The organism is Microbacterium sp. MYb66 (genome assembly GCF_002979435.1).
Taxonomy (GTDB): Bacteria; Actinomycetota; Actinomycetes; order Actinomycetales; family Microbacteriaceae; genus Microbacterium.
On sequence record NZ_PCOV01000002.1, the window covers coordinates 170,232 to 226,346 of the forward strand.

57 protein-coding genes and 3 tRNA genes (2 of these 60 running past the window's edge) are annotated in these 56,115 nt (G+C 68.3%); 13 read left to right on the forward strand and 47 right to left on the reverse strand.

Annotated elements, in window-relative coordinates; translation table 11 throughout:
- A protein-coding gene (locus CQ045_RS04605) for a hypothetical protein (RefSeq protein ID WP_105721519.1) crosses the window boundary here: on the reverse strand, positions 1-221 show its start. It extends 892 nt beyond the left edge of the window; the window shows 221 of its 1,113 coding nt (coding positions 1-221); the start codon lies at positions 219-221; its stop codon lies beyond the left edge, outside the window.
- A 94-nt stretch (positions 222-315) separates the two neighbouring features.
- On the opposite strand from CQ045_RS04605, the gene CQ045_RS04610 reads away from it, so the two are divergent.
- Together CQ045_RS04610 and CQ045_RS04615 are read left to right on the forward strand one after the other, a co-directional pair.
- Positions 316-1,695 (forward strand): polysaccharide biosynthesis tyrosine autokinase, encoded by a 1,380-nt coding sequence (locus tag CQ045_RS04610; RefSeq protein ID WP_105721520.1) that lies wholly within the window; start codon positions 316-318, stop codon positions 1,693-1,695.
- Between the two features lie 76 nt (positions 1,696-1,771).
- The gene (locus tag CQ045_RS04615) at positions 1,772-3,220 is read left to right on the forward strand and encodes a polysaccharide biosynthesis tyrosine autokinase (RefSeq protein ID WP_105721521.1); all 1,449 of its coding nucleotides are present in this window, start codon (positions 1,772-1,774) and stop codon (positions 3,218-3,220) included.
- Positions 3,221-3,231: 11 nt separating this feature from the next.
- Here CQ045_RS04615 and CQ045_RS04620 read toward each other — a convergent pair whose 3' ends face one another.
- Positions 3,232-3,717, reverse strand: a complete 486-nt coding sequence (locus CQ045_RS04620) for a GtrA family protein (RefSeq protein WP_105721522.1) — start codon at positions 3,715-3,717, stop codon at positions 3,232-3,234.
- A 63-nt stretch (positions 3,718-3,780) separates the two neighbouring features.
- Between CQ045_RS04620 and CQ045_RS04625 the strand changes: the two genes are divergently transcribed.
- On the forward strand, positions 3,781-4,566 hold the full coding sequence (locus CQ045_RS04625; RefSeq protein ID WP_105721523.1) for a glycosyltransferase family 2 protein: 786 nt from the start codon (positions 3,781-3,783) through the stop codon (positions 4,564-4,566).
- Positions 4,563-6,011, forward strand: a complete 1,449-nt coding sequence (locus CQ045_RS04630) for a hypothetical protein (RefSeq protein WP_105721524.1) — start codon at positions 4,563-4,565, stop codon at positions 6,009-6,011. Before CQ045_RS04625 ends, CQ045_RS04630 begins: the two co-directional genes overlap by 4 nt.
- 72 nt (positions 6,012-6,083) lie before the next feature.
- On the opposite strand, the gene glmM is transcribed toward CQ045_RS04630, so the two are convergent.
- The 8 genes from glmM to CQ045_RS04670 form a co-directional block, all read right to left on the reverse strand.
- Positions 6,084-7,442, reverse strand: a complete 1,359-nt coding sequence (gene glmM, locus CQ045_RS04635) for a phosphoglucosamine mutase (protein ID WP_105721525.1) — start codon at positions 7,440-7,442, stop codon at positions 6,084-6,086.
- Positions 7,443-7,456: 14 nt separating this feature from the next.
- Positions 7,457-7,942 carry a 30S ribosomal protein S9 gene (rpsI, locus tag CQ045_RS04640; protein WP_017828210.1) on the reverse strand — a complete coding sequence of 162 codons (486 nt, stop codon included), beginning with the start codon at positions 7,940-7,942 and terminating at the stop codon, positions 7,457-7,459.
- A gap of 27 nt (positions 7,943-7,969) precedes the next feature.
- Entirely contained in the window at positions 7,970-8,416 is a 447-nt protein-coding gene (rplM, locus tag CQ045_RS04645; RefSeq protein WP_028502254.1) for a 50S ribosomal protein L13, read from the reverse strand.
- Between the two features lie 185 nt (positions 8,417-8,601).
- Positions 8,602-9,270, reverse strand: coding sequence for an endonuclease/exonuclease/phosphatase family protein (locus CQ045_RS04650; RefSeq protein WP_105722136.1), 669 nt, complete (start codon positions 9,268-9,270; stop codon positions 8,602-8,604).
- A gap of 55 nt (positions 9,271-9,325) precedes the next feature.
- Entirely contained in the window at positions 9,326-10,174 is an 849-nt protein-coding gene (truA, locus tag CQ045_RS04655; RefSeq protein WP_105721526.1) for a tRNA pseudouridine(38-40) synthase TruA, read from the reverse strand.
- Between the two features lie 43 nt (positions 10,175-10,217).
- Positions 10,218-10,685, reverse strand: a complete 468-nt coding sequence (rraA, locus tag CQ045_RS04660) for a ribonuclease E activity regulator RraA (protein WP_105721527.1) — start codon at positions 10,683-10,685, stop codon at positions 10,218-10,220.
- 2 nt (positions 10,686-10,687) lie between these two features.
- Positions 10,688-12,229: an APC family permease gene (locus CQ045_RS04665; protein ID WP_105721528.1), complete on the reverse strand. Its 1,542-nt coding sequence runs from the start codon at positions 12,227-12,229 to the stop codon at positions 10,688-10,690.
- A 100-nt stretch (positions 12,230-12,329) separates the two neighbouring features.
- Complete coding sequence (locus tag CQ045_RS04670; RefSeq protein WP_105721529.1) at positions 12,330-12,695, reverse strand: helix-turn-helix domain-containing protein; 366 nt, start codon at positions 12,693-12,695, stop codon at positions 12,330-12,332.
- Positions 12,696-12,788: 93 nt separating this feature from the next.
- Between CQ045_RS04670 and CQ045_RS04675 the strand changes: the two genes are divergently transcribed.
- Entirely contained in the window at positions 12,789-13,634 is an 846-nt protein-coding gene (locus tag CQ045_RS04675; RefSeq protein WP_105721530.1) for an SDR family oxidoreductase, read from the forward strand.
- 63 nt (positions 13,635-13,697) lie between these two features.
- On the opposite strand, the gene CQ045_RS04680 is transcribed toward CQ045_RS04675, so the two are convergent.
- From CQ045_RS04680 to CQ045_RS04720, 9 genes are all read right to left on the reverse strand, one after another.
- Positions 13,698-14,045, reverse strand: a complete 348-nt coding sequence (locus CQ045_RS04680) for a hypothetical protein (RefSeq protein WP_105721531.1) — start codon at positions 14,043-14,045, stop codon at positions 13,698-13,700.
- Positions 14,045-14,665, reverse strand: coding sequence for a hypothetical protein (locus CQ045_RS04685; protein WP_105722138.1), 621 nt, complete (start codon positions 14,663-14,665; stop codon positions 14,045-14,047). Before CQ045_RS04685 ends, CQ045_RS04680 begins: the two co-directional genes overlap by 1 nt.
- Complete coding sequence (locus CQ045_RS04690; RefSeq protein WP_105721532.1) at positions 14,662-15,228, reverse strand: RNA polymerase sigma factor; 567 nt, start codon at positions 15,226-15,228, stop codon at positions 14,662-14,664. The genes CQ045_RS04685 and CQ045_RS04690 overlap by 4 nt, the downstream gene beginning before the upstream one ends.
- Before the next feature lie 122 nt (positions 15,229-15,350).
- Complete coding sequence (locus CQ045_RS04695; protein ID WP_105721533.1) at positions 15,351-15,524, reverse strand: CsbD family protein; 174 nt, start codon at positions 15,522-15,524, stop codon at positions 15,351-15,353.
- Positions 15,525-15,618: 94 nt separating this feature from the next.
- The gene (locus CQ045_RS04700; protein WP_105721534.1) at positions 15,619-16,242 is read right to left on the reverse strand and encodes a hypothetical protein; all 624 of its coding nucleotides are present in this window, start codon (positions 16,240-16,242) and stop codon (positions 15,619-15,621) included.
- On the reverse strand, positions 16,239-16,805 hold the full coding sequence (locus CQ045_RS04705) for a hypothetical protein (RefSeq protein ID WP_105721535.1): 567 nt from the start codon (positions 16,803-16,805) through the stop codon (positions 16,239-16,241). The genes CQ045_RS04700 and CQ045_RS04705 overlap by 4 nt, the downstream gene beginning before the upstream one ends.
- On the reverse strand, positions 16,802-17,149 hold the full coding sequence (locus tag CQ045_RS04710; RefSeq protein ID WP_105721536.1) for a hypothetical protein: 348 nt from the start codon (positions 17,147-17,149) through the stop codon (positions 16,802-16,804). Before CQ045_RS04710 ends, CQ045_RS04705 begins: the two co-directional genes overlap by 4 nt.
- Complete coding sequence (locus tag CQ045_RS04715; protein WP_105721537.1) at positions 17,146-17,337, reverse strand: DUF2273 domain-containing protein; 192 nt, start codon at positions 17,335-17,337, stop codon at positions 17,146-17,148. The genes CQ045_RS04710 and CQ045_RS04715 overlap by 4 nt, the downstream gene beginning before the upstream one ends.
- Entirely contained in the window at positions 17,334-17,777 is a 444-nt protein-coding gene (locus tag CQ045_RS04720) for an Asp23/Gls24 family envelope stress response protein (RefSeq protein ID WP_258130952.1), read from the reverse strand. The genes CQ045_RS04715 and CQ045_RS04720 overlap by 4 nt, the downstream gene beginning before the upstream one ends.
- Positions 17,778-17,941: 164 nt before the next feature.
- Here CQ045_RS04720 and CQ045_RS04725 point away from each other — a divergent pair, with 164 nt between their 5' ends.
- The 4 genes from CQ045_RS04725 (at position 17,942) to CQ045_RS04740 (ending at position 21,565) form a co-directional block, all read left to right on the forward strand.
- The gene (locus CQ045_RS04725) at positions 17,942-18,553 is read left to right on the forward strand and encodes a TetR/AcrR family transcriptional regulator (RefSeq protein ID WP_105721538.1); all 612 of its coding nucleotides are present in this window, start codon (positions 17,942-17,944) and stop codon (positions 18,551-18,553) included.
- Entirely contained in the window at positions 18,554-20,224 is a 1,671-nt protein-coding gene (locus CQ045_RS04730) for an MDR family MFS transporter (RefSeq protein ID WP_105721539.1), read from the forward strand. It abuts the gene before it with no gap.
- Between the two features lie 109 nt (positions 20,225-20,333).
- Complete coding sequence (locus CQ045_RS04735) at positions 20,334-20,633, forward strand: hypothetical protein (RefSeq protein WP_105721540.1); 300 nt, start codon at positions 20,334-20,336, stop codon at positions 20,631-20,633.
- Between the two features lie 101 nt (positions 20,634-20,734).
- Entirely contained in the window at positions 20,735-21,565 is an 831-nt protein-coding gene (locus CQ045_RS04740) for a CPBP family intramembrane glutamic endopeptidase (RefSeq protein ID WP_105721541.1), read from the forward strand.
- A 48-nt stretch (positions 21,566-21,613) separates the two neighbouring features.
- Here CQ045_RS04740 and CQ045_RS04745 read toward each other — a convergent pair whose 3' ends face one another.
- From CQ045_RS04745 to CQ045_RS04795, 11 genes are all read right to left on the reverse strand, one after another.
- On the reverse strand, positions 21,614-22,621 hold the full coding sequence (locus tag CQ045_RS04745; RefSeq protein WP_258130953.1) for a hydroxyacid dehydrogenase: 1,008 nt from the start codon (positions 22,619-22,621) through the stop codon (positions 21,614-21,616).
- Between the two features lie 162 nt (positions 22,622-22,783).
- The gene (locus CQ045_RS04750) at positions 22,784-23,878 is read right to left on the reverse strand and encodes a substrate-binding domain-containing protein (RefSeq protein ID WP_105721542.1); all 1,095 of its coding nucleotides are present in this window, start codon (positions 23,876-23,878) and stop codon (positions 22,784-22,786) included.
- Positions 23,879-23,932: 54 nt separating this feature from the next.
- The gene (locus tag CQ045_RS04755; protein ID WP_105721543.1) at positions 23,933-24,268 is read right to left on the reverse strand and encodes an L-rhamnose mutarotase; all 336 of its coding nucleotides are present in this window, start codon (positions 24,266-24,268) and stop codon (positions 23,933-23,935) included.
- Positions 24,269-24,586: 318 nt separating this feature from the next.
- Positions 24,587-24,660: transfer RNA gene (locus CQ045_RS04760), tRNA-Met, on the reverse strand.
- Positions 24,661-24,695: 35 nt separating this feature from the next.
- Positions 24,696-24,767: transfer RNA gene (locus tag CQ045_RS04765), tRNA-Thr, on the reverse strand.
- A 69-nt stretch (positions 24,768-24,836) separates the two neighbouring features.
- The gene (locus CQ045_RS04770) at positions 24,837-26,030 is read right to left on the reverse strand and encodes a M23 family metallopeptidase (protein ID WP_258130954.1); all 1,194 of its coding nucleotides are present in this window, start codon (positions 26,028-26,030) and stop codon (positions 24,837-24,839) included.
- A gap of 255 nt (positions 26,031-26,285) precedes the next feature.
- Positions 26,286-27,086, reverse strand: coding sequence for an inositol monophosphatase family protein (locus tag CQ045_RS04775; protein ID WP_181156445.1), 801 nt, complete (start codon positions 27,084-27,086; stop codon positions 26,286-26,288).
- Entirely contained in the window at positions 27,083-28,069 is a 987-nt protein-coding gene (locus CQ045_RS04780) for a hypothetical protein (protein ID WP_146115183.1), read from the reverse strand. The genes CQ045_RS04775 and CQ045_RS04780 overlap by 4 nt, the downstream gene beginning before the upstream one ends.
- Before the next feature lie 117 nt (positions 28,070-28,186).
- Positions 28,187-28,987 carry an enoyl-CoA hydratase/isomerase family protein gene (locus CQ045_RS04785; protein ID WP_105721546.1) on the reverse strand — a complete coding sequence of 267 codons (801 nt, stop codon included), beginning with the start codon at positions 28,985-28,987 and terminating at the stop codon, positions 28,187-28,189.
- 45 nt (positions 28,988-29,032) lie between these two features.
- Positions 29,033-29,524, reverse strand: coding sequence for an FBP domain-containing protein (locus tag CQ045_RS04790; RefSeq protein ID WP_105721547.1), 492 nt, complete (start codon positions 29,522-29,524; stop codon positions 29,033-29,035).
- A gap of 9 nt (positions 29,525-29,533) precedes the next feature.
- Entirely contained in the window at positions 29,534-30,433 is a 900-nt protein-coding gene (locus CQ045_RS04795; RefSeq protein WP_105721548.1) for a bile acid:sodium symporter family protein, read from the reverse strand.
- 150 nt (positions 30,434-30,583) lie between these two features.
- On the opposite strand from CQ045_RS04795, the gene CQ045_RS04800 reads away from it, so the two are divergent.
- The gene (locus CQ045_RS04800) at positions 30,584-31,201 is read left to right on the forward strand and encodes a phosphatase PAP2 family protein (protein WP_146115184.1); all 618 of its coding nucleotides are present in this window, start codon (positions 30,584-30,586) and stop codon (positions 31,199-31,201) included.
- A gap of 28 nt (positions 31,202-31,229) precedes the next feature.
- Here the strand turns inward: CQ045_RS04800 and CQ045_RS04805 are convergent, their stop codons facing one another.
- From CQ045_RS04805 to CQ045_RS04825, 5 genes are read right to left on the reverse strand one after another with little or no spacing between them, the layout of a single operon-like run.
- Positions 31,230-32,465, reverse strand: a complete 1,236-nt coding sequence (locus CQ045_RS04805; protein ID WP_105721550.1) for a M28 family peptidase — start codon at positions 32,463-32,465, stop codon at positions 31,230-31,232.
- A 13-nt stretch (positions 32,466-32,478) separates the two neighbouring features.
- Positions 32,479-33,237, reverse strand: a complete 759-nt coding sequence (locus tag CQ045_RS04810; protein ID WP_105721551.1) for an amino acid ABC transporter ATP-binding protein — start codon at positions 33,235-33,237, stop codon at positions 32,479-32,481.
- A complete protein-coding gene (locus CQ045_RS04815) occupies positions 33,234-34,190 on the reverse strand; it encodes an amino acid ABC transporter permease (protein WP_219844394.1) in 957 nt (318 codons plus the stop codon). The genes CQ045_RS04810 and CQ045_RS04815 overlap by 4 nt, the downstream gene beginning before the upstream one ends.
- Positions 34,187-35,122 (reverse strand): transporter substrate-binding domain-containing protein, encoded by a 936-nt coding sequence (locus CQ045_RS04820; RefSeq protein ID WP_105721552.1) that lies wholly within the window; start codon positions 35,120-35,122, stop codon positions 34,187-34,189. The genes CQ045_RS04815 and CQ045_RS04820 overlap by 4 nt, the downstream gene beginning before the upstream one ends.
- A gap of 45 nt (positions 35,123-35,167) precedes the next feature.
- Positions 35,168-35,854: a FadR/GntR family transcriptional regulator gene (locus CQ045_RS04825; protein ID WP_105721553.1), complete on the reverse strand. Its 687-nt coding sequence runs from the start codon at positions 35,852-35,854 to the stop codon at positions 35,168-35,170.
- Positions 35,855-35,932: 78 nt separating this feature from the next.
- Between CQ045_RS04825 and CQ045_RS04830 the strand changes: the two genes are divergently transcribed.
- On the forward strand, positions 35,933-36,688 hold the full coding sequence (locus CQ045_RS04830) for a sulfite exporter TauE/SafE family protein (RefSeq protein ID WP_105721554.1): 756 nt from the start codon (positions 35,933-35,935) through the stop codon (positions 36,686-36,688).
- Positions 36,689-36,828: 140 nt separating this feature from the next.
- Here the strand turns inward: CQ045_RS04830 and CQ045_RS04835 are convergent.
- Both CQ045_RS04835 and CQ045_RS04840 read right to left on the reverse strand, forming a co-directional pair.
- A tRNA-Tyr gene (locus CQ045_RS04835) sits at positions 36,829-36,913 on the reverse strand.
- Positions 36,914-36,999: 86 nt separating this feature from the next.
- A complete protein-coding gene (locus CQ045_RS04840; protein ID WP_105721555.1) occupies positions 37,000-37,929 on the reverse strand; it encodes a PfkB family carbohydrate kinase in 930 nt (309 codons plus the stop codon).
- Between the two features lie 75 nt (positions 37,930-38,004).
- On the opposite strand from CQ045_RS04840, the gene CQ045_RS04845 reads away from it, so the two are divergent.
- Positions 38,005-38,595: a hypothetical protein gene (locus CQ045_RS04845; RefSeq protein ID WP_105721556.1), complete on the forward strand. Its 591-nt coding sequence runs from the start codon at positions 38,005-38,007 to the stop codon at positions 38,593-38,595.
- A gap of 157 nt (positions 38,596-38,752) precedes the next feature.
- On the opposite strand, the gene rpoC is transcribed toward CQ045_RS04845, so the two are convergent.
- The 7 genes from rpoC to CQ045_RS04880 form a co-directional block, all read right to left on the reverse strand.
- Entirely contained in the window at positions 38,753-42,628 is a 3,876-nt protein-coding gene (gene rpoC / locus CQ045_RS04850) for a DNA-directed RNA polymerase subunit beta' (protein WP_105721557.1), read from the reverse strand.
- 80 nt (positions 42,629-42,708) lie between these two features.
- A complete protein-coding gene (locus CQ045_RS04855; protein ID WP_105721558.1) occupies positions 42,709-46,212 on the reverse strand; it encodes a DNA-directed RNA polymerase subunit beta in 3,504 nt (1,167 codons plus the stop codon).
- A 219-nt stretch (positions 46,213-46,431) separates the two neighbouring features.
- Positions 46,432-47,025: a hypothetical protein gene (locus tag CQ045_RS04860; RefSeq protein ID WP_105721559.1), complete on the reverse strand. Its 594-nt coding sequence runs from the start codon at positions 47,023-47,025 to the stop codon at positions 46,432-46,434.
- 76 nt (positions 47,026-47,101) lie between these two features.
- Positions 47,102-48,808: an ABC transporter ATP-binding protein gene (locus CQ045_RS04865; RefSeq protein ID WP_105721560.1), complete on the reverse strand. Its 1,707-nt coding sequence runs from the start codon at positions 48,806-48,808 to the stop codon at positions 47,102-47,104.
- On the reverse strand, positions 48,805-49,770 hold the full coding sequence (locus tag CQ045_RS04870) for an ABC transporter permease (RefSeq protein ID WP_105721561.1): 966 nt from the start codon (positions 49,768-49,770) through the stop codon (positions 48,805-48,807). Before CQ045_RS04870 ends, CQ045_RS04865 begins: the two co-directional genes overlap by 4 nt.
- 34 nt (positions 49,771-49,804) lie before the next feature.
- Positions 49,805-50,809, reverse strand: coding sequence for an ABC transporter permease (locus tag CQ045_RS04875; protein ID WP_105721562.1), 1,005 nt, complete (start codon positions 50,807-50,809; stop codon positions 49,805-49,807).
- 84 nt (positions 50,810-50,893) lie between these two features.
- Positions 50,894-52,567 (reverse strand): ABC transporter substrate-binding protein, encoded by a 1,674-nt coding sequence (locus CQ045_RS04880; RefSeq protein WP_105721563.1) that lies wholly within the window; start codon positions 52,565-52,567, stop codon positions 50,894-50,896.
- Between the two features lie 164 nt (positions 52,568-52,731).
- On the opposite strand from CQ045_RS04880, the gene CQ045_RS04885 reads away from it, so the two are divergent.
- Positions 52,732-53,652, forward strand: coding sequence for a sugar kinase (locus tag CQ045_RS04885; RefSeq protein ID WP_105721564.1), 921 nt, complete (start codon positions 52,732-52,734; stop codon positions 53,650-53,652).
- 31 nt (positions 53,653-53,683) lie between these two features.
- On the opposite strand, the gene CQ045_RS04890 is transcribed toward CQ045_RS04885, so the two are convergent.
- The 3 genes in view from CQ045_RS04890 to CQ045_RS04900 are tightly spaced (at most 14 nt apart) and all read right to left on the reverse strand, a layout consistent with a single transcriptional unit that may run on beyond the window.
- Positions 53,684-54,550, reverse strand: coding sequence for a MurR/RpiR family transcriptional regulator (locus CQ045_RS04890; RefSeq protein ID WP_105721565.1), 867 nt, complete (start codon positions 54,548-54,550; stop codon positions 53,684-53,686).
- A gap of 14 nt (positions 54,551-54,564) precedes the next feature.
- The gene (locus CQ045_RS04895) at positions 54,565-56,076 is read right to left on the reverse strand and encodes a glycoside hydrolase family 3 N-terminal domain-containing protein (RefSeq protein WP_105721566.1); all 1,512 of its coding nucleotides are present in this window, start codon (positions 56,074-56,076) and stop codon (positions 54,565-54,567) included.
- Positions 56,073-56,115: the 3' portion of a carbohydrate ABC transporter permease gene (locus CQ045_RS04900; protein WP_105721567.1), read on the reverse strand. Its footprint extends 791 nt past the window's final position; only the last 43 of its 834 coding nucleotides appear in the window; the start codon falls outside the window, past its right edge; it ends in the stop codon at positions 56,073-56,075. Before CQ045_RS04900 ends, CQ045_RS04895 begins: the two co-directional genes overlap by 4 nt.

The window sequence follows — 56,115 nt, forward strand, 5'->3', positions numbered from 1 at the left end:
GCTTCGCCCGCTGCGAGCGGAGCAGGGCCAGGGGCCTTCTCCGCTGCGTCCACGAGTGCGAGAAGACGTGCGGTGTCTGCGTGCACGCGCGTCGACGGCGCCGCCGACCGGCGCGCCCCGACCACCTGCTCCAGGTCATGCTCTTCGCGGCCCTGCGCCTCCTCGGGGCCGGGACGCGACGAGCGTGCGTCGTTCGTGAAGAGTCCTTCGAGGGTGCTCATGAGGGTGCTTCCGGATGATGATGGGGCGGAATATCGGTAGTCTCGACACAGACTACCGGCGCCTCTTCCGCGCGCACTCGCCCCCGAGGAGCCCATGGACATCCACGACTATCTGCGCGTCTTCCGCCGCAACGTCGTCCTGATCATCTCGGCGACGCTGATCGGGGTCTCCGTCGGCGCGCTCGTCGCTCTGAACACCGCCCCGCGCTACGAGGCGTCCACGGAGCTCCTCGTCGCCGCGCAATCCCCATCGGGCAGCTCGGTGGAGCTGAACCTCGGCCGAACGTACGCTCAGCAGGCGATCACCAGCTACGTCGCGCTCGTCTCCAGCTCGCTCGTGCTCCAGCCGGTCATCGACGACCTCGGCCTCGATGTCGAGCCGTCCGCGCTCGCCGGCAAGGTGCGCGCCAGCGCCGCGATCAACAGTCTGGCCATCACCGTGACCGTCTCGGATCGCAACCCGAGTCAGGCCGCTCGCCTCGCCAATGCGATCGGAGACAGCTTCGCCACGGTCGTCGTCGAGCAGCTCGAGAAGCGTCCGGATGACGCCTCGAGCCTCATCCGCATCGATACGCTGCAGGCTGCGCAGGTGCCGGTGACCCCCGTCGCGCCGAACATGGTCCTGTCGATCCTCATCGGCGGTCTCATCGGTCTCGCCGCAGGTATCGGCGGCTCCGCCCTTCGGACGATCCTGGACACCCGGATCCGTTCCACGAAGGATGTCGAGCGCGCCACCGCCGCTCCCCTTCTCGGCGCCATCGCCTTCGATTCGAACGCTTCCAGCCAACCGCTGATCATGGCGGCGAACCGGAGCGACCCACGGGCAGAGGCCTTCCGCTCACTGCGCACGAACGTCCAGTTCCTTGCGATCGGAGGGGAGTCCGCGGTCTTCGTCGTGACCAGCGCCGGCCCAGGAGAGGGAAAGTCGACCACCGCCGCGAACCTCGCGATCGCCTTCGCCGAGTCCGGCGCACGCGTCGCACTCGTCGACGGCGATCTGCGTCTTCCCCGAGTCGCGGACTACTTCGGCATCGAGGGCGGCGTCGGGCTGAGCGATGTACTCGCCGGACGCATACCCGCGAGCGAGGCGATGCAGCGCTGGGGCCGGGGCACACTCTTTCTGCTGCCTGCGGGGACGGTGCCACCGAACCCTGCTGAGCTCCTCGGCTCCGGTGGCATGAAGTCGCTGCTCGCCGAACTCAAGCGAGCATTCGACGTCATCATCATCGATGCACCGCCTGTGCTTCTGGTCACGGACGCCACCGTGATCGCCAGCCGCGCGAACGGCGCGCTGCTCGTGGCGGCGTCCGGAAAGACCACGATCCCACGGCTCTCGGCTGCTGTGGAGAGCATCGAGAAGATCGGCGCGAACGTCCTCGGGACCATCGTCACCATGCTCCCGACCACGGGCGTGGACAAGGCGTCGTACGGGGAGTACTCCTACGGCGCGACGCACCAGCAGGCGCCCCGCTGACCGACTGAGGCGACCCCCTATGGGAGAATGGCCCAGATTCTCCCTCCCCATCACCGACATTCAGGAGACCTGCCGCGTGGAACTTCGCGACTACCTGCGCATCCTGCACAGGAACTGGCTCATCATGCTTGTGCTCCTGCTGGTCGGTCTCGCCGGCGGCGCCGCGTACGCGCTGGCGCAGGCGCCTCGATACGTCGCCTCGACGCAGCTCTACGTCTCCGTCCGCAGCGAGGGAGCGGCTACCGGCGACCTCGTGCAGGGGACGACCTTCGCGCGTCAGATGGTCACCACCTACGTGGATGTCATCGGCACCGGGCTCGTGCTCGAGCCCGTGATCGACGAGCTCGACCTCGATACGACCGTCGCAGGTCTCGCGTCTCGCGTGAGCGCATCCACACCGTTGAACACGGTGACGATCAACATCTCGGCGACGGATACCGACCCCGAGACCGCGGCCGCGATCGCGAATCAGACGGCGATCAGCTTCACGAACGCCGTGCAGAACACCCTCGAGAAGCCGACGACGGAAGACGCTGCGAGTCCGGTCAGCATCACGGTCACGGACCCGGCCACCGCGCCGACGCGCCCATCGAGCCCGAACGTCCCCCTCCTCGTCATCCTCGGGGGCCTCCTCGGCCTCGCGACGGGAGTCGCCATCGCCGTGCTCCGCCACGTTCTCGACGTGCGGATCCACACGCTGCACGACATCGAGCAGATCACCGACCGGCCCATGCTCGGCGGCATCGCCTTCGACCCGGAGGCGCAGAAGCGACCGCTCATCGTCCACGCCGACCCGCGGAGCCCGCGCTCGGAGTCCTTCCGCACGCTTCGCACGAACCTCCAGTTCCTCAATGTCGACGCAGGACCACGCACGCTCGTCATCTCGAGCTCCGGCCCCGGCGAAGGCAAATCGACCACGACGGCGAACCTCGCCATCGCACTGGCCGAGACAGGTGTGCGGGTCGCGCTGATCGACGGCGACCTCCGCCTGCCCCGCGTCGCCGACTACATGGGCATCGAGGGCGGAGTGGGGCTGACGAACGTCCTCATCGGACAGGTCGACGTGGCCGACGCGCTCCAGAAGTGGGGCGCACATCAGCTCTACGTGCTGCCGAGCGGCCCGGTTCCGCCGAACCCGAGCGAGCTGCTCGGCTCCGCTGCGATGGACCGCATGCTCGCCTCTCTCGAAGAGTATTTCGACTACATCCTCATCGACGCGCCCCCGCTGCTGCTCGTCACCGACGCTGCAGTGGTGGGCAAGAAGACCAGCGGTGTCATCCTCGTCGCCGCTTCCGGCAAGACGAAGAAACAGGAACTCGCAGGCGCGATCCGAACTCTCGAGACCGCTGGCGTCCCGATGCTCGGCACAGTCGTCACGATGCTCCCGACCAAGGGACCCGACAGCTACGGCTACGGCGCCTACACCTACGGCTCGACGACGAACATCGAGCAGGACCCGGTGCAGCTGAAGAAGTCCGAGAGCCAGCCGCGGCGCGTCAAGATGCGGAGCAAGGCAGGGGTCTGAGAAGCGCCGCTTCAGGGGCGAGGCAAGTCAGCGCCCACAACGGCTTCAGCGTCTCGAGTCTTCGACGACGACGGGAAGACCACCCAGTGGTAGAGGGCGAATCGCACCAGCACGACGATCCCGATGCTCACGAGATTGACCAGGTTGACCGCGACCGCGCCGGGCTCGCGCCCGAGCAGCACGTGCGCCGCGCCCACACCCGCCCACACGATCCCCGCGCCGAGAGCCGTGCAGGCGACGTTCGCGCCGAGGAAGAGCAGGAGCTCGCTTGCTCGGCCACGTCGATCGCGGTGGCGGAACGTCCATTCGCGATTGCCGAAGTACGCATTGACCAGCGCGACGGCGGAAGCGACGAGCTTGGCCGCGACGACGTTCCAGTCGAGACCGTAGACCAGGAGGTTGAAGACGCCGATCTCGATCACGGTGCTCAGTCCGCCGACGACGAGGAAGCGGCTTCCCACGCCCACGACGCGGCGGAGGCGGGAGGGTTGATTCACTCGACTAGGCTACTCGGTGCGCGCCTGAGAACCTGCGCGTCGTCACCGCGCCCAAGGACTCCCGTGCACCTCACCCACCTCGCCGTCGTCATGCCCGCCTTCAACGAGGCCGAGGGTATCCGCGGCTTCGTCGATGAGATCCGGGCATCGGTGTCCCCTCTCGTCGAACGCGTGACCTTCCACATCGCCGACGACCGCTCGACGGATGCCACGGCCTCGGCCTTCGACGACGTCGCGGACGTGACCGTGGAGGTGCAGCCGCTCAACCGCGGGCACGGCCCGACCGCACTGGCGGCGTACCGCGCAGGGCTCGCGGCCGACCCCGATGTGCTCGTGCACGTGGACGGCGACGGACAGTTCCACGGCAGCGACTTCCCGCGGCTGATCGCCGCCCTCGAGTCCCAAGACGCCGATGTCGTGCACGGAGTCCGCGACGGCCGCACCGACCCCTGGTACCGCAAGGTGCTCACGGGCGCCGTCGGCCTCCTCATCGCTCTGGCCGCGGGCCGTCGTATCCCCGACGTCAACACTCCCCTGCGCGCCTACCGCCCCGACGCACTGCGGGTGCTCGTGGATGCGGTCCCCGCCGATGCCTCGATCCCCCATGTCCACTTCTCCCTCGCCGAGGCGCGTGCGGGCTTCACCGTGCGCTACCTGCGGGTCGAGAGCATTCCGCGACGCGGGTCATCGGCCACGGGGACCATGTGGGGACGCGCTGCCGGGGTCGCTCTGCCGCCGAAGCGACTGCGCCGCTTCGTCGCCGTCGCGCTCGGCGAGGCCTGGGCCCTCTCGCTGGGGCCCTCCGCGCCGCTGCGCGCCATCCGCCGCCCGGAGCCCGTCACGCGATGACGCGGACCCGCACGATCCTGTTCTGGGCCGCTGCGGCCGCCCTCCTGATCGGGCACGTCATCGTCGCCTGGCACAGCCTCACCGTCTGGCGGTTCTGGGAGGACGAGGCGTTCAACCTCACCGTCCCCCGCAACCTGCTCGCGGGTCTCGGTTATTCCAGCGACGGCGCGCTGTCCGGCTCGGTGATCACCCCGTTCGACCCGCGCATCTCGACGGGACCTGTCGTGCTCGTCCCGGTCGCCGCGCTGCTCGCGACCGGGATGGATCCGGTGACGGCCGGACGACTCATCCCCCTGGCGTTCTGGATCGCTCTGCTCGCCGGGCTGGCCGTGCTCGGGCGGCGGATCGGCGGACGCTGGGCCGCGCTGCTCGCGGTCACCGTGCCCCTGGCCTTCACCGCCGGGGCGGGCGTCTCCCCCATCCAAGGCCCTGCCGACCTGCTCGGCGAGATCCCCGCCGCGGCGCTGATCGTCTGGGCGCTGGTCGTGCTGCCGCGCCGCGCGTGGCTCGCCGGGCTGCTGATCGGACTCGCCGTCCAGGCCAAGCTGATCGCCCTGCTCGCACTGCCGGCCTTCGCGGTGGCGCTGTGGGTGCTGGCGGACGGACGCGGGTGGCCGCGGATCGCCGACACGCTGCGACGTTCCTGGCTGCCCCTGCTGCTGGTCGGCGTGCCGACCCTGCTCGTCGAGCTCGCGGCACTGCTCTCCCTCGGACCCGCCGGATTCGTCGATCATCTGCGGGCGATCGTCCGGTTCGTGCGCAGCGGCGGTCAGGACGCCACGTCCTCGGTGCTGGAGAAGCTCGGGACCCTCGCCGGCTCCTGGTCGCTGCCGGCGGCTCTCGCACTGCTGGGTGCCGTGATCGCCGTCGCCCTGGCCCTCACCGGCGTCGTGCTCCGCTGGCGCACCGCCACCGATGCCGAGCGTCTGGTCATCGCCTACGCACTCGCCGCGCTCGTCGGAGCCCTGGCGTTCGTCGGCTGGTGGGCCACGGCATCCCGGCTGCCGCTGTGGGTCCGCCACCCGGCTCCGGGCATCTTCGCGTTCTTCCCGATCATCGCGGCGGTGGCGCTGTGGGCCGTGCCGCGCCTGCCGCGCCGCAGAGCGCTGCGGCTCGCCGGCGTCGTCGCGGCGGCCGTGCTCGCCGCCGTGGTGGCCGGTGGAGCGACAGCGCACGTCGTGTCGTCGTTCCTGCCCCGCGAGGTGACGCTGGAGAGCCAGCGCGCCACTGTCGCACCGCTCGCCGATTGGGTCGCCGAGAACGACGTCGAGTGGCTGGCCGCCGATCCCTGGGGGGCGGCCGTCGCGCCGATCGTGCTCACCGGCGCGCATCTCGGTCTCTTCGATGCGCCTGCGATGGACGGCGTTCCGCGCCTCACCGGCGGTGGGTGCGCGACCGAGACGCTCGCCGACAGCGGTTACTTCCGGATCTGCGCCGCCCCGTAGCGGCGAGGGCGCAGAGAGAACCGGCCGGCCGCTGAGATCAGCGGTCGGCCGGTTCTGGATTACTGCGGGGGGTCAGAGCGCCAGGCGTTCCTGGACGACCTCGGCGAGGCGACCAGCGTAGGCGTGCACCGACTCGGCGTCGGCGGCCTCCACCATGACCCGCACCAGAGGCTCGGTGCCGGACTTGCGCAGCAGCACGCGTCCGGAATCGCCCAGTTCGCTCTCGATGTCGCGCACGGCCTGCTGCACGACCTCGTCATCGGAGACACGATCCTTGTCGACATCGCGCACGTTGATGAGGACCTGCGGGTAGACGGTCATCACCGCGGCGAGCTCGGCGATCGTCTTCTTCTGACGCGCCATCTCGGCCACCAGATGGAGGCCCGTGAGGATGCCGTCGCCGGTGGTCGCGAACTCGCTCATGATGACGTGACCGGACTGCTCGCCGCCGAGGGCGTAGCCGCCCTCGTTCATGTCTTCGAGCACGTAGCGGTCGCCGACCGCCGTCTGCCGCACGGTGATGCCGTTCTCGCGCATCGCGACGTGCAGACCGAGGTTGCTCATCACGGTGGCGACGAGGGTGTCGTCGGTGAGGTGGCCGCGCTCCTTCATGGACACCGCGAGGATGGCCATGATCTGGTCTCCGTCGATGGCCTTGCCCGCCGCATCGACGGCGAGGCAGCGGTCGGCATCGCCGTCGTGGGCGATGCCGATGTCGGCGCCCAGACGGACGACGGCCTCGGCGAGGTTGTCGAGATGGGTCGAGCCGACGCCGTCGTTGATGTTCCAGCCGTCGGGGTCCGCTCCGATGACGGTCACCTCGGCGCCCGCGTCGCGGAACGTCTCCGGAGACACACCGGATGCCGCGCCGTGCGCGCAGTCCAGCACCACGTGGATGCCTTCGAGGCGGTTCGGGAGCGAGCCGAGGAGGTGCACGACGTAGCGGTCCTCCGCGTCGGAGAACCGGTCGATACGACCGACGCCTGCCCCCGTCGGGCGCAGCATCTCGCCGTGCATGGCCTCTTCGATGCGCTGCTCGACGACGTCGGGGAGCTTGCGGCCCCCGCGCGCGAAGATCTTGATGCCGTTGTCGGGCGCCGCGTTGTGCGACGCCGAGATCATCACACCGAAGTCGGCGTCACGATCGGCCACGAGGAATGCGAGCGCGGGCGTCGGAATGACCCCTGCCTCGAGCACATCGACCCCCGAGGAGGCCAATCCCGCGGAGACGGCGGCGGTGAGGAAGTGTCCGGAGACCCTGGGGTCCCGGGCGACCACTGCGAGGAGTCGCTTGCCTTCGGCCTTGCGAGCCTCCGCAGTACGGCCCTGGCCCAGGACGACAGCAGTCGCCTGGGCCAGGGTGAGCGCCAGGTCGGCGGTGAGGATGCCGTTGGCAAGTCCTCGCACGCCGTCCGTGCCAAAGATCGGCATCGGAGCAGTGGACCTTAACGCTTCGAGTACTGAGGCGCCTTACGGGCCTTCTTGAGTCCGGCCTTCTTGCGCTCCTTGACGCGAGCGTCACGCGAGAGGAAGCCGGCCTTCTTGAGGGTCGGACGGTTGTTCTCCTCGTCGATGCCGTTCAGCGAACGAGCGATGCCGAGACGGAGCGCACCGGCCTGACCCGAGGGGCCACCACCGGAGATGCGCGCGATGACGTCGTACGCACCTGCGAGGTTCAGCACCGTGAACGGGTCGTTGATCAGCTGCTGGTGCAGCTTGTTCGGGAAGTAGTCCTCGATCGTGCGGCCGTTGACCGTGATCGTGCCCGAGCCGGGGACGATGCGCACGCGGGCGATGGCCTGCTTGCGACGGCCGACAGCGGCACCCGGGACGCTGAGGACGGGGCGGGGAGCCGCCTCGACCACATCGGTCTCGGGAGTCGACGTCGAGAAGTTCTGGGGGGTTTCGGTGGTGTCCTGGATGTCAGCCACGAGTATGTCCTTAAGTCTTTACGGCGCTTACTGGGCGACCTGGTCGAGGGTGTACGTCTGCGGCTGCTGCGCGGCGTGCGGGTGCTCTCCGCCGACGTAGACCTTGAGCTTCGACAGCTGCTGGCGGCCGAGGCTGTTCTTGGGGAGCATGCCACGGATGGCCTTCTCCACAGCGCGGACCGGGTTCTTCTCGAGGAGCTCGGCGTAGGTGACCGACTTCAGGCCGCCCGGGTAACCGGAGTGGCGGTAGGCCAGCTTCTTCTGGAGCTTCTGACCGGTGAGCGCGACCTTCTCTGCGTTCACGATGATGACGAAGTCACCCGAGTCGATGTGGTTGGCGAAGGTCGGCTTGTGCTTGCCACGCAGGAGCGTAGCGGCGTGCGATGCCAGACGGCCGAGAACGACGTCGGTGGCGTCGATGACGACCCAGTCGCGCTGGACTTCGCCAGCCTTGGGGGTATAAGTGCGCGTCACGATAGTGCTGCTTTCTTGTGTCGAACGGAGAAGTTCGTGAATCCCACTCCGGGGTGGTTCTTCCCGACGGGGAGGAACACGCCAGTGGAGGGCTCACGTTCGGACGATGACCCTTCCCCGCGGACGAGGAAAGGCACCAAAGAGATAGCATACGCCACCGGAAGCCGTATGCCCAATCTCCCGGCTCAGTCGGGCTTGACCGTGACGAGGATCGGACGGTGATCGCTCGAGCCCTGCGGCAGGGTGGTGATGCGCTCGATCTCGAAACCGACGGAGGTCGCGAAGTCGTAGTGCCCTCGGAAGACGCGGTAGCGCGTGTAGGTGTGGTCGTCGCTGAGGGACAGCGCATACCCGTGGTCGCGCACGGCCTGGCCGAGGTTCTCCTTGAAGATCGGGTAGTTGTAGTCGCCCACCATCAGCTGCGGCAGCCCCTCGCCGAGCGTCGCCAGCTCGGTGAGCGCCGCGCGGATCTGATGGCGTCGCAGCGAGTTCAGCGCCGTGAGCGGGGCCGCATGGAATGAAGCGACGATGAAGTCCTGCCGATCGTCGATGTCTCGCAGCCGCGCCCCCAGCACGCGCTCGTGCGCGGGCTTGGCGATGCGGTCGTGCAGCGACTTCTTCAGCCCCAGCGTGCGGATCGCCTGAAGGTGGAACGTGCTCGATCGGTAGAAGAGCGCGAGGCCGAGGCGGTTGCCCTGCGTGGCGTCCGCGAGCACGAGGTCGCCGATCTCCGCCGGCAGGGCCGGCACGTCGCATTCCTGCAGGCACAGGATGTCGGGATCGTGCTCGCCGACGATCGCCGCGAGCTCGCCTGCCGCCCTGTGCTTCTGGAGGTTGTAGGAGATGACCTTCATGATCATTCCCACGCTACCCGTCTCTGCTGTGCCCCGGCTCCGGATCGGCGCCGTGTCAGTCGTTCGTCCCGTCACGGCGAGCGCGGGTCTGGGTGGCTCGCAGCTCGAGCAGCTCGTCGGCGGGATATCCGACCTCGGTGAGGATCAGGCCCCGCGCCGCCAGCACCTTGAACTCGCTCGTGCGGGTGAGGGCGTCGCGCAGCACCACGAGGTCGCCGACGTCGAGACGGCCTTCGCCGACGGCCACGCAGGCGCCGACGAGGGCACGGACCATGCTGTGACAGAACGCATCCGCCTTGACCTCGGCGACCAGCACGCCCTGGGCGTCACGTTCCCAGCGGTAGTCGAGCAGTGTGCGGATCGTCGTCGCCTCCTCGCGGGGCTTGCAGTAGGCGGCGAAGTCGTGCAGCCCGATGAGGGTGCGGGCCGCAGCATCCATCGCCTGCTCGTCGAGGCGGCCGCGGATGCTGGTCGTATCGAGGCGGCGGAGGGGGTCGAACCCGGCCTGCGCATCGGCGAGGCGGTAGCGGTAGCGGCGCCAGACGGCGGAGAACCGGGCGTCGAATCCCGCGGGGGCGAGGGAGGATCGCGTGACCGTGACATCGGAGTATGCGCCGAGCACACCGCGCATCCGCCCGGCGAGGGACCCTGCCGGATCCTGCGCCGCACGACCGTGCCTGGCCTCGATGCGCGACCACTGCTTCTCGTCGAGGTCGACGTGGGCGACCTGTCCGCTCGCGTGCACGCCGGCGTCGGTGCGTCCGGCGACCACGAACTGCACGTCGGAGCCCACGATCCGTGCGAGCGCCGCTTCGAGCGTGCCCTGCACCGTGCGGAGCGTCGGCTGCTTCGCCCACCCGCGGAAGTGGGTGCCGTCGTAGGCGATGTCGAGCCGGATGCGCACGGAGCAAGCCTAGGACACGCCCGCTCGCACCCCCGGCGCCCCCTCAGCGTTCGACGAGGATGCCGTCTTCGTCGCTGTACAGGCGCGCCCCCGGACGGAACACCACTCCCCCGAACTCGAGCGTGGTGTCGACGTCGCCGGCGCCGAGCTTGGCGCTCTTGCGCGGGTTCGTACCGAGCGCTTTCACGCCCAGGTCGAGCCCGTCGATCGCGACGCGGTCGCGGATCGCGCCGTTGATCACGACGCCCGCCCACCCGTTCGCCACGGCGGACGCGGCGATCAGGTCACCCATGAGCGCGGTCTGCAGCGAGCCGCCGCCGTCCACGACGAGCACCGCCCCGTCGCCCGGCGTCGCGAGCGCGGCCTTCACCAGCGCGTTGTCCTCGTGGCAGCGCACCGTGCGGATCGGCCCGTCGAACGCCGCCCGCCGCCCGAAGGAGCGCAGCTGGAGCGACAGCGATTGGATCCCCTCTTCGCGCTCGTCGTAGAGGTCGGCCGTGGCGATCGGCATCCTCAGATGCCGCCGTCGATCGAGCGGATCGTCACCGCCGGCTCATCCGGCACCATCACCTGGGTCTCGCGGTTCAGGCTCTCGCCGCGGAAGAAGCGCTTCGACCGGGGGAACAGGTACCAGAGGAACATCAGCACGAGCCCGAACGCCAGCGAGCCGACCCCGATCACGAACGTGCCGCCGATGCCGAACAGCACTGTGTAGCCGTAGTCCACGTCCCACATGTCGATCGCGGACTGGATGAACGCCCACGCCAGCATCAGGCCGCCCAGCAGCGGGAACAGCCCCTTGAAGAAGAACTCGCGGGCGGAGGAGGTCAGGTCCCTGCGGAAGTACCAGACGCACGCGAAGCCGGTGATGGCGTAATAGAAGGCGATCGCGAGGCCCAGCGAGAGGATCGAGTCCTGCAGGATGTTGTCGCTGATCAGCGTCATCCCGACGTAGTACACCGAGGCGACCACGCCCATGACGATGGTCGAGAACGACGGCGTCTTGTACGTCGGGTGCACCTCCTTGAACTTCGCGGGCAGCGCGCGGTACACGCCCATCGCGAGCGTGCCGCGGGCGGTCGGCAGGATGGTGGTCTGGGTCGACGAGATCGCCGAGATGATGACCGACACCACCAGGACCCAGCCGAACGGGCCGAGCAGCCCGTCCTTGATGGCGAGGAAGAAGTCGTCGGCGTTCGCCTCGTTGCCCAGGCCCGTGCCGTCCTCCCCCAGCCCCGCGTACATCATGGCCGCGATGGTCACGGCGACGTAGGTGAACAGCAGGATGACGGTGGTGAGCAGGGCCGCGCGGCCCGGGATGCGCTTCGGGTCCTTCGTCTCCTCGTTCAGGGCGAGGCAGGTGTCCCAGCCCCAGTAGATGAAGAGCGCGAGGAGGATCGCCTCGGTGAAGCCCGACCAGTCGGTGAAGGCGAACGGGTTCATCCACTCCCAGTCGAACGGGGTGGGGTTCGGGGCAGTGCCGGCGAAGAACTGCCAGAGCGCAGTGACGACGAAGATCGCGAGCGCCAGGTACTGGATGCCGAGCAGGATGTTCTGGATGCGCTCGCCGATCTCGACCCCGCGCCAACTGACCCACGTCATGGCGGCGATGAAGGCGACGGCGACCAGGACCACGCGCCAGTCGTTGTTCTCGAGGTCCTGTCCGATCAGCGACCAGAAGTACACCGAGGCGATCTGAGCGAGGTTGGCGAGCACGACCATTCCCGCGACCGCCACGCCCCAGCCGCCCATCCAGCCCACCCACGGGCCGAAGGCCTTCGTCCCCCACGTGAACGTGGTCCCGCAGTCCGGCACGGCGTTGTTGAGCTCTCGATACGCGAACGCGATCAGGAGCATCGGGACGAACGCGATGATGAAGGCGATCGGCGCCTGCGCGCCGACGGCGAGCACAACGAATCCGAGCGTCGCGACGAGCGAGTAGACGGGAGCCGTGGACGCGAGCCCGATGACGGTCGACCCCCAGAGTCCCAGTGTTCCCGCAGCCAGACCCTTGCCGTCGGGTCGTTCCAGATGAATCGGCGTCGTTGCTGCCATGTTCAGAACAGTAGGGCCACCGCGTTTATCGCGTCAACGGGTTTCTTCGACCGCCTGAATCCGAAGCCCGAAACAGGGCTTCACGACGGAATCCGCAGAATCAGGCCCTTCCGAGCATCCCGTCGGCATGGTCGGCCACCCATTCCATCAGCGGCAGCATCCGCTCCATCAGGTCTCGGCCGAGCGGCGTGAGGCTGTACTCGACATGCGGCGGCACGGTGGGGAGCGACTCCCGATGCACCAGGCCGTCGTCGGCGAGGGTGCGGAGGGTCGAGGCGAGCATCTTCTCGCTGATGCCGTCGACCTCGCGGCGCAGCGCACCCCAGCGGTGCGTGCCGTCGGACAGGCACGACAGCACCAGCACTCCCCACTTGCTCATGATGTGATCGAGGACGACGCGTGTGCCGCAGTTCTGATCGAAGACGAACGGAGTGGACTCCTTTATCTGCGCGAAACTAACCGTCATGTGGGTACCTTACTTCAAAGTGGGTACCTGCAGTTAGGAATGCCGAGTACCCCGCCGCGGGTTGTCGAGGGTGTCACCTACGAAAGGACCCCCATGACCATCCTCGTCACCGGCGCGACCGGCAACCTCGGCCGCCTCATCATCGCCAGCCTGATCGAGCGCGGCGCCGACCCGCAGTCGATCGTCGCGGGCGCTCGCGATGTGGCGAAGGCGGCCGATCTGGGCGTGCCCGTCGTCCGTCTCGATTACACCGATCCCGCATCGATCACCGCCGCCCTGGACGGGGTGGACACCGTCGTGCTCGTCTCCGGTTCCGAAGTCGGGCAGCGGGTCGCCCAGCATCGGGCGGTCATCGATGCGGCCAAGGAGGCCGGCGTCACGAAGTTCGTCTACACCAGCGCACCCAAGGCGACCACGAGCGACCTGGTCCTGGCTCCGGAGCACAAGGCGACGGAAGAGCTCATCGCCGCCGCCGGGCTCCCCGCCGTGATCCTCCGCAACAACTGGTACACCGAGAACTACGCCGCGGATCTCGCCCGCGCCGCCGAGACCGGCGTGCTCGCCGCAGGAACCGGAGAAGGACGCGTCGCCTCGGCCAGCCGCAGGGACTTCGCGGATGCGGCGGCCGTCGTCGCGCTCGAAGACGGGCACGTCGGCGAGGTGTACGAGCTGGGCGGCGATGTCGCCTGGACCTACGGCGATCTGGCGGCAGCGTTCTCCGAGATCACCGGCCGCGATGTGGCGTACGTGCCGATCGCATTCGACGATCAGGTCGCGGCGCTGCGTGAAGCCGGCCTCGACGAGGGCACCGCAGGATTCGTCGCCGCACTGGATGCCGGAATCCGCGACGGCGCCCTGGCCGACTCCGACGGCACGCTCTCTCGCCTCATCGGACGCCCGACCACCCCGCTCGTGGAGGGACTGCGCGCGGTCGCCTGACCTCGGCTGTGGACACCGAAGTGCCGCTCTCATCGTTCGGGAGCGGCACTTCGCGTCCGAGCCTCACGCGGCATCCGTCGACTGCACGTGCACGACGGTGAGAGTGAGGCTCCGCCGCCGCACGCCCTTCTCGTCGAGCAGAGCATCGACCGCCGCGTGCACAGCGTGGAGGGTGTCCCCCGATCGCGCACCCTCGGCGACTCCGATCGACGCCTCGACGGCGACCCCGCCCTCCGCGAGGACGACCGACACGATCGGCTCGTCGTCGCTGCGCACACCGAGGGCCTCGGCTCCCACCCGCAGGAGACCGGAGATCAGCGAACCGGAGCGGTAGACGGAGCGCACACCCGGCGTCGCCCGCACCGTCGCCTCGATCTCCGCCGCGAGCCCGGCGCGCGACTCCGCGGTCATCAGCTCTCGTCCGTCCACGACGACACCTCCCGAATGTCTCGAATCGCGATGTCGATCCCGACGATGTTCAGCTCGGTGTGCGCGCGCAGGCCGCGGTCGACCTCGGTACGCAGGCGCTCGGCGATCAGCGGAATCGGCTCTCCGTGCAGCGCGCTCGCATCGATCTCCACCCGAATCGGCTCTCCCGCCGTCGTCACGTCACCCGTGATGCGGCAGCGTCCGATGAGCAGCCCCGGCACTGCGCTCTCGGCCGAGCGGATGAGGCCGCGCACCGCACCCTCGGTGATCCCCAGGTCCACAGTCGGGTCGGGAGAATCGAACGGGATGCGCCGTCCGGCCCGCGCATCCATCGCGATTCCGCGGAGGATGCGGTCGACCCAGCTCGGATCCACCTCGGGTGCCGCCGCGGCTTCCGCGTCGATCAGCTCCGGGCCGAGACCGTGGAGCCGCTCGAGCGCATCCAATGCCAGCTGGCAGCCGGGCGACTCCTCGATCGAGCGGTCGAGGGGCTGACGTCCTGCTTCGAGGTAGTCGGTGAGCTCTTCGAGCGTGTGCCCGTCGAGATCCGTCGGTTCCAGCCCGAGCCTGCGGGCTCCGGGAGCCTCTCGGTCTTCGGTCATCGCCATTCCTCCATCCGTACGAGAATGTACTTTCGCGCCCGCGCCAGCAGTCCTCGCGCAGTCGAGACGGGGATCCCGAGCTCGTCCGAGATCTCCTCGTAGGAGTACCCGCCCATCTCCCGCAATACCCAGCACTCGCGCTGCGCGTCCGGAAGCTCGCGAAGCGCGGCCCCCAACGCCGCGACCCCTGCCCGTACCTCCACGACCGCAGACGGCGACGCATGCAAGGGCGCAGGGCGATCCAGTTCGTCGATGTCCACCACGGGGCGGATGGCACGGATCCGATCCACTGCCTTCCGACTCACGATCCGCATCAACCAGCTCTTCACCTTCGACGGGTCTTCGAGTTCTCCGAATCGCTGCCATGCGGTGACGAACGACTCCTGCACGACGTCGTCGACATCGGCCGAGGCGTTCAGCATCCGCTGCGTGTACGCACGCATCATGGGCGTATATCTGCGCACGAGGACGGCGAACGCCTCGACGTCGCCGTCCATCGCCCGTCCCGCGACGATGCTGTCGTCCGCGTGCTCGAGCGCCCTGCGAAAGCGTTCGTCTTCCATCTTCCCCACTCCTCGATCCGATCTCCCGAGAGATTCGGAGCGGTCGCCCCAACGGATCGAATCATCCCTCGCCACCCTTGGAGGAGACAGGGAGAGGCTCGTGCGAGCCTCTCCCTCGCCCGTTACTTCTTGAATGCGTCCTTGACGTTCTCGGCGGCGTCGCGGACGTCACCCTTGGCCTGCTCGGCCTTCCCCTCGGCGACGAGCTTGTCGTCGTCGACGATCTTGCCGACCGTCTCCTTCGCCTTGCCGGCGACCTTCTCGGCAGCGGCCTTGATCTTGTCTTCAGCGCCCATGGCGTCTCCTTTCACGTATCGACCCCGGACTTCGGGGCCGACTCCTCTCGCGGAACCCCGCGTCGGTCTTTCTGCCTCCCGGCCATCACGCCGGTCACCGCACCCTCGACGGCGAGCGGTGCGCATCACGCCAGCGCCGATCCTTCAGGTGCAACATGATCGGAACGCGCGTTCCCAGAAGCTCGTCCCATTCACGGATCGCCCCCTCGGCGGCTGCGACGACCGCCCCGAGTGACGCACCCGGTCGCACGGTGACAGCGAGCTCGAGCGCCCGCACGCCGCCGATCCGGTAGGCCCCGGTGCGAGCCGAGAGCACATCCGGACGACCGACCAGCGTCTCGGTGAGCACGGCATCGGCCACGTCCCGGTCGACGGCCGTCCGCCCGCCCGCGGTGTCGATCTCGAGAACGGTTCTCGACCCTCCCCGTTTCCGCGTGCACACGAACACCACCAGGAGCAGCGCTGTGATCACCGCCGCGGCCGCCGCGAGCAGCCACAGCCCGGAGACTGCACCGATGCCCGCGATCTCCCAGGTCCGGGTCCACCCGACGACCGCCTCCCACGCGTCCGTCGTCGTCGCCGCGAGCGGTCGCAGCCATGCGGGCGGCTCGTCGGCGGCGAGGACTCCCGCGGCGAGCGCCGCGACTCCCCCGACCAGCAGGACCGCTCCGGCGGCGAAGAGCAGCACACGGTTCATGACTCGATTGATCGCGTTCATGCGACCACTCCCCTCTCCTCGATGACGACCCGCGGCGTCGCGGCGAACCCGATTCCCGACAGCGTGTCGACCACCGCGGACTCGGCCGACGCCCGATCCACGGGGATGCCGCTGGTCGGAGTGATCCTGACGGCGACAGTGCGGCGTTTGACGGTCACGGCCACCCGGCCACGGTCGACACCGGCGCGACGGGCGACGGACTCGGCGATCGAGTCGGTGATCACCCCGTCGTCCACGAGGAGCGCGGTGCGATCGGTCGTGCGAGCACGGCGGGCGCGACGACCCGGCAGCACCGCGAGTCCGAGAAGCACGAGCGCGAGGACGGCGAGTCCCGCACCCAGTCCGAGGGGCACTGCCCGCTGCTGCAGCGAGGCCGAGAGACCGTCGAGCCATCGGCCCGATCCGGCGCGGAAACCCTCATCGACGAGCCACCACACCCCGCCCGCGAGAAGGGCGAGGAGAAGCGCGGCTCCGATCGACGCGACCACGACGGCCGGGATCGTGCGTGGCGCGTGGGTCTCCCGGCGGAGCACCCGCCGGTATGTCGCCTGCTCGTTCGTCATCTCACTCTCTTCTTCCTGTTCCGGCGAACCCCCGAGTACCGGACGTCGACAGCGCCGACCTCGCGGCCGGCGAGATCGCGCATCCCCTCGACCAGCGCGCGTCGAAGGCCGTCTCCCCTGTCGACCAGATTCGCTTCCGACGGCGTGCCCATGGCCACGGGCACGGTCACCGTGATCCGCAGCGCGCCGCGCTCGTCGGACAGCTGCACCCCGACGTCGCGGGCCGCGACTCGAGCGGCATCGCGCGCGAGGCCGACGGCGAGTCGCTGCAGCGCGCGGGCGGTGAAGGTCGTCGTCCCCACGACGACGTCCTCCCCCGCCTGCGGCGCGTCGTCGACCGTCATGAGGAGGAGCGCCGACCCCGGGAGACCGCGGCGAGCGCTCGGACGTCGAGACGTCCGTCGAGGATGCGGCCGGCGACCGCGCCGATCAGCATCGCCAGTGCGACGAGCACGAATGCCCAGAAGCCCAGGACGACCCAGGTCAGCGCCAGCGCCGCCGCGACCGCCGCTCCGATCACCGACGTGTTCACTGGACTCGCGTCTCCTGCGTGCCGTCGCCCTCGTCATCGGAGGGGATGTGCACGTCGTTGACGGTGACGTTGACCTCTGCGACGTCCATGCCGACCAGCTCCACCATGGCGCGGTGGATGGCGGCACGCACCTCGTCGGCCACCTTCTGCAAGGAGACCGGGTACTCCGCGACGATCGTGACGTCGACGGCGACCTGGGTCTCGCCGACCTCGACGCTGATCCCCTGGGACAGGTCGGTGGTGCTGAGGGCTTCGCGGATCGCCCCCACCATGCGCGCGGCGCCCCCGCCGAGCGCATGGACGCCGCTGACTTCGCGGGCGGCGATGCCGGCGATCTTCGCCACCACTGCATCCTCGATCGTGGTCCGGCCCGCGGCGGTCCCCTGCAGCGGTGCGACGACCTGAGCCTTGGGCTGGGTGCCACCAGTCACGTTCGCCATTGTGAGCTCCTTCATCCGTGTGTCCGACTCCGATGCGGAGCGCGGGTCGCAGGTCAGCGACACCTCTAAGACGGATCGGGGCGGCAGATCGTCACAGATTCGTCGAAATTGACTTCTCCCCGCTCACAGTGCACTCCAAGGTAGAGAGTGCAATATTGCACTCCATGAGCGACAGTGCAGATTCTCTGCGGGAGCAGCGCAAGCGGGAGACGTCCCGTGCCCTCACCGACACGGCTCGCCGACTGACGATCGAGCGGGGATTCGCCGGATTCACGATCGAAGAGCTGTGCGCCGAGGTCGGGGTGTCGCGGCGCACCTTCTTCAACTACTTCGAGAGCAAGGAGAACGCGGTCTTCGGATTCGCGACGATCGACTCCCGGCAGGAGGCGCTCGAGGAGGAGTTCGCCACCCAGCGCGGCGATCTCCTCGACGATTTCATCCGACTGACGGTCCGTCGGTTCGATCTCTTCAACCCGGTCGAGGATGCCCCTGCCATGTTCGCGGTGATCGAGCAGGAGCCGCGGCTTCTCAAGGCCGCCTTCGAGCAGCTCGCGAAGAACGAGCGGCGCGACATGGGCCTGATCCTGCGACGCACGCCGAACTCCGCCGACGCCGAGCTGCGCGCCGAGGTCGTCGTGCACACCGTCGGCGCTCTCGTCCGGATGAGCATGGACCAGCTCCTGCACCACCAGTCCACCGAGCCGTTCGGCGAACTCATCGCGCGTCGTCTCGACCTCGCCCGCTCGCTCTACGCACCGTCACAGAAAGACCACTGAATGTCCGCCACCGCCACGAAGGATGCGCCCTTCCTGCTCACGAAGCGCCGCATCTGGATCATCTTCAGCGCCCTCATCGCGGGCATGCTGCTCTCCAGCCTCGACCAGACCATCGTGTCCACCGCCATGCCGACCATCGTCGGACAGCTCGGGGGCGTCGACCACCAGGTCTGGATCACGACCGCCTACCTGCTCGCCACCACGATCGTGATGCCGATCTACGGCAAGTTCGGCGACGTCCTCGGTCGGCGCAACCTGTTCCTGGTCGCGATCGCGCTGTTCACCCTGGCCTCGGTCGGCTGCGCGTTCGCCACCGACTTCTGGATGTTCGTCGTCTTCCGCGCCCTGCAGGGCCTGGGCGGCGGCGGGTTGATGATCCTCTCGCAGGCGATCATCGCCGACATCGTGCCCGCCAACGAGCGGGGCAAGTACATGGGTCCGCTCGGTGCCGTCTTCGGCTTGTCCGCCGTCGCCGGGCCGCTCCTCGGCGGCTACTTCGTCGACCACCTGACGTGGCAGTGGGCGTTCTACATCAACATCCCGGTCGGCATCGCCGCCTTCATCATCGCGCTGGTCGCGCTGAAGCTCCCGAGCAAGAAGGCCGAGAAGCCGATCGACATCTTCGGCGTGATCTTCCTCTCGATCGCGACGACCTGCCTCATCTTCTTCACCGATTTCGGCGGAGACAAGGAGTTCGGCTGGGACTCGCTGGCCACCTGGGCGTGGGGCGCAGGGCTCGTCGTCGCGGCGACCGCCTTCGTCATCACGGAATCGCGGGTGCAGGATCCGATCATCCCGCTGAGCCTGTTCCGCAACCCGATCTTCGTGAATGCGACCGCGATCGGCCTGGTGCTCGGCATCGGCATGTTCGCCGCGATCGGATTCGTCCCGACCTTCCTGCAGATGTCATCCGGTACGTCCGCCGCCGAATCCGGGTTGCTGATGATCCCGATGATGGTCGGTCTCATGGGGACGTCGATCTTCTCGGGCATCGCGATCTCGAAGACCGGGAAGTACAAGATCTACCCGATCCTCGGCACCATCATCACCGGCATCGCGATGGTCTCGATGACGACCCTGTCGGCCGCGACGCCGATCTGGCTGATCTGCGTCTTCCTCTTCGTCTTCGGAGCGGGACTCGGCCTCATCATGCAGGTGGTCGTCCTCGTCGTCCAGAACGCGGTACCCGCGGGCGAACTGGGCACTGCGACCAGCACGAACAACTACTTCCGGGAGGTGGGCGCGTCGCTCGGCACCGCGGTGTTCGGCACCATCTTCACCACCAGGCTCACCGAGAACCTGCTCGGCGTCTTCGCCGGAGCCGGTGCCTCGCCGGATGCCGCGTCGGAGGCGGCATCGACGATCGACCCGTCGACGCTGAGCTCGCTGCCCGACGAGGTCCGCGAGGGTATCGTCACCGCCTACGCCGACGCTCTGGCTCCGGTGTTCTGGTACCTCGTGCCGTTCATCGCGCTGGCCCTGCTGCTCTCCCTGTTCCTCAAGCAGATCCCGCTGTCGGACCAGGCAGGACTCGTGGCCCGCGGCGAAGCCATCAGCGGCGAGGAGGCTGAGCGGATGGAGGCTGAGCTCCGCGGCGATCCGCGGGCGGAGGCGGCCGGGATCACGGATCGCGGGCCGGCGGACACGGGCTCGACCCCCGTGGCACGGTGACTCGAGCGGCCCTCGCCCCCTTCGGGGAGCGGGGGCCGCGGCCTGTCAAGGGGCTCCTCTTTTCGACACCGATCGGGCATTCTTCAATCTGGGAACAGCTAGGAGAATGATGGAGCACGATCCTGACCGAAGGTTCATCCTGGTCGAAGTCAGCGCGACCGACTGGGTGATCCACGATCTGCAGTACCCGGAGAACGACCACCGCCGAGTCGTCTGCACGATCTTCGAGGATGCGCCGACCGAGGTCGAGGTCCTCTGGCGGCGGGACCTCCCTCTCGCCCTGCGCTACTCCTCGCCGGACGACGTCCTCGAGGCCGTACGGCGGTTCCAGGACTCCTCGCGCGCCACGCGCCCCATCCCCATCCCGCACCGTCCGCCCCCGCGGGATTCCCGGGGGCTCCCGCGGTAGGGTCCCGAACACCCCGAGCATCGGCATCTGGACGGCACACATCGGCGTGCGGCACACTGAAAAACAGTCGGTCGCCCCACCCGCCGACCGTCTGGAGCCTCATGTCCACGCCCGCCGCCGCGATGACGTCCCCCTGGAAGAGCTTCTGGGAGAAGGGCGGCTGGTGGAGAGCGCTCCTGCTCACCGCCGTGTACTTCGTGCTCTTCCAGCTGCTGTCGCTGCTGCTCACCCCGCTGGCCGAGAACGTCGAGGAACCGAGCAGCGCGGCCGGGGTCGTGGTGTTCTACGTCCTGCCCGAGCTCATCGGATGTCTCATCCTGGCCCTCTTCACCGTGTCGGTCGGATGGTGGCGCGAGCTTTTCGCCCGGCAGCCGATCCGGGGCGGCGGTTGGATGTGGATCGCCATCGTCGTCGTGCTGCTGTTCAACGTCCTTCGGTTCGCGACACTCGACTACGACGCGGCCGGGTTCGAGGTCGTCGCGGCCTGGCTCCTCGCCGGACTCCTCATCGGCTTCTCGGAGGAGGTGCTCACCCGCGGGCTGGTCGTGAACCTGATGCGCAAGGCCGGTTACCGTGAGATCGTCGTCGCCGTGATCTCGGCTGCGCTCTTCTCGGCCCTGCACGCGGGCAACCTGCTCAGCGGCCAGCCCCTGCTGGCGACGGCGATCCAGCTCCTCTACACGTTCGCGTTCGGCATCCTGATGTATCTCGCGCTCCGTGTGACCGGGACGATCATCGCGCCCATCCTGCTGCACGCCAGCACCGATCCGAGCATCTTCCTCCAGACCGCGTACCCCGCGGAGGGTGCCCTCACGGGCATCGCCGGGGCGGGGAACATCGTGGTGATCGTCACCGGCCTCGTGCTGCTCTTCTTCATCCGCGGCCGTGTCGGCGAGGCCAAGCCCTCCTTCTCCGACGGCCGCGCCGCCTGACGACGCTCTCGTCTCACGACACCGGTCAGACGCCGGACGCGGATCCGCTCAGGCAGTGATGGCGAGGAGGTCCGGCTCGATCTCGTGCGCGAGCAGCTCGCCTCGCACGATCCGTCGCAGTTCGTCGAGCATCGCCGCCGACAATCGCCTCAGCTCAGCGCCGAGCGAACCCGCGATGTGCGGTGTGAGGAGCGCGTTCTCGGAGGTGTAGAGCGGGTGATCCGCCTCGAGGATCCACGGCACCGTGACGTCGAGGATCGCGAACAGCTCGCCCGCGACGACCCTGCGAGTCAGCGCATCCTGGTCGATGATCTCACCGCGCGCCGTGTTCACCAGTGTCGTCCCGGTCGGCATCAGGCCGATGCCCCGCGCGTCGATGAGGTTCTGCGTCGAGGGCAGCGACGGCGCGTGCACCGACACCACGTCGCTCGTGCGCAGCAGCTCGTCGAGCGCGACCGCGGTGACGCCGAGCTCGGCGGCTTCGGCATCCGTCAGGTACGGGTCGTGGACGACGACCTCGAACGCGTAGGAGCCCAGCATGTCGATGACGATCCGGCCGATCTTCGACGCGCCGACGATCCCGATGCGCTGTCCGTAGTTGCCCATGCCGGGAAACGATGCCTCGACGTCGAAGTCGTCCTGGAGCCCGCTGTACCGACGGGCGATCGGCAGCACCCGCTTACCGGCGAGCACGATCATCGCGACCGCGTACTCGGCGACGGGCACCGCGTTCGCCGCGGCCGCCGAGCTCACCCGCACGCCCCGCTCGAGCACTTCGGGGCTCAGATGCGGTTTGACCGTTCCTGCCGCGTGCAGCACGGCCTCGAGGCGCGGTGCCGCATCGAGCAGTGCGGCGTCGAGACGTGGCGCACCCCACCCGGTGACCAGCACCTCGACGTCGGCGAGGATCGCCCGGGCCTGCGCCGAGTCGAACTCGGTGAGGGATCCGGCCACGTCCGCCACGGCTTCGTACTCGCGCATGAGGGCTTCGGGGAACACCCGCTCCCTGACCGAGTCCGTCATGGCGAACGCGATCACCGGTCGGCGCGCGCTCACGTGCCGCTCCCTGCGGACAGGTCCGCTCGCCAGAACCGCTGCAGCTTCACGAACGCGGACATCCCGGGCCCTCCTCTGAATCGTCGACCGTGCAGGTTCGATCCTTCGGCACGCGGCACGGTCGGCCAACACCAGGTCCGGCGTTCTCACAAGACCTAACAATCAGGCGGGACGGACCGTGGAGTCACGGACGATCAGCGACGGGAGCAGCGCCATGCGCACCGGTGCGTGCGACGCGTCGGCCGGCTGCTTCAGACGGTCGACGCACAGCCGCAGCGCCGCGTGGCCGAGCTCGCGCTTCGGTGGCGCCACCGCCGTCAGTGGCACCGTCGCGAAGGCCGCGATCTCGTCGTCGTACGCGACGATCGCGAAGTCCTCCGGCACGCGCATGCCCCGCTCCAGCACGAGGTCGAGGAACGCCATGGCATCGGCGTCGCCGAGCAGGATGACCGCGGTCACGCTCTTCGCCACGCACTCGTCGAGGAGGTCGGCGAGATCGGCGAGGTTCGCGTCATCACCGGTGTCCGGCGGCGAGAGGTCACGGCGGAGCAGGACGAGCGACTCCGGGTCGGTCGCCGCCATCGCGCGTCGGAACCCGGCGTCCAGACCCGCGACCGTCGCGGCGGGCCGCGCAGCCAGGGTGATCACGCGATGCCCCTGCTGCGCGAGATGGCGCACTGCGACCTCCGCGCCGTGCGCATGGTCTGTGCGCACCCACTCCAGCCGTCCGTCGATCTGCGCCTCGACCGCGCGCTCCACCATCACGACAGGAATCCCCGCCTCCTCCAGCATCCGCTGCAGCGGCGAGTCCTCGACGATAGTGTCGTGCGGCGTGATCATGAGCGCATCGACGCCGCTCGCGATGAGTCGTTCGGCCTGGCGGAACTCCTCCTGCGGCGAGTAATTCGTGGCGCCGACCACGAGGCGGCAGTTGGACTCGCGTGCCGCCCGACTCGCGCCGCGGATCACCTCCGGGAAGTAGTACTGGGTCGTCGGGACGATCATCCCGATGGTCGCGACGGGGCGCGTACGGGCACCCTCGGCATCACGCGCTCCGCGTGACTGCACCTGTGCGACGGCCGGCGACACCGCCCCGCCGTGCACACGCACCAGGAGCTCGCGCTCTTCCAGGGCGACGAGGTCTCGCCAGAGCGTCATCGGGGTGACGCCCAGGCGGGCGGCGAAGACCGCGCTCGACAACGCCCCGCGCAGCTCGAGCTCACGCAGGATCGCATCGTGACGGGCAGCCGCAGTCATGTCGACTTCACGATAGTCGACGCCCCTCTTCCCGCTCGTCGATGACGGCGGTCGTCAGGCCTCGGCACTCCGCTGCGCAGAGAGCGCCCACACCTGCTCGATCGGGGTGGAGCCGTCTTCGCCGTCCGGTCCGTAGAACCCCTCGACGAAGCGTCCGATGTCGGCCTGCCACTCGTCGTTCACCGATGATGCGTTCACCACCCGCATCGCAGCCTCGAAATCGTCGCATTCGACGAGGTGGAACAGGTTCCGCCCCGAGCGCCAGATCGTCCAGTCCTCGATGCCGGCGACCCCGAAGAGATCGCGCAGACCTTCCGGGATACGGGCGTGGTGCGACCGGTAGTCGTCGATCGCCCCTTCCACGATGACCGAGTGCAGTGCGATGCGCATGCCGCTCCTTCTCCTCCATGAACCGATTCCCCTGCCACGATATGCCCTCACCTGAGCAGGGGGCGACGGTATCCCTCGCCGACCACCGACACATGACGACGCTGCGGCTTCGCCGCCTGGCGCTCACCCTCGGCGCTTCGCATCGCCGTCATGAACGATCGCCGGTGTGAGACGCGCGATCAGCTCTTCGCCGAACGCCCCAGAGCTGAGGGCAGCGGGGCTGGCTCCGACGTCACGACCGCGTGAATCGCGATCGAGTCTCGCTGCGCCGCACCGGCAGGAAACAGAAAAACCCCGGCGGACCGGGGTTTCATTCTGTAGCAGGAGCGGGGCTTGAACCCGCGACCTCACGATTATGAGTCGTGCGCTCTAACCAGCTGAGCTACCCTGCCGCGAGGCATCCGTCCGCGTTGAGAAGAATGCTGCGAGCCCCGAGTCAGGATTGAACTGACGACCCCTTCCTTACCATGGAAGTGCTCTGCCACTGAGCTATCGGGGCGTGCTGCCCCTCGCGGGGCAACCGTACGAGAATACCATTACTGTGGCGTCCTCATGAAATCCGGGCCGGTCAGTACGACGTCCGACCGGCGTTCGTGCGGAGCCACGGCAGAGGATCGATGGTCGTTCCGTTGACGATGAGCTCGAAGTGCATGTGCGCGCCGTAGGAACGGCCCGTGTTTCCCGTCTTGCCGACGATGGTGCCGACCTTCACGGTGTCGCCGGCCTTGACCTGCAGCGAGCCGTACTGCATGTGCGAGTAGTGGCTCGTGATGACTGCGCCGTCGATGACGTGATCGATGTACACGGTCACGCCGTAGGCGCCGCCCTGCTCGGTCGCGATTCGGACCGTGCCGTCGGCGATAGCCTGGACGGGTGCACCGTCGCCCGGGACGAAGTCGATGCCCTCGTGCAGGCGCCCGCTGCGCATGCCGTAGCCGTAGCTCATGCCCACGCCGACGAGGAACGGCCACTGGATCGCGGCGTCGGGGTCGTTCGTGAAGATCTCGCCCGAGTAGTTGATGCCCTGCTCGGCGGCGACCTGCACCAGCGAAACGGTGCTGAAGTCATCGGCGCGCGCGAGCGACTCGTTCTCGACGCCGGAGGGGGCGACGAATGCCTGGATCTCGTCGGCGGCCGCGCCACCTGCCTCGGAGCCGGCGGCAGACACCAACGAGGTGGCAGCGACTGAGGGACCCTGCACGGCGGCGACCGCCTCGGCGGGGAGCGTCATCGACACTGCGAGGAGACCGGCGAGGCTCATCACGCCGACCGTCGCACCGAGGGTCACGGCCTTGCGGATGTTGCGCGGACGGCGCGAAGCCACATGGGATGCCGCATCAGCCTCAGCCGCGGGGGCCTGCTTCGCCGACGCCTGGTCGGAAGCCGACACGGTCGGGACGGACCCCGTGTGGCGGAATGCGCGGGAGGCCCGTTCGAAGGCATCGTCGTCGTCATCGACGGACGACTCGCGCGCAGGTTCTTCCGTCGCGGGAGACGTGACGGACTCAGCGACCTCGGGCTCAGCGACCCCGGGCTCTGCGACCTCGGGCTCTGCGGCCTCGACGGCCTCAGGCTCTGCGACGTCGACGGAAGCGTCGCGGATCACGACGAGGCCTTCGGTTTCTGCGACGACGGGCGAGGCGAGAACCTCGGCGACGATCGACTCAGGAGCCTCGGCGATGAAGGGTTCGGCCGGAGTCTCGGCAGCGGCGCCGAAGGCGCTCCGCTCACGCGCGGCGCGACGCGAAAGGGGCGCGACCACACCGCGGGCGATGGCGGACTCCGCGGCAGAGATGGGTGCCGTCGTTCCCGCCGCGGGGGCCTCGGAGGCCGCAATGCGGTTTCGGCTGGACCGGCGCGTGGGCGCAGAGGCAGCCTCGGGATTCTCGAAGGGCAAAGCGTTTCTCTCGGTCGTGCGTCAAGCTCGGGGGCGCAAACTCAACTTTCACCTTCGGGTGGTGAAAGTAACGATCGCGTAAAACCCTACCCTGATCACCCTGGGAATGCCATGAATCGGTCAGCGATTCTCGGTCAGGAGCGCGAGCAGCCGCGCGTGTACATCGCGGCCCCCGGCGATCAGCATCGGGCGCGCGGAATCGACGTCGGTCCTCGTGACCGCGCCGCCTGCCTCCGTCACGAGGAGTGTGCCGGCGGCGAAGTCCCATGGCCTCAGCCCGCGTTCGAAGTACCCGTCGAGCCGACCTGCCGCGACGTAGGCGAGGTCGAGCGCCGCCGCCCCCATGCGCCGGACATCTCGTGCCATCGGCATGACGCGGCTCACGGTCGCGAGGTCACCTTCATGAGTCGCGGGGTCATAGCCGAATCCGGTCGCGAGGAGCGCCCCGGCGGGGGTCTCCTCCGTGACGGCGAGTCGAGTGCCGCCCGACCAGGCCCCGTGACCGAGAGCCGCGGAGAAGATCTCTCCCAGCGCGGGCGCGTTGACGACCGCGGCGAGCACCTCCCAGGACGCGGGATCCGGTTCACCTCTGACGGCCGCGATGCTCACGTTGTACGCGGGGATGCCGTACGCGTAGTTGACGGTGCCGTCGATCGGGTCGACCACCCAGGTGATCCCGCTGCCGCCGGCCTCGGCTCCCGTCTCCTCGCCGAGGAAGCCATCCTCGGCCCTCGCGGCACGAAGGCGATCGCGGATGAGGGCTTCGACCTCGCGGTCGGCGTCCGTCACGATGTCGGCGAGGGTCGACTTCGTCGCGGCGAGGCGGACCCCCTCTTGGCGGCGCGTATGTGCGAGCTCTCCGGCCTCCCGCGAGATCTCGATCGCGAGCTCGCTGAGCTCCAGGGTGAGTGCGAGCGTCACGGTGCGGGGTGCTGCGGTGCGGGCGGCGGCGGCGGGAAAGCGGGCGGCTCCCCCTGCGGCGCTGCCGTCGGCACGGCACCGGGTGCCGGCGGCACCGAGTGCTCACCCGGCGTCGGAGACGACGGGGCCGCGGGCTGCGCGAACTGCGGGGCGGCCGGCTGCGGTGCGACGGGGAACGTCGACGCCGGCGCCTGGCCGAGCGCCTGCTGCGGCGGGGCGACGGTCGGGTACCCGGTGTAGTAAGCGTTCCAGTCGGGGTTGCCATCCGGCAGCGCCGGCAGGGGCGTGATGCCGTCTGCGTAGGTCGGCCAGGACGGGGCCGCCTGAACCGGGGCGACGGGCTTCTTCTTCGGCGCGAACAGGGCGTTCAGAAGCGGGATGAGCGTGGTGCCGACGGCGACGAGGATGGTCAGCGCGACGACGATGCGCCAATACAGCTCGCCGTACTCGAAGGTGTTCGGGAAGGCGAGGAAGAACACGAGCATGCCGACGAGGCCGCCCAGGAAGACGATGGTCACGATGTAGATCACCCTCGTGAACGTCGTGACGTGCCGCTGCGCCGCAGGGGTGAACAGCCGCACATGAACGAGTGCGAGCTGCAGGATGCCGATGACGAGGAGCAGCTGGAAGAAGCGCTCCGCCCCGAAGTAGTAGCCGTCTTCGGGGAGCCAGATCTTCACGGCACCGACCAGGAGGGCGACGATCCAGCTCACCATGCTCGCCAACTGCAGCCAATCCGGGCGGTTCGGTGCGAGGCCGGCCTCGAGGATCGCGATCCCGGCGAAGGCCGCGAGCAGCAGGATAGTGAGGAATGCGCGGCCGATCAGACCGTCCTGGTCGCCGATGAGCACCCAGACGACGCACACGAGCGCCGCGGCGATCAGCGCACCGATGGCGATCCAGAGGGACCCCCTGATGAGCAGCGACATGTTCTTCTTCTCACCCTGCGTCGTCTGATGCGTGGTGATGTCCGGCTGGGACATGGCGATCCTCTCGTCGAGCGGCGATGCCTTCATACTGCCATGCGCATGCATCACCGTCGGGGAGCGCACAGCGGACTGGGGAAAGCCGCCGCGCAGCCACCAGCTGGGCAGGAGTGGTCAGCCCGCCTTCTTGGCGGACGCCGCCGCGAACGCCGCGACTCTCGCCTGCGCATCCGGCGTCTCCAGGGCCGCGCCGATCGAGCGGGCCTCCTCGCTCAGCTGTTCGACGAACGAGCGCTCCGGCTGCGAGCGCACCAGCCGCTTCGCCTGCCCATAGGCGTCGGCCGCCCCTGCGAGCCAGAACCGGGCGATCTCCTCGCCACGCGCCCGCACGAGCGCCGCCTCGGCGGCGGCATCCTCACCGGCGACGGTCTCGGCGACGAGTCCCCACTCCTGCGCCTCGGCCCCCGACAGCAGACGATCCTGCAGTACGAGCTGCAGGGCGCGGCGCTGGCCCACGGCACGGGCGAGCTGCGCCGACACCGAGAGGTCGGGGGTCAGGCCGATGTTCGCGTACAGGCTGCCGAGCTTGGACCGCGACCCGACGACCGCGTAGTCGCTGGAGAGCAGGATGCCGAGTCCGCCGCCGGCCGTGGTGCCGTGCGCGGCCGCAACGACCGGAACCGCGGACTCGGTGAGCGAGCGGATGCCGGCGTTGATCACCTCGGCGAGCGCGGTGATCTCCGCTCCGGAGGCTCCCATCGTCGTCGCCATGTCGATGACGTCGCCCCCGGCGCAGAACGCCGGGCCCGCGGCATCGATGAGGATCGCCTTGACGTCCGCCCGAGACGTCGCCTCGGCCGTCGCATCCTTCCAGGCATGAGCGAGGTCTGCGTTGAAAGCGTTGAGACGAGCGGGGCGGTTCAGCGTCAGCCTGGCCATCCCCTCTTCGACGGTGAACAGGATGGCATCACTCATGGCTTCTCCTTCGAGCACAGGACGTGTGGTCCAGCGTAACCGCGATCAGACCTGCTCCCAGACCTGCGAGACGAAGCTCTCCATGCGGCGGCGCGTGCCGTCCAGACGGAGGTCGGCCTGACCCGGCGCCCTGACCTCGTTCGGGGCGAGCGGGTGCGCCAGCCGCACGTTCTCATGGCAGGAGAGGTCGGCGCACATATAGGTGCCGAAGGAGTCGCCGCGGCGTCCGGCTTCACCGGTCCGCCGGGCGGAGAAGAGCGCGATCTGGTTGCCCGGCTGCATCGTGTGGCAGATGTTGCACATCCCGGAACGTCCGCGGCCCGGCTCCGTGGCGCGCAGCACGATGCCGACCACGCTGTCCTCGTGCGGGATCAGGACGTAGCCGCGGCGACTCGCGCTCGGGTCCTGCCAGGCGAAGAAGTCGAGATAGTCCCAGTCCACGAGCAGGAAGTCATGAGGCATCTCCATGATCCGCAGCTCGTCGGCATCCGCGTTGACGAACGATGCCCGGACCTCGGCTTCGGTGAGCGGTCGCATTCGACCAGTCTATGAACCCGTGTCCGCCAGAGGCGCAGGTGCGCCCGGGTCGTCGGCGGCGGCGCGGTCACGGATCAGGAAGCCGAACCCGAACGCGATGAAGAACATGAGCACCCCGTAGACGGCGGCGGGGAGGCTCAGCTCCACGGAGCCGAGGACGGACTGGGCGATCACGATCGCCAGCGTGGCGTTGTGGATGCCGATCTCGAACGACGTGGCGATCGCCTGGCGCTTGCCCACGCGGAGCATCCGCGGGACGAGGAAGCCGATGGCGAGGCTGATCAGGCAGAACAGCACGGTGATCAGGGCGAGCTGCGTGAAGTTCGCGACGAGGAGCGTCCAGTTCGAGGCGACGGCTCCCGCGATGACGACGATCAGGATGATCACGGAGGCGATCCGCACCGGCTTGTCCATGCTCGTGGCGAACTTCGGCCAGAAGCGCCGCACGATCATTCCGAGCGCGACCGGCAGCAGCACGATCGCGAACACCTCGAGCGCCTTCGACCACTGCAGCCCCAGCCGGTCATCGAACGGCTGGAAGTAGGCGATCGCGAAGTTGGTGATGATCGGGAGGGTGATCACGGCGATGACGGAGTTCACCGCCGTGAGCGAGATGTTGAGGGCGATGTCGCCGCGGAACAGGTGGCTGTAGAGGTTGGCGGTGGTTCCGCCGGGCGACGCGGCGAGCATCATCATGCCGACCGCGAGGATCGGCGGGAGCTGGAAGGCGAGCACGAGCCCGAAGCAGATCGCCGGCAGCACGACGAGCTGGCAGAGCAGCGCGATGATCACCGCCTTCGGCTGCTTCAGCACCCTCGCGAAGTCGGCGAGAGTGAGGCTGAGGCCGAGGCCCAGCATGATGATGCCCAGAGCGACGGGCAGTCCGATGGTGGTCAACGCTGATCCCATGGGACTCAGTGTGACGGACGGAGGGCCTCGGTGTCACGTGTTCGCTCGATCCCGGATGTGTCCCCGGTGCGCGAAACTCATCCGGTCGGCGTATCCCCGTCATTCCTGCGCCCGATCCTCGGCGGCGGGACAGCCCCTAGCGTCGAAGGTGTGTTGAGATCCCGCCTCTCCCCCGTCCTCCCGGCAGCCGTGATCGCCGCGCTCGCCGCGCTCGTCCTGATCCTCCCCTTCCCGGGCAGCCTCAGCGTCGTCGCCACACGAAGCCTGTCGGGCACTTTCAGCGCGATCCCGGGGGTCGCACTGCTGTCCGAGATCCTGCTCGTCCTGCTCGCCGTCGCCACGGCCGGCGCCCTGGTCCACGTCGTCATGCGCCACCCGGAGCGGCGCGGCGCCGCCCTCGCAGCGGCGTTCGGCGTGGGCGTCGCCTACGCCGCGAGCGAAGGCGTCAAACTGCTCGTCGCTCAGCCCCGACCGTGCTCCAGCGGGGACCTGAGGATCGAGTGTCCTCCTCCCGGCGATTGGTCCTTCCCCTCGAACCACGCGACTCTGGCGTTCGGCGCGGTGGTCGTGATCATCGTCGCGATCCAGCGCGTCTCGGTCGCCTGGCTCGCTGTGGGAGCCGCCGCCCTCGTCGCCGGTGGCCGCGTGGCGCAGGGCGTGCACTATCTGCACGATGTCGCGGCCGGGGCCCTCCTCGGTCTGGCGATCCCGGTCGCACTCGTCGCGGCGATCCACGGGTGGAAGGAGAGGACTCGGCGCCGCCGATAGCCTCTCCTCCCGATCGCGGTGTCGCCCTTCAGTTCATGGCCGCTTTGGTGACCAGAGCCGTGACGATGGCTCCGTGCTTGAGGTCGAGGGGCTCGACCCGGTGCCGGGTGTCCGCGGCCGTGAGCAGCAGCCGGCTCCCGGCGGAGTCGTCGTTGTAGCCGCCGATCAGGCGCACCGCGGGGATTCCCGCGTCGAGGAAGTTCACGTGGTCGGAGTTGCTGGTGTACGCGTAAACCGGATGGACCGGCGTCCCTCCTTCGACGCTCGCCCGTCGCAGGAGGTCGAGGATGCGCGGGTGCCCGGCGGTGAGCCCGAACAGGCGCGCGTACCCGACCGGGGTGTCCACGTTGACGTTGCAGTGGATACGGCTCCGGGCCTCGTCGTCGAGTGACGCGACGTATTCGGCGGATCCCGTGAGCGCCCATTCCTCGAAGGTGAACAGAGCGAGGCGGAGGCCCCGTTCGCTCTCGCTCGCCCGCGGGCCGAGCCGGCGTGCGACCTCGAGGACGACCGAGAGACCGGAGCCGTTGTCCATCGCGCTCTCGGCGAGACCGTGACCGTCGATGTGGGCGCTGAGCACCACGACCTCATCGGTGCGGCCGGGGAAGTCGACGAAGATGTTCCGTCCCGTCCACTCCCCTGGAGTCGCCGTGTTCGACAGCCGGACGCTCGCGGGGCCGAAGGCCAGTTCGGTCGCCAGTTCGCCGGCCGCGTCGAAACTGAGGCCGAAGGCCGGGATCTCTCCCGGCGCCCCCGTACCGCCCGAGCCGCTCACCGGTCCTGCGCCCGGCTGGTTGTTCCCGATGAGGAAGGCCGCCGCGCCGTACTCCCTCGCCAGGCCCAGCTTCACCCCGCGGTGGACGTGATTGGTCGAGAACGGGAACTCGTGCCGGACCAGCACTGCTCGTCCGGCGATGAGCTCGCGCGCGCCTTCGAAGTCCGCCGGCGTCCCCCGCCCGAGGTCGATGACCTCGAACACGTCGTCGACCGAGGAGCAGTTGAGGAGGGGGTAACTGGCCAACTCGCGCCCGGTCGACACCAGATGCACCGCGTGGCCTTCGCTGCGCTGCCCCGACACCGTGAAGGTCTGCTCCGAGTAGGTGCCTCCGAGCGCGCGGGCACGGCTCTCCAGATACTCCTGCGCGGCGGACTCGCTGGCGGTCCCGGCGACGCGACCCCCGGTGTCGCAGATCGCGGTCAGGTCGGCGGTGAGCTCCTTGCTCAACCAGATGTCGCCGATGATGTCTCGGGTCGTGTCGCTCATGATTCCTTCCGGTTCACAGGACGCTGTCCAGGAACGCTTTCGTCCGTGGGTGCTGAGGGTTCGCCATGATCTCGCGCGGGTCGCCGTCCTCGACGATGTAGCCGCCGTCCATGAAGATGAGGCGGTCGGCGACTTCCCGCGCGAAGCCCATCTCGTGGGTGACGACGATCATCGTCGTGTGCTCCGCGGCGAGGGACTTCATCACCGCGAGGACCTCGCCGACCATCTCGGGATCGAGCGCGCTGGTGGGCTCGTCGAAGAGCAGCAGCTTCGGTCTCATGGCCAGCGCCCTGGCGATCGCGACACGCTGCTGCTGGCCGCCGGAGAGCTGCTTCGGATACGCGTTCCTCTTGTCGGCCAGCCCGACGCGGTCGAGCAGCTCGAGGGCGTGGGCGACGGCGATGGAGCGCTTCTCCTTCTTCACGCCGACGGGGGCTTCGATGATGTTCTCGAGCACCGTCATGTGCGGGAAGAGGTTGAAGGCCTGGAAGACCATGCCGATGTGCTCGCGCTGAGCGCGCACGGTCTTCTCCGGTGCGTCGTGCAGACGTCCGCCGCGGATGGTCGCGCCCATCGGATCGCCGTCGATCGCGATGAGACCGGCATCGATGGTCTCCAGGCGGTTGATGCACCGGAGGAAGGTGCTCTTGCCCGAGCCGCTCGGGCCGATCACGCAGACGACCTGTCCGCGTTCCATCTCCAGGGAGATGTCCTTGAGGACGTCGAGGCTGCCGAAGCTCTTCTGGACCTCGCGCACACTGAGGAAGCTCATCGTCGTCCCTCCGTCGTCGTCGCGCGGCGTCGCAGCCGGATGCCGGTGAGCCGCTGCAGGGAGCCCTTCGCCGGGGAGGTGGAACGCGAGCTTCCGCGCGAGTACAGCCGTTCGAGCGCCTGCTGCCCGATCATCAGGATGGAGGTGACGATGAGGTACCAGATCGTCGCGACCATCAGCAGCGGGATCGTCTCGAACGTGCGGCTGTAGACCACCTGCACGGAGTACAGCAGCTCCGGCAGCGCGATCACCGACACGAGCGATGTGGACTTCAACAGGGACAGGACCTCGTTGCCGGTCGGCGGGATGATGAACCGCATCGCCTGCGGGAGGACGATGCGCCGCATCGCGCGGCCGCCGCTCATCCCGAGCGCCTTCGACGCCTCGAGCTGACCGTGGTCGACCGAGAGCAGACCGCCGCGGATGATCTCCGCCATGTACGCCGCCTCGTTCAGAGCGAGCGCGGCGACGGCGACGACGTACGGCGTGACGATCTCGTTGACGTTCCCGGAGAGGAACGTCGGGCCGAACGGGATCCCGATCGTGATCTGCGGGTACAGGGCGGACACGTTGTAGAGGATGACGAGCTGCACGAGCAGCGGCGTGCCGCGGAAGAACCAGACGTACACGCCGGCGCATGCATTGAGGATCGGGTTCGACGAGATCCGCATCAGCGCGATGATCAGACCGATGATGATGCCGAGCACCATCGAGACGACGGTCAGCTCGATCGTCTTCCACAGCCCCTGGAGGATGGATGCCGAGAAGAAGTAGTCGGCGACGACGCCCCACTCGAACCGCGGATTCGTGACGATCGAGAAGACGACCATCGCGGCGACGACGATGACGACCGCCGTCGCGACCCACATCAGAGGGCGCGGCCTGCCGATGACGCGATAGTCCGTGACGGTCTGCAGCGACGTCGTCAACGTACCGGGTGCGGTCGAGGTCACTGCAGCGCCTCGTTGTTCATCCCGGCGAACTCGACGGCCAGGTGCTGCACGCCGTACGTGGTCAGGACCTCTTCATAGGTGCCGTCATCGATGAACTGCTGCAGCGTGGCCTGGATGACGGGGAGGTTCTCGCTCTCCTTCGGAAATGCCATGGCCGAGAGTCCGCCGCGGAACGCCTCGCCGCTGAGGTCGAGCCGCTCGTTGTCGGTGTCCGCGATGTAGCCGGCCTGGGCCGCTGCCGTGGCGTAGGCGTCGATGCGACCGCTGGTCAGGGCGAGGATGCCCTCGTTGTTGGTCTTGAACGACATGATCTCGATCGGGGTGCCGCACTTCTCGTTCTGCTCGGTGAGGGAGATCTCCTCCACGGAGCCGGTCGCGACGCCGATGGCGAGACCGCAGGCATCCGCGGGAGTCAGATCCTTCGGAGCATCCGCATCGTCCTTGGCGACGACGAACTGCGAGCCGCCTCGGATGAAGTCGACGAAGTCGACCTGCTGCTGCCGCTCGTCCGTGTCGAGCATCGGCGCGAGCGAGAAGTCGTATCGGCCGGCGGCGAGCCCGGGGATCAGGTTGGCGAACACGACCTGGCGGAGCTCGACGTCGACGCCGAGCGCGTCGCCGATGCGGTACGCGAGGTCGGGGACGATGCCGACGATGCTCACGCCGTCCGCGTCGTAGGAGGCGAAGGGCTCGCCGATGGTCGCATCCGTGGCGATGACCAGCTTTCCGCTCTTCGCGACGGAGTCCGGCAGCTGCTCGACGAGCGCCTCGATCGGATCGCCCTGCGGCGAGTGGTGGTTGACGTCGGCGGTGTTGGAGGGCGAGCCGTCGGCGGGTGCGGCACCGGTGGAGTCGCCACCGCACGCGGTGAGGGCCGCGACGGCGAGGGCCAGGGTGCCGACGGTGGCAAGGGAACGAGCGAGCTTCTTCATTTCGGGTGCTTTCTGGTGATCGCGGCTCGGGCGGAGGAACAGTCGTCAGATGCGTCCCACGACGGCGACATGCTCGCGCATGAGCAGAACGGCGTGGTCGGGTCGACCGCTCTGGATCGCCGCGAGAATGGCGCGGTGACCGTCGAGCGAGGTCGTGCGTCCTTCCGGCGTGGAATGCGACTGACGACGGAAGTCGCTCACCCATTCGGAGGTGGCGCGACTGAGGGCGAGAATGAGGTGATTGTGCGTCGCTGCGGCAATCGCCTCGTGGAAACGCTGGTCGAGCTCGAGCGACTCCTCGGGCGTGACCCCGGCAGCGTCGAAGTCGCAGTGGTGTGAGAGCACGAGCAGGTCGCTCTCGGTGCGGCGTCCGGCCGCGAGGCCGGCGATCTCGGGCTCGAACGTGCTTCGGAAGTCGATGACCTCCGTCGCTTCGCGCTCCGCCTGCGACATGTCCCTCAGGAGAGAGGATGCCGCAGCCGAGGCGTCGAGCAGGACCGTGCCCGATCCCTGCCGCCGCCGGACGACTCCCTTGAGCGTCAGCTCATGGATGGCCTCGCGGATCGTGGCCCGCGAGACGCCGAGTTGCACGGCGAGGTCACGCTCGGGGGGCAGAGCCGAACCCGGGACGACGGCGCCGCTGTCCGCCAGTTCGAGGATCCGTGCCGCGATGGTGCTCGATGTCGCCATGCGCGGCATCTCGCCCAATGTGTCCCATCCGAGTGATGACATGTGCTGTACGGTAGCATAATTGGTCAGACCATCAAACCATTTTCGCGAGATGGGCTCCGGCACGAGAACGAAGGCCCTATGGAAGCGCTCGATCCGCTCAATCTGGGCATCGTCGCGCTGGTCTCGGTGGCCGCGGGGGCGATCAACACGGTCGTCGGCTCGGGCAGCCTCATCACGTTCCCCACCCTGCTGGCCATGGGGCTTCCACCCGTCACGGCGAACATGGCGAACACGGCGGGCCTCGCCATCGGCAACGTCGGCGGGATCATCGGATACCGGCGCGAGCTGCGTGGTCAGTGGCGCCTCCTCCTCCCGCTCGCGATCCTCACCGCCTTCGGCGCCTTCTTCGGTGCTCTCGCCCTCCTGGCACTTCCCGCTGCGGTCTTCCATGCCGTCGCCCCGGTGCTCGTCGTCGTCGGCTGCGTGCTCGTCGGCATCCAGCCGCTGCTGCAGCGCCGCGCCGCGCTTCCCCACGGAGCCGTCGCGCCGACGTGGCTGCGGTACCCGCTGACGCTCTTCACCGGCGCCTATGGCGGCTACTTCGGCGCCGCGCAGGGAGTGCTCATCGTCGGGATCCTCGAACTCACCACCGATGCCCACCTGCAGCGGGTGAACGCGTTCAAGAATGTGCTGCAGACGCTGGCGGGGTGGGTCGCGACGATCGTGTTCGTCTTCTCGGCTCCGCTGCCGTGGCCGACGATCGCCGCACTGGCGGTGGGATCACTGGCCGGCGCCGCGCTGGGCGGGATCTTCGGGCGAAAGCTGCCCAGCTGGGCGCTGCGCACCCTCATCATCGTCATCGGAGCAGTGGCGGTCGCCTTCCTCCTCCAGTGAGGGCGCTCCCGAGACGGGGCGCCGCGCCGCCGGCGGCCCGACGACACTCACCGATCGCAGGCGATCGCAGAGCCGACCCGGAGACGAAGGAAGGCCCCCGCGATATCGCGTGGGCCTTCAGGTTCCGCGGTGCTTCGCGGTGGTGGCGAGTGAGGGATTCGAACCCCCGAATGCTGAGCAGTCTGATTTACAGTCAGATCCCTTTGGCCGCTTGGGTAACTCGCCAGAGCGCACCCGTCCGACTTGAACAGCCAACCGGGGGCACGAGAAATCATCATACCCGCCAGACGCGAGCGGATGAAATCGAAGGCTCAGCTGCCGCGAATCCCCCGGTCCGCGTCGGAGAGCGACTCGGGTGTGCGAAGCAATCCGCCCTCCGCGCGGCACGTCGCCGCTGCGATGTCCATGGCACGCTGCAGGAGCGACCGCCAGGCTTCCTGCGTCGAGGGCGCGCCTGACACGAGGCCTGCGGCGACCGCGGCGAGGGTCGCATCTCCCGCTCCCACGGTGTCGATGACCCGTCCCGGCAGCTCGGAGATCGGAGCGACCGAGGTCCCCTCGTCCGTTTCGATGATCGCGCCGTCGGAGCCTGCGGTCGCCAGCACCGCCTGCACGCCGAGCCCGCGCAGCCGCGCACGAAGCGCATCGAGGTCGCCGTCGTACAGGGTCGCCGCGTCATCGGCACCGACCTTCACGATCTGCGCCCCGCGGGCGATGCGCTCGAACCCGCGCACGAACTCCTCGCGATCGGCCAGCATCCCGGTGCGCGGGTTCGGGTCGATCGCCACGCGGGCACCCGCCAGCACGTCGCCGAGAGCCCCGACCTCGGCCGCCGCGTCGAAGGGGAAGCAGCTGACCACCGTGAGGTCGGCGGACTCGATGGCCGCGCGGGCCGCGGGGGTGTACCGGATGCTGCGCCGCTGGGCTGCTTCGTTGAACACGTACTCGGGCTCGCCGTTCGCTGCGCGCTGCACGACAGCACGCGAGGAGCCGCGCGGCGCCTCACTCGCGATGAGGGTGACGCCGTGATCCGCCAGATACTCGCGGATGTGATCGCCGGCCTCGTCAGCACCGACCATCGCGATGAGAGTGGTCTCGATGCCGAGGCGGCGCAGGCCCACGGCCACGTTCAGCGCGGCCCCTCCGACGAGCTCGCGCACGCCGGATTCGTCACGGATCTCGTCGATCAGGGCGTCACCGATCACGACGGCGGAACCTGCAGGGGAACTCTCGATGCTCACCCGCCGACACTATCGTTCCGGCCGACTCCCCCGCGTCTGTGACGCACCCCGCGGCGGAGGGGGTACCTTGTGGCCATGAAGGCACGTCTCCTCACCGGCGCTGCGAGCGTCGGCCTCATCGCGCTCCTGACCGCCTGCGGGGCGGCATCGCCGGAGACGGATGCGGGGACGGGGAAGGGCACCCCCACCCCGGAGTCGAGTGCGTCGGTCGAGGTCACCGACGGCCGCTCTCCCAGCCCGACGCCGTCGGCGATCGCGCTGCCGACCGACTGCCGCGCCATCCTTTCGGACGACGTGCTCGCTCAACTGGACGGCGTGCCCCTCAACGACGCGGCCTTCGGGCCCTCGGGCGTCGGCGAGGACGGCACCCTCACCTGCAACTGGGCCGACCCGGGCGCCGACACCACGAGGCTCACCACGACCATCTCGACCATGAACCGCGGCCCGGCCCTCGACATGCTGAATGCTCTCGCCGATGAGGAGGGCTTCGCGTCCTTCACCCCCGACGGCGGAACCCGCTGCGAGAAGACCTGGGCGAACGAGCAGTACCCCGTGACGGACGGCCGCACCCTGTTCTGGCGTGACGACATCCTGATCGACACGCGCTACTCGAACCTCGCCCCCGACGGCTACACCTCGAGCATCGTGGAGCATATCTACGACTAGTCGCGGCATCGCGGGCATCCCGCGGGCACGAAGAAGGCCCCGGGGCGAACCCCGGGGCCTTCTTCACTTCGTCACACCTCAGTTGTGTCGCGACTTCGTCGCTCAACAACTTCGATCGGCTCGGCCGGACGAGCAAGCTCACCGGCTCTCGCCTCAATCAGTTGTAAGTACCGGGGGTGATGTCGTCCGTCGAGAACGCGTCGAAGTCGACGTAGCCGAAGTCGCCGTCGGCGTACGCACCGTCGGATGCGAAGATCCGGTTCGGGTAGCGCTCGCTCTTGGCTTCCTCGGTGGCCTCGACGGTGACGTCGCGGTACTTCGAGAGACCGGTTCCGGCGGGGATGAGCTTACCGATGATGACGTTCTCCTTGAGACCGACCAGCGGGTCGCGCTTGCCCTGCATCGCAGCCTCGGTGAGCACGCGGGTCGTCTCCTGGAAGGAGGCGGCCGACAGCCACGATTCGGTCGCGAGCGACGCCTTCGTGATACCCATCAGCTCCGGACGACCGGACGCGGGGCGCTTGCCCTCTGCCACGGTCTCGCGGTTGATCGACTGGTAGCGCTTGAGGTCGACCATCTCACCCGGGAGCAGGTTCGTGTCGGCGTGATCGACGACAGTGACCTTGCGGAGCATCTGACGGACGATGACCTCGATGTGCTTGTCGTGGATCGGCACACCCTGCGAGCGGTACACGCCCTGGACGCCGCCGACGAGGTAACGCTGCACCTCGCGGGCACCCATGACGCGCATGATCTCCTTGGGGTCGAGCGTGCCCACCAGGATCGGCTGACCGACCGTGACGTGCTGCCCGTCCTCGACGAGAAGCGTCGCACGCTTCAGCACCGGGTAGATGACCGGCTCTTCACCGCTGTCGGGCGTGAGGATGACCTTCTTGCCCTTGTCGGTCTCGTCGATCGCGATGCGGCCGTCAGCCTCGGCGATCGGGGACGCGCCCTTGGGGGTACGCGCCTCGAAGAGCTCCTGCACACGGGGAAGACCCTGCGTGATGTCGTCCGCCGATGCCGAACCACCCGTGTGGAAGGTACGCATCGTCAGCTGGGTACCGGGCTCACCGATCGACTGGGCCGCGATGATGCCGACGGCCTCGCCGATGTCGACGGTCTTACCCGTCGCGAGCGAACGTCCGTAGCACTGCGCGCAGACACCGACGGCGGAGTCGCAGGTCAGGACCGAGCGGACCTTGATGGTCTCGACACCCAGACCGACGAGCTTGTCGATCAGCACGTCGCCCACGTCGTCACCGGCAGCGGCGAGGACCTCGCCCTTGCTGTCGACCACGTCGGAGGCCAGCGTACGAGCGAACACCGAGTTCTCGACGTTCGCGTCGCGCACCAGCTCGCCCTGCGAGTTCGGAGCGGCGATCGGGAGCTCGAGGCCCTTCGACGTGCCGCAGTCCTCTTCGCGGATGATGACGTCCTGAGAGACATCCACCAGACGACGGGTCAGGTAACCCGAGTCGGCGGTACGCAGAGCGGTGTCGGCCAGACCCTTACGGGTACCGTGCGTCGCGATGAAGTACTCCGCGACCGACAGACCCTCGCGGTACGAGGAGATGATCGGACGCGGGATGATCTCACCCTTGGGGTTGTTCACCAGACCACGCATACCGGCGATGTTCCGGATCTGCAGCCAGTTACCACGGGCGCCCGAGGACACCATGCGGTTGATGGTGTTGTCCTCCGGGAAGTTCGCCTTCATGGCGGCCTGGACCTCGTCGGTCGCCTCGGTCCAGATCTTGATGAGCTCCTGGCGACGCTCGGAGTCGGTCGTCAGACCCTTCTCGTACTGCGACTGGACCTTCGCGGCCTGCTTCTCGTAGCCGGCGACGATCTCCGCCTTGTTCGGCGGGGTGAGGATGTCGCTCAGGGCGACGGTCACACCGGAGCGCGTGGCCCAGTAGAAGCCGGCGTCCTTGATGCGGTCCAGCGACGCAGCGGTCTCGACCTTGGGGTACTCCTCGGCCAGCTTGTTGACGATCTGCGACAGCTTGTTCTTGTCAGCCTGCTCGCGGACGAACGGGTAGCCCTTCGGCAGCGTGTCGTTGAAGATCGCCTGACCCAGCGAGGCGTCCACGAGACCGTGGCGCTCGTAGCCCTCGGGAGCTTCGCCCTCGAGGAACGTCAGACCGGGGATGCGGATGCGGATCTTCGCCTGCAGGTCGAGGGTTCCCTCGTCCTTGGCCAGGATCGCCTCGCCCACCGAACCGAATGCACGGCCCTCACCGGCTGCGCCCTCCTTGACCGTGGTCAGGTGGTGCAGACCGATGATCATGTCCTGCGAAGGCAGGGTGACCGGACGGCCGTCCGACGGCTTCAGGATGTTGTTCGACGCGAGCATCAGCACGCGGGCCTCGGCCTGAGCCTCGACCGACAGCGGCAGGTGCACGGCCATCTGGTCACCGTCGAAGTCGGCGTTGAACGCCGCGCAGACGAGCGGGTGCAGCTGGATGGCCTTGCCCTCGACGAGCTGCGGCTCGAACGCCTGGATGCCGAGGCGGTGCAGCGTGGGTGCACGGTTCAGCAGAACCGGACGCTCACGGATGATCTCCTCGAGCACGTCCCAGACCTCGGGACGGGTGCGCTCGACCGCGCGCTTGGCGGCCTTGATGTTCTGCGAGTGACCGAGGTCGATCAGACGCTTGATGACGAACGGCTTGAAGAGCTCCAGAGCCATCTGCTTGGGCAGACCGCACTGGTGCAGCTTCAGCTGCGGGCCGACGATGATGACCGAACGACCCGAGTAGTCGACGCGCTTGCCGAGCAGGTTCTGACGGAAGCGGCCCTGCTTGCCCTTCAGCATGTCGCTGAGGGACTTCAGAGCACGGTTTCCGGTACCGGTGACGGGACGACCACGGCGACCGTTGTCGAACAGTGCGTCGACGGCCTCCTGCAGCATGCGCTTCTCGTTGTTGACGATGATCTCGGGGGCACCGAGGTCGATCAGACGACGAAGACGGTTGTTGCGGTTGATCACGCGGCGGTACAGGTCGTTCAGGTCGGAGGTGGCGAAACGGCCACCGTCGAGCTGGACCATCGGACGCAGCTCCGGCGGGATCACCGGGACGACGTCGAGGACCATCGCGGCCGGGCTCATGCCGGTCTCGAGGAACGAGCTGACGACCTTGAGGCGCTTGATCGCACGGATCTTGCGCTGGCCCTTGCCCTCGGAGATCTGCAGACGCAGGTTCTCCGCCTCGGCGACGAGGTCGAACGCCGCGAGGCGACGCTGGATCGACTCGGCGCCCATGTAGGCCTCGAAGTACTGACCGAAGCGGTCCTGCAGCTCGTGGAAGACGTCGTCCTCCGGGCGCAGTGCACCGACCTCGAGGGTGCGGAAGTCTTCCCACACGCGCTCGAGCTTGGCGATCTGCTCGTCGGCACCCTTGCGGATGAGGGACATCTCCTTCTCGGCGGCGTCCTTCACCTTCTTCTTGGCGTCGGCCTTGGCGCCCTCGGCCTCGAGAGCCGCGAGCTCCTCCTCCAGCTTCGCCAGGCGCTCCGCGATCTTGGAATCGCGACGGTCGCCGAGCGTCTTCAGCTCGAGACGGATGTTGTTCTCCTGCGTGCCCAGGTCGCGGTGACGAGCATCCTCATCGACCGAGATGACCATGTAGGCGGCGAAGTAGATGACCTTCTCGAGGTCCTTCGGCGCCATGTCGAGCAGGTAGCCGAGGCGCGAGGGCACACCCTTGAAGTACCAGATGTGGGTGACGGGAGCGGCGAGCTCGATGTGACCCATGCGCTCACGACGGACGGAGCTCTTGGTGACCTCCACGCCGCAGCGCTCGCAGACGATGCCCTTGAAGCGGACACGCTTGTACTTGCCGCAGGCGCACTCCCAGTCGCGGGACGGGCCGAAGATCTGCTCTCCGAAGAGACCGTCCTTCTCCGGCTTGAGGGTGCGGTAGTTGATGGTTTCGGGCTTCTTGACCTCACCGTACGACCACGCGCGGATGTGGTCCGCGGTGGCCAGGCCGATGCGAAGCTCATCGAAAGTGTTTGACTCGAGCACTGATTCTCCTGTGTCGGAATTCTTTTTGAGAAGTCTGCTGGGGTGTGCTCGGGAGCGGGGCTCCCGAGCACACCAGCGGATTAGATCTCGTCGATCGAGGCGGCCTCGAAGCGGCTGGAGATGTTGATACCGAGCTCTTCTGCGGCGCGGAACGCCTCATCGTCGGTGTCGCGGAGGTTGACCAGCGTGCCGTCGGCCGAGAGGACCTCGACGTTCAGGCAGAGCGACTGCATCTCCTTCATGAGCACCTTGAAGGACTCGGGGATGCCCGGCTCCTGGATGTTCTCGCCCTTGACGATCGCCTCGTACACCTTGACGCGGCCGAGGATGTCGTCGGACTTGATCGTGAGGAGCTCCTGGAGCGCGTACGCGGCGCCGTAGGCCTCGAGGGCCCACACCTCCATCTCACCGAAGCGCTGTCCACCGAACTGCGCCTTACCACCGAGCGGCTGCTGGGTGATCATCGAGTACGGACCCGTGGAACGTGCGTGGATCTTGTCGTCGACCAGGTGGTGCAGCTTCAGGATGTACATGTAGCCGACCGAGATCGGCGCCGGGAACGGCTCACCGGAGCGGCCGTCGAACATCTGGGCCTTTCCGGTGGAGTCGATCAGACGGACACCGTCGCGGGTCGGGATGGTCGCGTCGAGGAGACCTGCGATCTCCTCCTCGCTCGCACCGTCGAACACCGGGGTGGCGACCTTCGTGCCGGGAGCCGCCTCGAAGGCCTGCTCCGGCAGACGAGTCGCCCACTCCGGGGTGCCCTCGACCTTCCAGCCCTGCTTGGCGATCCACCCGAGGTGGGTCTCCAGGACCTGACCGAAGTTCATTCGACCGGGGATGCCGAGCGGGTTGAGCACGATGTCGACCGGGGTTCCGTCTGCCATGAACGGCATGTCCTCGATCGGGAGGATCTTCGCGATGACACCCTTGTTGCCGTGACGACCGGCGAGCTTGTCACCCTCGGTGATCTTGCGCTTCTGGGCGATGTAGACCACGACGCGGCGGTTCACGCCGGAGCCGAGCTCGTCGTCGCCGTCCTCGGCGTTGAACTCCTTGACGGCGATGATCGTGCCCTGCTCACCGTGGGGCACCTTCAGCGAGGTGTCACGGACTTCGCGGCTCTTCTCGTTGAAGATCGCGCGGAGCAGACGCTCCTCGGCCGACAGCTCGGTCTCACCCTTCGGCGTGACCTTGCCGACGAGGATGTCGCCGGGGCGGACCTCGGCGCCGATGCGGATGATGCCGCGCTCGTCGAGGTCCTTCAGCAGCTCCGGGCTGACGTTGGGGAGGTCACGGGTGATCTCCTCCTTGCCGAGCTTGGTGTCGCGCGCGTCGACCTCGTACTCCTCGATGTGGATCGAGGAGAGGGTGTCGTCCTTGACCAGGTCCTGGCTCAGGATGATCGCGTCCTCGAAGTTGTAGCCCTCCCACGTCATGAACGCGACGAGGAGGTTCTTTCCGAGGGCCAGCTCGCCGTTCTCGGTGGCGGGGCCATCAGCGATGACCTCTCCGACCTCGACGCGCTCACCGGCGTCGACGACGACCTTCTGGTTGTACGACGTGCCCTGGTTGGAGCGGTCGAACTTGCGCAGGTGGTACTCCTGCGTTCCGCCCTCGTCGAGCATGACGACGACGCGGTCCGCGGAGACCTCGGAGACGACACCGGCCTTCTCGGCGGTGAGCACGTCACCTGCGTCGATAGCCGTGTAGCCCTCCATACCGGTTCCGACGAGCGGCGAGTCGCTGCGCAGCAGCGGCACAGCCTGACGCTGCATGTTGGCACCCATGAGGGCGCGCTGTGCGTCGTCGTGCTCGAGGAAGGGCACGAGCGAGGTCGCGACCGAAACCATCTGGCGCGGGGAGACGTCGATGTAGCCGATCTCCTCGGGGACGAACAGGTCGACCTCGCCGCTACCGCCCTTGGGGCGGGCCAGGACGTGGCTCTCGCGGAAGCGACCCTTGGCATCGAGCGGGGCGTTGGCCTGCGCGATGTTGAAGTCGACCTCTTCGGAAGCCGTGAGGTAGTCGATCTGATCGGTGACGACGCCACCGGTGACCTTGCGGTACGGGGTCTCGATGAAACCGAACGAGTTGATGCGCGCGAAGGTCGCGAGAGCACCGATCAGACCGATGTTCGGGCCTTCCGGCGTCTCGATGGGGCACATGCGGCCGTAGTGCGACGGGTGGACGTCACGGACCTCGACGCCGGCGCGGTCACGAGAGAGACCACCGGGGCCGAGCGCGGAGAGACGACGCTTGTTCGTCAGACCGGCGAGCGGGTTGTTCTGGTCCATGAACTGCGACAGCTGCGACGTTCCGAAGAACTCCTTGATCGCGGCGACGACGGGGCGCACGTTGATCAGGGTCTGCGGCGTGATGGCCTCGATGTCCTGCGTGGTCATGCGCTCGCGGACGACGCGCTCCATGCGGGACAGACCGGTGCGGACCTGGTTCTGGATCAGCTCGCCGACCGCGCGGATGCGACGGTTGCCGAAGTTGTCGATGTCGTCGGTCGCGAGACGGATCTCGGCCTTCTTGCCCGAGCGGATGCCGGTGAAGGTCTCCTCGGTGCCCGCGTGCAGACGCACGAGGTACTTGATCGTGGCCACGATGTCCTCGACGGTGAGCACCGACGAGTTCAGCGGCTGGTCCAGGCCCAGCTTGTGGTTGATCTTGTAACGACCGACCTTGGCAAGGTCGTAGCGCTTCGGGTTGAAGTAGAAGTTGTCCAGGAGCGCGCGGGCGGCCTCGGCGGCGACCTGCTCGCCCGGACGGAGCTTGCGGTAGATGTCGCGGAGCGCATCTTCCTTCGTGACGATCGTGTCCTTCGCGAGCGTCTCCTCGATCGAGGTGTAGCCGGCGAACTCGGCGAGGATCTCCTCGCTGGTCATGCCCAGCGCCTTGAGGAAGACCGTGACCGACTGCTTGCGCTTGCGGTCGACGCGCACGCCGACCTGGTCGCGCTTGTCGATCTCGAACTCGAGCCAGGCACCACGGCTCGGGATGACGCGCGCCGACACGATGTCCTTGTCACTCGTCTTGTCGGGGGTCTTGTCGAAGTAGACACCCGGCGAGCGCACGAGCTGCGAGACGACGACGCGCTCGGAGCCGTTGATGATGAACGTGCCCTTGTCGGTCTGCAGCGGGAAGTCGCCCATGAAGACCGTCTGGGTCTTGATCTCACCCGTGAGGTGGTTCATGAACTCGGCCTCGACGTACAGCGGAGCGGCGTAGGTCTTGCCACGCTCCTTGCACTCCTCGATCGAGTACTTCTCCGGCTCGAGGTACGGGTTCGTGAACGACAGCTGCATCGTCTCGCCGAGGTCCTCGATCGGAGAGATCTCCTCGAAGATCTCGCCGAGGCCGCTGTTCTCGTTGACGTCGGTGCGTCCGGCCTTCTTGGCCTCGGCCACGCGCGCCTTCCAGGCGTCGTTGCCGACGAGCCAACCGAAGGATTCGGTCTGCAGAGCGAGAAGGTCAGGGACCGTCAGCGTGTCGGAGATCTTGGCGAACGAAAGACGGGAAGCTCCGCGTCCGTTCTTGGTGGTGGTGGATGTGGATGCGTTGCGAGCAGCAGCCAAGGGAATAACCTCCGTGAGCCCCGCAGGGCTTCTCGATTCCTTTGTCGTCAGGTGGAGTGTGCGCTCGAGAACTCAACGAAATGCCGACCACCATATGAGGGCAGGGAGAAGCGAGCGCAACTACCAACTATACGCACGATTGTGCGACATGGCAAGCGCAGTCCTTGACCAATCTCGGAAGCTGCGGTATGAGCGCGTCTTTCGGCGTGCCGCGGCCGATCAGCTCCAGGTCCAGGTCACCAGAATCGACTCCGCGATCTCCTGGCGCTCGGCCGCGGGGACGGTGTCGCTGAACGAGAACGTGACGATGTAGGTCTGGTCGTCGGTGCTGGCGTAGTACTGCTCGGCCACGTAGGAGACGCCCTCCGAGCTCATCGTGGCGGTGAGGTGCGCGGACTCGGAGTCCGCGACCACCACGCGCTCGTTCACCGCGATGTCGGTGGCGCCCGCCGTCTCCAGCTCGGTGACGCCCTCGGATTCCACCTGGTCGTTGGTGACGAGGCCGACCGGGGACTTGATCACGTTGACGTTGTCGGCGAAGCCGTCCGCGTCCTGGAGGTTCGCGGCGAGGGAGTCGAAGCCGGGGAAGTCCTGCGGGGGCACGGCCCAGCCCTCGGGGACGACGTAGGTGTACGCCTCGCCCGAGATCGTCTCACCGGTCGCGGGTGCGGCGTCGAGAGCGGGGGCCTGCGACGACGGCTGCGAGTCCGAGCCCGGGGTGGGCGTCGGCAGCAACGAGCATCCGGTCAGGAGCGAACCGGCGACGACGAGGACGGCGGCGGTGCGGAGGGAGGTGCGGAGGGGGGTGGGCATGCACTCAGCCTATCCATAGCATTCGTGCGCTCCGCTCCCGCCTGCCCGCGGAAAGCCGAGGGCAGGCGGGAGCGGCTCAGGACGCGATGTTGAGCTCGTTGCCGGGGATCGAGGCCAGCAGGCGCCGCGTATAGGGGTCCCGCGGGTTCGTGAAGATCTCCTCGGAGGTCGCCGCCTCCACGAGCCTGCCGTCCTTCATCACGCAGACGTAGTCGCTGATCAGCCGCACCACCGCGAGGTCGTGCGAGATGAAGAGGTAGCTGAGCCCGTACTCGCGCTGCAGGTCGCCGAGCAGCTTCAGGATCTGGTCCTGCACGAGCACGTCCAGCGCCGAGACCGGCTCGTCGCACACGATCAGGTCCGGCGACAGCGCGAGCGCCCGCGCGATCGCGATCCGCTGCCGCTGTCCGCCCGACAGCTCGGACGGGTAGCGGCGCAGCATCGACTGCGGCAGCGCCACGTCGTCGAGCAGCTGGCGCACGCGCTTGCGGCGATCGGCGGCGCTCCCCCGCTTGTAGAACTCCAACGGCTCGCCGATCAGGCGCTCGATCGTGAACATCGGGTTCAGGCTCGAGTACGGATCCTGGAAGATCGGCTGCACCTGCTGCCGGAACTCCCGCGTCTCCGCGCGGCTCAGGGAGGAGATGTCCTTGCCCTCGTAGCGGATCAGTCCGCTGGTGGGCTCGATCACCTTCAGCAGCATCCGCGCGGTCGTGGTCTTGCCGGAGCCGGACTCCCCCACGATCGCCACCGTCTCCCCGCGCGGGATCACCAGCGACACGTCGTCGACGGCGACGAAGTCCTCGCCTCGGCCCCGCACCGGGTAGACCTTGGTGAGGTTCTCGATCTCGACGATGTTGTCGGCGGGCGCGGCGGCGACTGCGGGATCGGCCTCGGCGACCCGCTCCTGCACCTGGAACGCCTCCGGCCGCAGTCGGGCCGCGGCGACCGACGGTGCGGCCTTCACGAGCGACTGCGTGTACGGATGCTGCGGGTCCTCGAGGATCTGCCGGGCGGCGCCCTGCTCGACCACCTTGCCGCGATGCATCACGATCACGCGCTCCGCACGCTCCGCGGCGAGCCCGAGGTCGTGGGTGATGAGCAGCACGGCCGTTCCCAGCTCGCGGGTCATCGCTCCGATCTGATCGAGGATGGTGTGCTGCACCGTGACGTCGAGCGCGCTGGTCGGCTCGTCTGCGATCAGCAGCCTCGGCTTGCACGCCAGACCGATCGCGATCAGCGCGCGCTGCCGCATGCCTCCGGAGAACTCGTGCGGATACTGCTTCGCACGCCGGGCCGGATCGGGCAGCCCGGCGGCCGTCAGAGCCTCGACGACCTTGGCCTGCACGTTCTGCCGCGTGGCCAGGCCGTGCGCGAGCAGCGTCTCCGCCACCTGGGTGCCGATCTTCGCGACCGGGTTCAGGTTCGACATGGGGTCCTGCGGAACGAGGCCGATGTCGCGACCGCGGATCATCCGCAGCTCGTGCTCCCCCGCACGGGAGATCTCCTTCCCGTCGAGCCGGATGCTGCCCGCGGCGATCTTCCCGCCCCCGGCGAGAAGCCCGATGATGGCCATCGCCGTGGTGGACTTCCCCGATCCCGACTCGCCCACGATCGCGACGGTCTCCCCGGGACGGATCTCGAGGTCGACGCCTTCGACGGCGTGCACGACGCCGTCCATGGTGGCGAAGTCCACGGCGAGCCCCTGGACCGACAGCAGCGGCTCGGTGGACATCTGATTCTCCTTCGCGGCGCGCATCGCGCCCTCGTCGCGGGCGTTCATCGTGCCCTCGTGCGTGGATCCATGGCCTCGCGCAGTGCCTCGCCCAGCAGGGTGAAGCCGAGCGCGGTGACCGCGATGCAGATGCCGGGGAGGAACGCGAGCCAGGGCGCGATCGCGAGCTCGGCCTGTGCGTAGGTGAGCATGCGCCCCCACTCGGCGGTCTCGGGGCGGCCGCCGCCGAGACCGAGGAACGACAGCGCCGCCGCATCGATCACGGCGGTCGCGAGCGTCAGGGTCCCCTGCACGATCACAGGACCGATGGCGTTGGGCAGCACGTGCGACATCGTGATCTGGCCGCGTCCGAGACCGAGGGTCTGCGCCGAGAGCACGTAGTCGCTCGAACGCTGCTGCAGCATCGACGCGCGAAGCAGCCGCGCGAAGATCGGCACCTGCGACGCCCCGATCGCGATCATGATCGCGAACGGGGTCTGTCCGAGGATCGCGGCGATCGACACCGCCAGCAGCAGGTTCGGCACCGAGAGGATGATGTCGACGATGCGCATGATGAGGGTGTCGACCCATCCGCCGAACGTGCCGGCGAGCAGCCCGAGGATCATTCCTCCGACGAGACCCATCGCGGTGGAGATGACGCCGATCATCAGCGACGCCTGCGCGCCCCAGATGAGCTTGGACAGCACGTCGCCGCCGAAGCGGTCCAGTCCCAGCGGGAACTGCGGCAGCTCCCCCGGCCCCGGGATGTAGGTCGGCGTGATGTACTTCGCCCCCGGCAGCGCCGTCTCCGGGTACGGAGCGAGCAGAGGCGCGAGCGCGGCGACGAGCAGGAACGCCAGCACGATGGCCGCGCCGATCCATGCCGTCGGATTGCGGCGGAGGCGGCGGAACACGTCCTGCCAGAATCCGCCGGAGCCGTTCCTGAGGTCGGCCTGAGCGATCGCGACGGTGTCGATGCTGCCGCCGCTCTCCGCTGAGGGGCCCTGGGCGGGCGGGAGTGCGATGCTCATGCGACCGCCTCCTTTCGGACGATGGGGAGGGACATCACTGCACCCTCACTCTCGGGTCGATGAAGCTGTAGGAGACATCGACCGCCAGGTTGATCAGCGCGTACGCGATCGCGATGAAGATGATGAATCCCTGGAGCACCGGGAAGTCCCTGGTGAAGATCGCCCTCGCGAGGAACGACCCGATGCCGGGGAAGGCGAACACCGTCTCGGTGAGCACCGCGCCCGAGATCAGGAGTCCGGTCTGCAGACCGATCGTCGTGATCACCGGGAGCATCGCGTTGCGCAGGATGAAGCGGCTGCGGAGCGTCGACGATCCGACGCCCTTCGCACGCCCGGTGCGCACGTAGTCCGCGTTCTGCACCTCCAGGACGCTGGCCCTGGTGATGCGGACGATGATGGCGAGCGGGATGGTGCCGAGGGCGAGCGCCGGCAGGATCAGGTGCAGGATCGCATCCCACGCGGCATCGAACTCGCCGGTGATGATGCCGTCCCACACGTAGAACCCGGTGGGATGGGTCGCATCTATTCGAGGGTTCTGGCGCCCGTCCGACGGCAGCCATCCCAGCTGCACGGCGAAGACGTACTTCAGGATGAACGCGAGGAAGAACACCGGGATGGTGATGCCGACGAGGCTCAGCACGACCGAGGCGTGGTCGGTGAACTTGCCGTGGCGACGAGCGGCCCAGTATCCGAGCGGGATGCCGATGCCGACCGCGAAGATGAGCGCCATCACGCTCAGCTCCAGCGTCGCGGGGAAGCGCCGGAAGAACTCCTCCGTCACCGGTCGGTTCGTCTGGATCGAGGTGCCGAAGTCGCCCTGCAGGAGGCGGCCGACCCAGATGAAGTACTGCTCGATGAGGGGCTTGTTGAATCCGTAGAGCTCGTTGACCCTGGCCACGGCCTCCGGCGTGGCCTTTTCACCGAGGAGGGCGACCGCGGGGCCGCCGGGAAGGGCCCTGACCCAGGCGAACAGCAGGATGCTGAGCCCGAACAGGGTGGGGATGAGGAACAGCAGTCGCCTGCCGATGGTGCGCAGCACGAAGATCTCCGTCGATCAGAAGGTACGCCGTGCCCCGGTCCCGCCGAGGGCGGGACCGGGACTCGACATATCAGGTGGTCAGGCCTACTTGGTGAGGACGATGTCCGTGAAGACCTCGTCGTTCACCGGGCTGGCCGGGTAGCTCTTCACGCGGGGGTCGAACGCCAGGGTCGGCGCCGGGTGCGCGAGCGGGACCCCGGGGATGAACTGCGCGACCATCTCGTTGATCTCCTCGTACAGCGCCGTCTGGTCCTCGAGGTTGGAGACGCCGCGCGCCTCCGTCAGCTTCTGGAACAGCTCGGGGTTGTCGAAGCCCCACTCGGAGCTCTTCTGACCGAAGAAGACGCCGACGAAGTTGTCGGTGTCGTTGTAGTCGCCGGTCCAGCCGAGCAGGTGGATGCCGTGGTCGGACGTGCCGGTGGTGCGGTCGAGGTACTCGACCCACTCCTCCGAGACCGGGGTGGTCTCGACGCCGACCTCTGCGAGCTGCGACGACAGGACGGTGAAGATCTGCTCGGGGTCCGGCATGTAGGGACGCGAGACGTTGACCGGGTAGTTGAACGTGAGCTTCAGCGGGTTCGCCTCGTCGTAGCCGGCCTCCGCCAGCAGCGACTTCGCCTTCTCGGGGTCGTAGTCGTAGGTCGTGACATCGGGGTTGTAGCCGTTGACGACCTCGGGCACGAACTCGATCGCCTTCTGGGTGCCCTCGGGGAGCACCTGGCTGATCAGCGCGTCCTTGTCGACCGCGTAGGACAGCGCCTCGCGGACCTTCGGGTCCTGCAGCTCGGGAACCGTCTGGTTGAACGCGAGGTACAGGATCGTGAACGGCGGGCGGGACACCATCGTGAAGCCGTCGTCCTCGAGTGCCTTGGTGTCGGCGGGGCCGACGAGGTCGTAGCCGTCGATCGAACCGGACTCGAGTGCCTGGCGGCGCGCGGTCGGGTCGTCGATCGTGCGGAAGATGATCTCGTCGATCTGTCCGGCCTCACCCCAGTAGCCGTCGTAGGCCTTGAGCGTGACCTGCTCGCCCGGAGCCCACTCGTCGAACTGGTAGGGGCCGGTGCCGACCGGGTGCCCCATCGCGTACTCGGACAGCTGCGGCGCTTCCGCCGAGCCGCCGACCTCGTCTGCACCGAACTCCTGCATGGCCGAAGGGCTCTGCATCGAGAACGACGGGAGTGAGAGCGAGGCGACGAAGCCGGCGAACGGCTTGTTGAGCTCGACCGTCACCGAGTAGTCGCCATCGGGCGTGCAGGACTTGTAGACGGCGTCGGCCGCGTTCGAGGCGTAGCCCTTGAACAGCTTGTTGTAGTAGTAGCCGAAGGCCTCGGAGGCGGCGAGACCGGTCCAGTTGAACCAGCGGTCGAAGTTGACGCAGACCGCCTCGGCGTTGAACGGCGTGCCGTCCTGGAAGGTCACGTCCTCCTTCAGCGCGAACGTGTGGGACATGCCGTCCTCGGACGACTCCCACGACTCGGCGAGGAGCGGGGCGGGATCGGCGGTGCCGGGCTCCGTGCCCACGAGTCCCTCGAAGATCTGCCGCGAGACACGGAAGCTCTCGCCATCCTGCGCGAACGCGGGGTCGAGGCTCGCCGGGTCGGAGGATGCGGCGAAGACGAACGTCCCGTCGACATCTCCTGACCCCTCGGACCCTTCGTCTCCCCGCTCGCTCGCGACGCACCCTGCGAGGGCGAGAGCGGCGATGGTGGCTCCGGTTACGGCGATGAGTCCTCGCCGACGCGTGACTGATTGGTGCATTGTGTGACCTTCCCTGTCGGGCGCTTCGTTGCGCGTTCCCAAGGCTTCGTCGCCTCGGGGACGGTGATCCCTCGACGGTACCCAGCAGATCCTCAGATGCCAAACGGATCCAGGTTGCAATCCGGTATCGGCGCGCCCCTCGCCGATCCGGTAGTGTCCAGATCGTGTCCGACTCCACCCCGCTCGCCGTCTGCTTCGGCGAAGGCCTGGTCGCCCTCGTCGCCGCGGCGGCAGGGCCGCTGGAGGACTGCCGGACCTTCCACCGCTCCCTCGCCGGGGCGGAGTGGAACACCGCCATCGCCCTGGCATCGGCCGGCATCCGCACGTCCGTCGTGTCCCGCGTCGGCGACGACGGATTCGGTCGCTTCCTCACCGCGGAGCTGCGCGCCCACGGCGTCGATGATTCCGCGGTGGAGATCGACGACGAAGCACCCACCGGGCTCTACGTCAAAGAGCTCACGACCCGCGCGGACGGCGCGGTCGACGGAACGATGCACTACTACCGCGCGGGTTCGGCCGCCGCGGCCATGTCACCGGAGACGCTGGCCTCGCCCACGGCAGCCGCGCTGCTCGCCGAGGCCGCGCTCGTGCACACCTCCGGGATCACGCCGGCGCTGTCGCCCTCGACCCTGGCCGCCCAGGAGGCGCTGTACGCCGAGCGGCGACCCGACCGGCTGCTCAGCTTCGATCTGAACTGGCGGCCGGCACTCTGGCGCGGCCGTGAGGCGGAGGGCAGGAGGATCGTCTCCGACTTCGCGAGTCGCGCCGACATCGTGTTCTGCACCCGGTCGGATGCCGAAGCGGTCTTCGGCACCAGCGATGCGCAGGAGCTGCGCGCGCTCTTCCCCGGGCCGCGCCATCTGCTGGTCACCGACTCAGGCGGCGCCGTGGCCTTCGACGGCTCCGAGAGCGCCGCGAGCGATGCTCTCGATGCGCCCGTCGTGGAGACCATCGGCGCCGGAGACGCGTTCGCCGCGGGCTACCTCGCCGGAGTGCTCACCGGCCTGTCCCTGACCGGGAGCCTGGCCCGCGGTCACCGCATCGCCACCCGCGCACTCGCCAGCACCCGCGACCACGTCGACTGAGCTGCGCGCCACAGGCGGAGGGCGCCCGCTGTCAGGTGCTGCGGCGGGTGGGTACCGCGTCGTGCGTCCGCTGCAGCGAGATGGCCACCGGCTCTCCCCGGTGCTGCACGACGCGCACGAACAGCACGTCGACGAGGGCGAGCTGCGCGATCCGGCTCGACATCGCAGCCATCCGGAACGGCGACTCGTGCGCGTGCGTGAGCAGCACGACATCCGCCTCCAGAGCCAACGGCGACTCCGGGGCGCTGGTGACCGCGACCGCCAGCGCACCGGCGTCGCGCGCCACCTCGAGCGCACGCAGCGTCTCCGCGGTCTCGCCGCCGTGGGAGAACGCGATCGCCACGTCATCGGCCGTCCGCAGCGAGGCCGTGGTCACCGCGAGGTGCGGGTCGGGCGAGTGCGAGACGGAGCATCCGATGCGCGACAGCTTCAGCTGCAGGTCCTGCGCCGTCAGCGACGAGGCCGCCTGGCCGAACAGGTCGATGTGGCGGGCGTCCACGACCGCACGAGCGACGCGGTCGAGGGCGACGGCGTCGAGGGCGAGTGCGGTCTTCTCGATCGCGTCGATCTCCTGCGCGGCGAGCTTGGCGGCGATCGCGGTCGGCCCGTCATCCGGGTCGATCGCGGTGGTGTCCAGGCCGAACCGCGCCTGCTGGGCCTGCGCCAGGGTGATCGCGCGCGCCACCGCGACGCGCAGCTCGCGGTAGCCGCTGTACCCCAGCGATTGGGCATAGCGGGCGACCGTAGACAGCGACGTGCGGCAGAGCTGGGCGAGATCGTTGATCGCCAGGTCGACGACGAGCGTCGGATCCCCCAGGATCGTCTCGGCGACGCGCGCCTCAGCGGCACTCACCTTCGGGAGGGAGCGTCGCACCCGAGCGAGAACGTCATCGTCCATGGAGGGATCCTGTCTCAGCCGGCGCCGGTCATCCTCTGCTGCGCGGCGAAGCTCCCCAGGAGTGCTTCGCGTGCCGTCTGCGCACCGAGCCTACTGGCTGCGGCGACCTCGATGGTCGGCAGCGGCAGCCGGTCCCTCGTGGGAAGGCCGACGTTGACGACCACCGCACCGGGATCGCGCACGGCCGCGCGTTCGACGAGGGCGCGCTGCGCGGCATCCGTGTCCGGTCTGTCGATCAGCACCACCGTCAACCCCGGAGCCGAGGCGACCTCGTCGAGCACGCGGTCCTGCTCGGCCAGTGGGCTCGAGGCGACATCGAGGCGCACGCGCAGGCCGTCGTGCGCGAGCGCGCTCGCGACGTAGGAACCCGCGCTGTCCACGGCCAGAGTCGACCGGCGTCGCGCGTCGATGACGGCGAGCTCGGATGCCGGTTCCGGAGCATCGCCCGAGACGGTCACGACACGGCGCACGATCTCGGCGGCGTCGAAGCCGTCGGTCGGCTCGTGGTCGCGCTCAGCGGCCGCGTGGAGCTTGGCGGCGAGTGCGGCGACCCGCCCGGCGGCCTCCTCGACGCGAGCCCGGGAGAGCGAGCCGTCCCGCAGCGCGGCGACGATCCCATCTCTCGCGGCGCGGAAGTCCTGCTGGTCCTGATCGGGGAGCGCGGCGTCGCCGGGATTCGTCGGGTTGCCGATGCAGAGCAGGTCGGCACCGGCGGCCAACGCCAGGGCTGCTCCCCCGCCCAGTCCGACCGTCTCGCGGATGGCGGCCATGTCGAGGGCATCGGTGATGATCACACCGTCGTATCCCCAGTCGCGCAGGATGCCGAGCACGCGCGGGTTGAGCGTCGCCGGCTGTTCGCCCCACGCGGGGACCACGATGTGCGCGGTCATGACGGCGTCGACACCCGCGTCGACCGCGGCCCGGAACGGCTCCAGGTGCACCCGCTCGAACTCCTCGAGATCGAGCGTGATCTCGGGGAGCGAATGGTGCGAGTCCATGTGGGTGTCGCCGTGGCCGGGGAAGTGCTTGACGCACGCGGCGACAGCGGCATCCTGGATGCCGTCGATCGTCGCGACCACGTGACGGGAGACGAGCGCCTCGTCGTCGCCGAAGGCCCGCACCCCGATGACCGGGTTGCGGGGATCGGTGTTGACGTCGGCGACCGGTCCGAGAACCACGTTCGCGCCCACCGCTCGCACCCGACGAGCGAGCTCGGCGCCGGTCATCTCCGACGCGACCAGGTCGTCGAGCAGTCCGAGCTGAGCCGCACCGGGCACGGTCGACCCGGTGGCGGATTCGAGACGGGTGACGCTGCCGCCCTCCTCGTCGATGCCGATGAGGGCGTCGGGGTTCGCCGCGAGGATGTCGGCGCTGAGGTCGGCGAGGCCGTCGCCCACGTTCTGGCCGAAGTAGACCACCCCGGCGAGACCGTCGCGCAGTTCGGCGCGCAGCCATTCGGGCGCCTCGGTGCCGAAGAACCCCGGCCACAGCACCCCGTTCGCGAGGCGTTCGAGGTCGTCGGTCATCCCTTCACAGCTCCCGCGACCATGCCGGAGGCGAGCTTG

Coding starts and splice junctions, on each gene's coding strand:
- CQ045_RS04610 (WP_105721520.1), top strand. CDS start 316: ATGGACATCCACGACTATCTGCGCGTCTTCCGCCGCAACGTCGTCCTG.
- CQ045_RS04630 (WP_105721524.1), top strand. CDS start 4,563: ATGACGCGGACCCGCACGATCCTGTTCTGGGCCGCTGCGGCCGCCCTC.
- glmM (WP_105721525.1), bottom strand. CDS start 7,442: ATGCCGATCTTTGGCACGGACGGCGTGCGAGGACTTGCCAACGGCATC.
- CQ045_RS04650 (WP_105722136.1), bottom strand. CDS start 9,270: ATGAAGGTCATCTCCTACAACCTCCAGAAGCACAGGGCGGCAGGCGAG.
- rraA (WP_105721527.1), bottom strand. CDS start 10,685: ATGCCGATCGCCACGGCCGACCTCTACGACGAGCGCGAAGAGGGGATC.
- CQ045_RS04665 (WP_105721528.1), bottom strand. CDS start 12,229: ATGGCAGCAACGACGCCGATTCATCTGGAACGACCCGACGGCAAGGGT.
- CQ045_RS04670 (WP_105721529.1), bottom strand. CDS start 12,695: ATGACGGTTAGTTTCGCGCAGATAAAGGAGTCCACTCCGTTCGTCTTC.
- CQ045_RS04675 (WP_105721530.1), top strand. CDS start 12,789: ATGACCATCCTCGTCACCGGCGCGACCGGCAACCTCGGCCGCCTCATC.
- CQ045_RS04680 (WP_105721531.1), bottom strand. CDS start 14,045: ATGACCGCGGAGTCGCGCGCCGGGCTCGCGGCGGAGATCGAGGCGACG.
- CQ045_RS04685 (WP_105722138.1), bottom strand. CDS start 14,665: ATGACCGAAGACCGAGAGGCTCCCGGAGCCCGCAGGCTCGGGCTGGAA.
- CQ045_RS04690 (WP_105721532.1), bottom strand. CDS start 15,228: ATGGAAGACGAACGCTTTCGCAGGGCGCTCGAGCACGCGGACGACAGC.
- CQ045_RS04695 (WP_105721533.1), bottom strand. CDS start 15,524: ATGGGCGCTGAAGACAAGATCAAGGCCGCTGCCGAGAAGGTCGCCGGC.
- CQ045_RS04700 (WP_105721534.1), bottom strand. CDS start 16,242: ATGAACGCGATCAATCGAGTCATGAACCGTGTGCTGCTCTTCGCCGCC.
- CQ045_RS04705 (WP_105721535.1), bottom strand. CDS start 16,805: ATGACGAACGAGCAGGCGACATACCGGCGGGTGCTCCGCCGGGAGACC.
- CQ045_RS04710 (WP_105721536.1), bottom strand. CDS start 17,149: ATGACGGTCGACGACGCGCCGCAGGCGGGGGAGGACGTCGTCGTGGGG.
- CQ045_RS04720 (WP_258130952.1), bottom strand. CDS start 17,777: ATGGCGAACGTGACTGGTGGCACCCAGCCCAAGGCTCAGGTCGTCGCA.
- CQ045_RS04725 (WP_105721538.1), top strand. CDS start 17,942: ATGAGCGACAGTGCAGATTCTCTGCGGGAGCAGCGCAAGCGGGAGACG.
- CQ045_RS04730 (WP_105721539.1), top strand. CDS start 18,554: ATGTCCGCCACCGCCACGAAGGATGCGCCCTTCCTGCTCACGAAGCGC.
- CQ045_RS04735 (WP_105721540.1), top strand. CDS start 20,334: ATGGAGCACGATCCTGACCGAAGGTTCATCCTGGTCGAAGTCAGCGCG.
- CQ045_RS04740 (WP_105721541.1), top strand. CDS start 20,735: ATGTCCACGCCCGCCGCCGCGATGACGTCCCCCTGGAAGAGCTTCTGG.
- CQ045_RS04750 (WP_105721542.1), bottom strand. CDS start 23,878: ATGACTGCGGCTGCCCGTCACGATGCGATCCTGCGTGAGCTCGAGCTG.
- CQ045_RS04755 (WP_105721543.1), bottom strand. CDS start 24,268: ATGCGCATCGCACTGCACTCGGTCATCGTGGAAGGGGCGATCGACGAC.
- CQ045_RS04780 (WP_146115183.1), bottom strand. CDS start 28,069: ATGTCCCAGCCGGACATCACCACGCATCAGACGACGCAGGGTGAGAAG.
- CQ045_RS04785 (WP_105721546.1), bottom strand. CDS start 28,987: ATGAGTGATGCCATCCTGTTCACCGTCGAAGAGGGGATGGCCAGGCTG.
- CQ045_RS04790 (WP_105721547.1), bottom strand. CDS start 29,524: ATGCGACCGCTCACCGAAGCCGAGGTCCGGGCATCGTTCGTCAACGCG.
- CQ045_RS04795 (WP_105721548.1), bottom strand. CDS start 30,433: ATGGGATCAGCGTTGACCACCATCGGACTGCCCGTCGCTCTGGGCATC.
- CQ045_RS04805 (WP_105721550.1), bottom strand. CDS start 32,465: ATGAGCGACACGACCCGAGACATCATCGGCGACATCTGGTTGAGCAAG.
- CQ045_RS04810 (WP_105721551.1), bottom strand. CDS start 33,237: ATGAGCTTCCTCAGTGTGCGCGAGGTCCAGAAGAGCTTCGGCAGCCTC.
- CQ045_RS04820 (WP_105721552.1), bottom strand. CDS start 35,122: ATGAAGAAGCTCGCTCGTTCCCTTGCCACCGTCGGCACCCTGGCCCTC.
- CQ045_RS04825 (WP_105721553.1), bottom strand. CDS start 35,854: ATGTCATCACTCGGATGGGACACATTGGGCGAGATGCCGCGCATGGCG.
- CQ045_RS04830 (WP_105721554.1), top strand. CDS start 35,933: ATGGAAGCGCTCGATCCGCTCAATCTGGGCATCGTCGCGCTGGTCTCG.
- CQ045_RS04845 (WP_105721556.1), top strand. CDS start 38,005: ATGAAGGCACGTCTCCTCACCGGCGCTGCGAGCGTCGGCCTCATCGCG.
- CQ045_RS04860 (WP_105721559.1), bottom strand. CDS start 47,025: ATGCCCACCCCCCTCCGCACCTCCCTCCGCACCGCCGCCGTCCTCGTC.
- CQ045_RS04865 (WP_105721560.1), bottom strand. CDS start 48,808: ATGAACGCCCGCGACGAGGGCGCGATGCGCGCCGCGAAGGAGAATCAG.
- CQ045_RS04870 (WP_105721561.1), bottom strand. CDS start 49,770: ATGAGCATCGCACTCCCGCCCGCCCAGGGCCCCTCAGCGGAGAGCGGC.
- CQ045_RS04880 (WP_105721563.1), bottom strand. CDS start 52,567: ATGCACCAATCAGTCACGCGTCGGCGAGGACTCATCGCCGTAACCGGA.
- CQ045_RS04890 (WP_105721565.1), bottom strand. CDS start 54,550: ATGGACGATGACGTTCTCGCTCGGGTGCGACGCTCCCTCCCGAAGGTG.
- CQ045_RS04895 (WP_105721566.1), bottom strand. CDS start 56,076: ATGACCGACGACCTCGAACGCCTCGCGAACGGGGTGCTGTGGCCGGGG.